40 protein-coding genes, 2 tRNA genes, 1 pseudogene and 2 riboswitches (1 of these 45 only partly in view) are annotated in these 47,393 nt (G+C 24.8%); of the genes and pseudogenes, 18 read left to right on the forward strand and 25 right to left on the reverse strand.

Going from position 1 to position 47,393, the window contains the following annotated elements; translation table 4 throughout:
* The 3 genes from MALL_RS00235 to MALL_RS00245 all read left to right on the forward strand — a co-directional run.
* Positions 1–612 carry the end of a CNNM domain-containing protein gene (locus MALL_RS00235; RefSeq protein ID WP_005683083.1) on the forward strand. Its footprint begins 621 nt before the window's first position, so the window shows 612 of its 1,233 coding nt (coding positions 622–1,233); its start codon lies beyond the left edge, outside the window; the stop codon is at positions 610–612.
* A gap of 71 nt (positions 613–683) precedes the next feature.
* Positions 684–1,979, forward strand: a complete 1,296-nt coding sequence (locus MALL_RS00240) for an endonuclease/exonuclease/phosphatase family protein (RefSeq protein WP_005683104.1) — start codon at positions 684–686, stop codon at positions 1,977–1,979.
* A gap of 53 nt (positions 1,980–2,032) precedes the next feature.
* Positions 2,033–4,003, forward strand: a complete 1,971-nt coding sequence (locus MALL_RS00245) for a glycoside hydrolase family 2 protein (protein WP_005683113.1) — start codon at positions 2,033–2,035, stop codon at positions 4,001–4,003.
* Between the two features lie 25 nt (positions 4,004–4,028).
* Here the strand turns inward: MALL_RS00245 and MALL_RS00250 are convergent, their stop codons facing one another.
* Positions 4,029–5,030, reverse strand: a complete 1,002-nt coding sequence (locus tag MALL_RS00250) for a nicotinate phosphoribosyltransferase (protein ID WP_005683077.1) — start codon at positions 5,028–5,030, stop codon at positions 4,029–4,031.
* A gap of 25 nt (positions 5,031–5,055) precedes the next feature.
* Positions 5,056–5,170, reverse strand: a riboswitch (FMN riboswitch).
* A gap of 300 nt (positions 5,171–5,470) precedes the next feature.
* Here MALL_RS00250 and MALL_RS00255 point away from each other — a divergent pair.
* Complete coding sequence (locus tag MALL_RS00255) at positions 5,471–6,664, forward strand: hypothetical protein (protein ID WP_005683134.1); 1,194 nt, start codon at positions 5,471–5,473, stop codon at positions 6,662–6,664.
* Between the two features lie 51 nt (positions 6,665–6,715).
* Here the strand turns inward: MALL_RS00255 and rpsR are convergent, their stop codons facing one another.
* From rpsR to rpsF, 3 genes are read right to left on the reverse strand one after another with little or no spacing between them, the layout of a single operon-like run.
* Positions 6,716–6,964: a 30S ribosomal protein S18 gene (gene rpsR, locus MALL_RS00260; RefSeq protein WP_408634339.1), complete on the reverse strand. Its 249-nt coding sequence runs from the start codon at positions 6,962–6,964 to the stop codon at positions 6,716–6,718.
* 33 nt (positions 6,965–6,997) lie between these two features.
* Entirely contained in the window at positions 6,998–7,522 is a 525-nt protein-coding gene (locus MALL_RS00265; RefSeq protein WP_005683138.1) for a single-stranded DNA-binding protein, read from the reverse strand.
* Between the two features lie 12 nt (positions 7,523–7,534).
* Positions 7,535–8,038 (reverse strand): 30S ribosomal protein S6, encoded by a 504-nt coding sequence (gene rpsF / locus MALL_RS00270; protein ID WP_235746464.1) that lies wholly within the window; start codon positions 8,036–8,038, stop codon positions 7,535–7,537.
* 356 nt (positions 8,039–8,394) lie between these two features.
* Between rpsF and MALL_RS00275 the strand changes: the two genes are divergently transcribed.
* From MALL_RS00275 to MALL_RS00300, 6 genes are all read left to right on the forward strand, one after another.
* The gene (locus MALL_RS00275; RefSeq protein ID WP_005683101.1) at positions 8,395–10,158 is read left to right on the forward strand and encodes a hypothetical protein; all 1,764 of its coding nucleotides are present in this window, start codon (positions 8,395–8,397) and stop codon (positions 10,156–10,158) included.
* Between the two features lie 338 nt (positions 10,159–10,496).
* Positions 10,497–12,365, forward strand: coding sequence for a type I DNA topoisomerase (topA, locus tag MALL_RS00280; RefSeq protein WP_005683117.1), 1,869 nt, complete (start codon positions 10,497–10,499; stop codon positions 12,363–12,365).
* Between the two features lie 64 nt (positions 12,366–12,429).
* Entirely contained in the window at positions 12,430–13,674 is a 1,245-nt protein-coding gene (locus MALL_RS00285) for a Y-family DNA polymerase (RefSeq protein ID WP_005683092.1), read from the forward strand.
* Between the two features lie 83 nt (positions 13,675–13,757).
* Positions 13,758–14,846: a nicotinate-nucleotide adenylyltransferase gene (locus MALL_RS00290; protein ID WP_005683130.1), complete on the forward strand. Its 1,089-nt coding sequence runs from the start codon at positions 13,758–13,760 to the stop codon at positions 14,844–14,846.
* Between the two features lie 2 nt (positions 14,847–14,848).
* Positions 14,849–15,562: a pseudouridine synthase gene (locus MALL_RS00295; RefSeq protein WP_005683068.1), complete on the forward strand. Its 714-nt coding sequence runs from the start codon at positions 14,849–14,851 to the stop codon at positions 15,560–15,562.
* The gene (locus MALL_RS00300; protein WP_005683097.1) at positions 15,546–16,694 is read left to right on the forward strand and encodes an MAG0770 family lipoprotein; all 1,149 of its coding nucleotides are present in this window, start codon (positions 15,546–15,548) and stop codon (positions 16,692–16,694) included. Before MALL_RS00295 ends, MALL_RS00300 begins: the two co-directional genes overlap by 17 nt.
* A gap of 36 nt (positions 16,695–16,730) precedes the next feature.
* Here the strand turns inward: MALL_RS00300 and MALL_RS00305 are convergent, their stop codons facing one another.
* The 3 genes from MALL_RS00305 to MALL_RS00315 all read right to left on the reverse strand — a co-directional run bounded on the left by MALL_RS00305 (position 16,731) and on the right by MALL_RS00315 (position 20,610).
* Positions 16,731–17,840, reverse strand: coding sequence for a hypothetical protein (locus tag MALL_RS00305; protein WP_005683071.1), 1,110 nt, complete (start codon positions 17,838–17,840; stop codon positions 16,731–16,733).
* Between the two features lie 222 nt (positions 17,841–18,062).
* Positions 18,063–19,169, reverse strand: a complete 1,107-nt coding sequence (locus MALL_RS00310) for a hypothetical protein (RefSeq protein ID WP_005683070.1) — start codon at positions 19,167–19,169, stop codon at positions 18,063–18,065.
* A gap of 250 nt (positions 19,170–19,419) precedes the next feature.
* On the reverse strand, positions 19,420–20,610 hold the full coding sequence (locus MALL_RS00315) for a phosphoglycerate kinase (RefSeq protein WP_005683141.1): 1,191 nt from the start codon (positions 20,608–20,610) through the stop codon (positions 19,420–19,422).
* A 186-nt stretch (positions 20,611–20,796) separates the two neighbouring features.
* Here MALL_RS00315 and MALL_RS00320 point away from each other — a divergent pair, with 186 nt between their 5' ends.
* The 3 genes from MALL_RS00320 to MALL_RS00330 are packed head-to-tail and all read left to right on the forward strand — an operon-like array spanning position 20,797 to position 24,825.
* Complete coding sequence (locus tag MALL_RS00320; RefSeq protein ID WP_005683111.1) at positions 20,797–21,156, forward strand: hypothetical protein; 360 nt, start codon at positions 20,797–20,799, stop codon at positions 21,154–21,156.
* Positions 21,156–24,485, forward strand: a complete 3,330-nt coding sequence (locus MALL_RS00325) for a DEAD/DEAH box helicase (protein ID WP_005683066.1) — start codon at positions 21,156–21,158, stop codon at positions 24,483–24,485. The genes MALL_RS00320 and MALL_RS00325 overlap by 1 nt, the downstream gene beginning before the upstream one ends.
* Positions 24,472–24,825 (forward strand): ArsR/SmtB family transcription factor, encoded by a 354-nt coding sequence (locus MALL_RS00330; protein ID WP_005683067.1) that lies wholly within the window; start codon positions 24,472–24,474, stop codon positions 24,823–24,825. Before MALL_RS00325 ends, MALL_RS00330 begins: the two co-directional genes overlap by 14 nt.
* A gap of 86 nt (positions 24,826–24,911) precedes the next feature.
* Here MALL_RS00330 and MALL_RS00335 read toward each other — a convergent pair whose 3' ends face one another.
* From MALL_RS00335 to pfkA, 4 genes are all read right to left on the reverse strand, one after another.
* Positions 24,912–25,655, reverse strand: coding sequence for a hypothetical protein (locus MALL_RS00335; RefSeq protein WP_005683069.1), 744 nt, complete (start codon positions 25,653–25,655; stop codon positions 24,912–24,914).
* 108 nt (positions 25,656–25,763) lie between these two features.
* On the reverse strand, positions 25,764–25,904 hold the full coding sequence (locus MALL_RS04380; RefSeq protein ID WP_005683131.1) for a hypothetical protein: 141 nt from the start codon (positions 25,902–25,904) through the stop codon (positions 25,764–25,766).
* A 29-nt stretch (positions 25,905–25,933) separates the two neighbouring features.
* Complete coding sequence (locus MALL_RS00340; RefSeq protein ID WP_005683089.1) at positions 25,934–26,743, reverse strand: hypothetical protein; 810 nt, start codon at positions 26,741–26,743, stop codon at positions 25,934–25,936.
* A gap of 118 nt (positions 26,744–26,861) precedes the next feature.
* Positions 26,862–27,839 carry a 6-phosphofructokinase gene (gene pfkA, locus MALL_RS00345; RefSeq protein ID WP_005683096.1) on the reverse strand — a complete coding sequence of 326 codons (978 nt, stop codon included), beginning with the start codon at positions 27,837–27,839 and terminating at the stop codon, positions 26,862–26,864.
* Positions 27,840–27,916: 77 nt separating this feature from the next.
* On the opposite strand from pfkA, the gene MALL_RS04215 reads away from it, so the two are divergent.
* Complete coding sequence (locus MALL_RS04215; RefSeq protein WP_005683156.1) at positions 27,917–29,392, forward strand: protein kinase family protein; 1,476 nt, start codon at positions 27,917–27,919, stop codon at positions 29,390–29,392.
* Between the two features lie 5 nt (positions 29,393–29,397).
* Here the strand turns inward: MALL_RS04215 and MALL_RS00355 are convergent, their stop codons facing one another.
* From MALL_RS00355 to MALL_RS00375, 5 genes are all read right to left on the reverse strand, one after another.
* Positions 29,398–31,128, reverse strand: coding sequence for a PhnE/PtxC family ABC transporter permease (locus MALL_RS00355; RefSeq protein WP_050767263.1), 1,731 nt, complete (start codon positions 31,126–31,128; stop codon positions 29,398–29,400).
* On the reverse strand, positions 31,101–31,841 hold the full coding sequence (locus tag MALL_RS00360; protein ID WP_005683103.1) for a phosphonate ABC transporter ATP-binding protein: 741 nt from the start codon (positions 31,839–31,841) through the stop codon (positions 31,101–31,103). The genes MALL_RS00355 and MALL_RS00360 overlap by 28 nt, the downstream gene beginning before the upstream one ends.
* 12 nt (positions 31,842–31,853) lie before the next feature.
* Positions 31,854–33,092, reverse strand: a complete 1,239-nt coding sequence (gene cypl / locus MALL_RS00365) for an ABC transporter thiamine pyrophosphate-binding lipoprotein p37/Cypl (protein WP_005683114.1) — start codon at positions 33,090–33,092, stop codon at positions 31,854–31,856.
* 27 nt (positions 33,093–33,119) lie between these two features.
* A riboswitch (TPP riboswitch) is annotated at positions 33,120–33,211 on the reverse strand.
* Between the two features lie 70 nt (positions 33,212–33,281).
* A complete protein-coding gene (locus MALL_RS00370) occupies positions 33,282–34,412 on the reverse strand; it encodes a hypothetical protein (RefSeq protein ID WP_005683129.1) in 1,131 nt (376 codons plus the stop codon).
* Positions 34,413–34,428: 16 nt separating this feature from the next.
* On the reverse strand, positions 34,429–36,405 hold the full coding sequence (locus tag MALL_RS00375) for a hypothetical protein (RefSeq protein WP_005683076.1): 1,977 nt from the start codon (positions 36,403–36,405) through the stop codon (positions 34,429–34,431).
* A gap of 185 nt (positions 36,406–36,590) precedes the next feature.
* On the opposite strand from MALL_RS00375, the gene MALL_RS00380 reads away from it, so the two are divergent.
* Positions 36,591–37,193 carry an FMN-dependent NADH-azoreductase gene (locus tag MALL_RS00380; RefSeq protein ID WP_005683080.1) on the forward strand — a complete coding sequence of 201 codons (603 nt, stop codon included), beginning with the start codon at positions 36,591–36,593 and terminating at the stop codon, positions 37,191–37,193.
* A 90-nt stretch (positions 37,194–37,283) separates the two neighbouring features.
* Positions 37,284–37,496: pseudogene (locus tag MALL_RS04685) on the forward strand (gamma-glutamylcyclotransferase family protein); the annotation flags it as partial.
* 132 nt (positions 37,497–37,628) lie between these two features.
* Here the strand turns inward: MALL_RS04685 and obgE are convergent.
* The 3 genes from obgE to MALL_RS00395 form a co-directional block, all read right to left on the reverse strand.
* Positions 37,629–38,891, reverse strand: a complete 1,263-nt coding sequence (obgE, locus tag MALL_RS00385) for a GTPase ObgE (protein WP_005683093.1) — start codon at positions 38,889–38,891, stop codon at positions 37,629–37,631.
* A 61-nt stretch (positions 38,892–38,952) separates the two neighbouring features.
* A tRNA-Ser gene (locus MALL_RS00390) sits at positions 38,953–39,043 on the reverse strand.
* Positions 39,044–39,115: 72 nt separating this feature from the next.
* Positions 39,116–39,784: an NgoBV family restriction endonuclease gene (locus MALL_RS00395; RefSeq protein WP_005683095.1), complete on the reverse strand. Its 669-nt coding sequence runs from the start codon at positions 39,782–39,784 to the stop codon at positions 39,116–39,118.
* 116 nt (positions 39,785–39,900) lie between these two features.
* Between MALL_RS00395 and dcm the strand changes: the two genes are divergently transcribed.
* On the forward strand, positions 39,901–41,187 hold the full coding sequence (gene dcm, locus MALL_RS04220) for a DNA (cytosine-5-)-methyltransferase (RefSeq protein ID WP_005683119.1): 1,287 nt from the start codon (positions 39,901–39,903) through the stop codon (positions 41,185–41,187).
* A gap of 71 nt (positions 41,188–41,258) precedes the next feature.
* A tRNA-Leu gene (locus tag MALL_RS00405) sits at positions 41,259–41,343 on the forward strand.
* 31 nt (positions 41,344–41,374) lie between these two features.
* On the opposite strand, the gene MALL_RS00410 is transcribed toward MALL_RS00405, so the two are convergent.
* The 6 genes from MALL_RS00410 to MALL_RS04475 all read right to left on the reverse strand — a co-directional run.
* The gene (locus MALL_RS00410; RefSeq protein WP_005683106.1) at positions 41,375–42,151 is read right to left on the reverse strand and encodes a TraX family protein; all 777 of its coding nucleotides are present in this window, start codon (positions 42,149–42,151) and stop codon (positions 41,375–41,377) included.
* Positions 42,151–44,355, reverse strand: coding sequence for an OppA family ABC transporter substrate-binding lipoprotein (locus MALL_RS00415; RefSeq protein WP_005683088.1), 2,205 nt, complete (start codon positions 44,353–44,355; stop codon positions 42,151–42,153). The genes MALL_RS00410 and MALL_RS00415 overlap by 1 nt, the downstream gene beginning before the upstream one ends.
* Positions 44,356–44,362: 7 nt before the next feature.
* Positions 44,363–44,917 carry an ABC transporter permease subunit gene (locus MALL_RS04225; RefSeq protein ID WP_005683099.1) on the reverse strand — a complete coding sequence of 185 codons (555 nt, stop codon included), beginning with the start codon at positions 44,915–44,917 and terminating at the stop codon, positions 44,363–44,365.
* A 526-nt stretch (positions 44,918–45,443) separates the two neighbouring features.
* Positions 45,444–46,418, reverse strand: coding sequence for an ABC transporter permease subunit (locus MALL_RS00425; protein ID WP_005683139.1), 975 nt, complete (start codon positions 46,416–46,418; stop codon positions 45,444–45,446).
* A gap of 37 nt (positions 46,419–46,455) precedes the next feature.
* A complete protein-coding gene (locus MALL_RS00430; RefSeq protein WP_005683132.1) occupies positions 46,456–46,725 on the reverse strand; it encodes an HPr family phosphocarrier protein in 270 nt (89 codons plus the stop codon).
* A 37-nt stretch (positions 46,726–46,762) separates the two neighbouring features.
* Positions 46,763–47,393 (reverse strand): phospholipase D-like domain-containing protein (locus MALL_RS04475; RefSeq protein WP_040545420.1); only part of this gene is annotated, 631 nt, incomplete at its 5' end.

A 47,393-nucleotide genomic window follows, 5' to 3' on the forward strand; every position in this document is an offset into this window, starting at 1 on the left:
TCAATTCCATTTAGGTCTAGCATTAAAAAAGCAAATGCAATGTTTAAGGAAACTAATTATTCAAGAATTCCTGTAGAACAAAATGGAAACTTGGTTGGAATCATCATGCTTAAAGATATATTTCATTTAAATTCAGGAAATATTGCTTCTTACATTAAACGAGTGCCGCAAATTTCTGCTAATTCTTTACTTTCAATTGGTTTAGAAAAATTAAGAACCTCTCGTTCGCAAATGGCTTTTGTTACCGAAAACAACACTTCCGACAAAATTATTGGAATAATAACAATTGAAGACATTATTGAAGAACTAGTTGGTGAAATATATGATGAATATGATACCGATGAGGAAATTTATGAAATTTCACTACAAAAAGCACAAGCAAAATCGAATGTAGCTGTAAAAAGTGTTTTTAAACAACTAGAAATAAATACATCCCAAATGGATGATGAAAATTTAGATTTATCACTTCGTGAATGATTATTAAAAGAACTTCATGTTGCAAAGCTAAGAAAAAATTCATCATTTACATTTAATGATGCAGTTAAATTTAAAGTTTTAAGTAGTTCAAATAAAATAACTGAACACGAACTTATAGAAATCAACATTTTATAATCATGTTGATTTTTATTTACCAAAAAATAAATTTATAATAAGTTAAAAGTTATAATTAAACAAAGGAATTTATGAGAAAAAACAAATTATTTAAACACATTTTATTTACACCAACTATTTTATTAAGTCCACTTTTTTTAAGTGCTTGTGCTATAAAAAATCCATTTACTAAAAAAGTGGAACAACCAGTTGAAACAACAAATAATAAAACAGAAGTAGAAAAAACAACTTCTACAAAACCTACTACTACAAACAACATAAACGAAAATAAAAATACAAACATAAGCGAAAATACTATCAATAAAAATTCTTTAAATAAAGAAATTTTAGTAGGGCATTGAAACGTATTAAATTATGGTTCTAGCAGAACTACTTCTCAAAGTAGTAAAGTTTATGCTTTATCTTCAATTATTCAAAATAGCAATTTTGATTTAATAGGTTTAACCGAAATTAACTATAACCAAGCCGATAAAGTACAATTAATTATTGATGAATTAAATAAAACTAATCCTGAAATTAAATGAAATTATGTTTTTCAACCTGTTTCAGAAGCTGATTTAAGTAATTCTTCAACCAACACTAAAGAACAAGTTGCAATAGTTTATAAAGAAACTGTCTTCCAGCCCAATGCGTTCAGCAACAATAAAAAAGGTGATTCGTTTGCTGGTGAATTTAAAGGAATAAATACACAAAATGCACTAATGTATCGTAGACCGCTATACGGACATAATTTTAAGTTAGTAAATACTGATAAAACTTTTACATTCATTTTTGGACATTTTGATAGCCCTGGCGTTGGTTCAAAAGAAAAATCACTTTCTTCAAGAAATTTTAACTACGATGGACTAGATTATTCTGTTAAAAATTCAATGGGAGAACAAGAAGCCCTTGAAGCTATGGAATTACATGATGCTATGGCTTATTTTGACGGAATAGATGGTAATTCAACAATTCTATTTGGTGGAGATACAAATATTAAATATGAAAACAATGATTTATTTAAAAAGTCTGAACAAGCTGGTTATAAACTTCTTTATAATGATTCAAAACTAACTGGTTCTGATAAATATGCAACTAGTTTAAGAAGTCCTAGAAGTGCAGATTTTGTTGAAAATGATGGTTATGCTGAACCTTATGACAAAATTTTATTCAAGGAAGCTGAAGGTGTTGATGTTGTTAGTGAAAAAGAAAATCCAGAACTAATGTTTAAAATAGATTTAATTAATGCCTTTAATAAAAACTATTTAAATAAAGAAAAATATCAAGAATTACTAAAAAACGAAAACAAAAATCTCAATACAAATGTGAAACTTATTAGAAGTATTTCCGATCATGTGCCTGTTTTTGCAAAAATTATTATAAAATAATAATTACATAGATAATGACTAATCTATAGTCATTTTTTATACCAAGGAGTACTATGAGAAGAATAATTAATATTAACAATGACTGATATTTTAGTAAAAAAGCAAAAGAAGTACCAAGCACTAAACCAAGTACTTGACACTCAATTAATGTCCCACACACATGAAATGTTTATGATGGCGCTGATGGAGGTAGTGATTATTATCGTGGTAAATGTTTTTATTTTAAAAAACTTGTTATTCCATATTTTCACTTTATTGAAGAAGATGTATTTTTAGAATTTAATGGTGTAAATTCAAATTGCAAAATTTATTTAGACGGTAACTTAATCGGGCAGCACTCTGGAGGATATTCAACTTTTAGAATAAAATTAGACACAAGCAAATTAAAAAAACTAGGTAATAATTTAGTTTTAGAAGTTGATAACATTCAAGATAATAATATTTATCCGCTTGATACTGATTACACACAATATGGCGGGATTTATCGCGACGTAAATATAATAATTGTTAACAAAAGTCATATTGATTTAGAGCATTATAGTTCAAACGGAGTTTATGTTGATTATACTTTGTATGATGATTATGCAATAATTAAAGCAAAAGTTTATACAAAAAACGCACTTGAAAAAAACTTAAGCGTTGAAATTTCTAAAAAAAGCGACAAGGTTATAGCATACGCTTCAACAATAATTAAAGATAGTTATGAAGAATTAGAATTGATTGTAAAAGACCCTATTTTATGAGATGGAACAATTAACCCATATTTATATAAAGCTACTTTTAGTATCGAATCTAAAAACTTAATTATTGATGAAATAAGTGTAAATTTTGGTTTTAGAACATACAAATTAATTGACCAAAACACCTTTATGTTAAATGAAAAAGAATATTCATTGCGTGGTGTATCAAAACATCAAGATCGATTTGGTAAAGGTAGCGCTGTAAGTGATTTAGATCAAAAACAAGATTTAGATTTAATTTATGAAATGGGTGCTAATGCTATTCGTTTATCTCACTATCAACACCCTAAATTCACATATCAGTATGCAGATGAAAAAGGATTAATATTATGATCTGAAATTCCTCTTATAAAATCATTTAACACAACACAAATAAGCCAAAAAAATCTTTTAAACCAATTAAGTGAATTAATTTTACAAAATTATAACCACCCATCAATTTTCTTTTGAGGATTAGCTAATGGATTAAATTGAACAGATAAAACAGGCGTAAGCGCATGTGAATTAATTACTAAACTTCATGAAAGAGCTAAACTTTTAGACCAAGATAGATTAACATTTATTTCACAAAAATGAAACACTCCGATTCAGTCTGAATTAAACAATATAACTGATTTAGTAGCTTATAATTTATATTTTGGTTCAAAAGAAGACAACTTAGTAGAATTTGAAAAATGATTTGTTGATTGAAAAAGCATTCACAACCAAAAACCTATTGCACTAGGAAAATATGGAACAAATTCAATAGTTCGTTATCACGCAAAAAATCCTAAAGTAGGTGATTATACTGAAGAATTTCAAGCATCATATCATGAATATATTTTAAGAAATTTATGTCAAAATCGTGGTATTTGAGCAACATTTGTTTGAAATATGTTTGATTTTGGAAACGATGCTCTTGAAGAAGGAAACACTCCTGGAACTGATAATAAAGGTCTTGTTACTTTTGATAGAAAAATTAAAAAAGACTCTTATTACTTATATAAAGCATTTTGATCATTTAAGAAATTTGTTTATATAGCATCAAGACGTAGAGCAATAAGAGAACAATCAGAAAACATGATTGTAAAAATTTATTCAAACTTAGAAGAAGTTAGTTTATTTATCGATGGTTCATTAATTGAAACAAAAAAGGCAAATAAAGTTTTTGAATTCAATGTTGGAAAACTTGAACTGGGAGTACATTTTATAGAAGCAAATGCATCAGCAATATCAGATATAGTAACTATTGAGGTTGTTAATGACAATTATCACCATTATAAAGAAAACAAAATTTTAAAATAACACCATGAGGTGTTATTTTTTCTTATTAATCTTTTTTGTAGGTTATTAAGTTAGGATTGTGTCTATAGCCACGACCCTCTTTTGCTTCTTTTTTACCATTTAAAACGGTAGCATCTGCACTGAATGAATTTGATAATTTAAACAAACTTTGTCCGACACCATAATAATCAACAGGTGTGTTATTTGCTTCAAAGTCTTCTATTTTTTTACGATCAAATCCGCTTGAAACTACTATTTTATATTCAGTTGCACCCGCATCATCAAGAGCTTTTCTTAATCTTTTAACTTGTTCTACATTAACACCATAATGCTTAACTTCATCATTATCAAACATATGATCAATCATATTTTTTGAAGTATCAAGTCTAATCCCTCAAACCTTATTTCCTAAATTTTCCCAAACTTTTAGCGATTCTTTTATAACGTCATTTGAATAATCAACTAAAGCAATTAATTTATTATTTGGAAAATGTTTTGAATAAGCTTGCATAGCTTTAACTATATCACCACCAAAACCTTGAATTAAAACATGTGGAACTGAACCAAATGTAATTTCATTTTCATTTGCTTTTTGAGCAGCTGTAGAAACCAATTTTACCCCACCTAGTTTAACAGCTTTACCATCAACTTTTTGATTTAAATAATGATCAGCTCTATCACCCATAAAAATAATCGGTTTTCCTTTTGCGGCTATAACACAATCATATGCGTTTGAAGCTATTGAGGTTGAACGAGCTAAAATTCCATCAATTACGCCTTCTCACTTTCCAAAATATTGATAATTTCCTACTAATTCTAAAACTATATCTAAATTATTAATTTTACTTCCTTCTGGTAAATATCTAATTGTGTATTTGCTTGTATCGGTTTCTTTTTTTAGTAATTCTAAAACTTCATCCATACCTGCTAAAATCGCATTATCTTTCCTTTGAAAGAATTGAAGAGTAATAATATTATTTTTACATTCTTCTTCTAAAATTTTGCTAGCTTTAAAAAAATAACTAGCGATGTATTTTTCTTTATTCATTTGAACTCCTATGAGTTCCACTAACTTGTATTTTCTATATTCAGACTTTACTGTCGGTATAGGAATTTCACCTATTCATGCTCTAAGAGTACGAAGACTTTACTTCCGGTTTAGATTTTCACTAAGTCATGAAACTACAAACAATGTTTGCTTTAGTATTATAATAAAAAAACAAAAATATCAAACTAATAACATAGTTATTAAGGGTATTTTTGATTTTTAAATAGTTAAGTAAATTTTACTTAATAACCTTAAATATAGAAGTATTTGTAAAATGTATGATGTTTTTTAATGAAAAATCTCAAATATAATCAAATTGGTGCAAATAATTTACTTTTTTAGCTATAAATAAGTAACAAAAAATTTAAAAATTGTATTGAATTTTTATAAATCTTCTTATATAATAGTTAAATCCGTTTATAAAAGAATAAAGGAATATTATGAAAAAGAATATTAAATTAATTACTTTTATTAGTGCAGCGACTATAATTAGTCCATTAATTGCTATTTCATGTAATAAAAGTCAAAATAAAGATTCAGTAAATGAAGAATTAAACAAGGTCATAGTATCTTATCAAGATTCTAGTCGATATGCATTAGAAGAATCAAAAGAAGATAAGCTTGAATTTTCAGGTTTTGATTCTTCAAAATATCAAATTAAAGTTGTTAAAACAGAAATTAATAAAAACAAAAAAAGTTATGATGTTACTTTAAAACTTATTAGTTTAAATAAAGATAATAAAGCTGAAAGTGTTGAAAAAACTTTTTCAATAACAAATTTTATGACAAAAGAAAGCGTTATTGAAAACTTTAAAACAATTTTTGTTAATGATTTTAAAGAAAATTTAATCAAATCATTAAGCTTAATAAAATTTGCTGTTGATGATAAAGAACAAAGTAAGGCAAGTGCTTTAGCTAAAAGTTTAAATGAAAAATTACAACCAGTAATTAAAACAATTACAGATCATCAATTTGCCACATTAAGTAAAATAAATATTGCATACACTGAATTAAATGCAAGTCAAGTTGAATCGATAGCTTCGATTATTAATCGTATGATTAAACCTAATGCTGAAGTAATAACAGAAATTTTAATGCAAGTTGTTAAAGATTTTACCAAACAATCTCCAGTTAAATATCAAAATGGAAAAAAAGCAATCGAAGCTAAAATAACTAACGAGTTGTTTTCTAAATTAACAACAAATGTTTCAGAATCATTGTTACCTATAGGAGATGAAACTAAAGATTTAATTAAAGATATTTTAGACTCACTAAGTACAAAAAATGACATTAAAATAATTCCAAATTACGAGAGAATAAGTACTGAATTAACCGGCTTATATCAAAAAGAAATTTTTAAAGAAATCGCTAATAAAATTAAAGATGTCAAATTAATTGCAGCTGATAAATATAATGAATCATTAGCAATGTTATACAATTCATTTTTAAGTGCTTTTGATGATAGCTTAGATGCAAAATTAAAAATACTTATAAAAGACGAAAAAGACTTGAACATAGTTAAAAAAGAACTTAAATTAAAGCTTACAGTTATTTTAGAACAAGTAAAAATGACTGCAACTGTTTTAAATAATACTTTTGAAAAATTTGCTATAGCTTTAGAAACAATGAAATAAAAATAAAAAAAATTAAGAGCTTTAAACTCTTAATTTTTTTAATAATTATAATTATTTAGATGTACGAACACGTGTTACTGTGTAAGGCATAAAAGCAATTTGTCTTGCTCTTTTAATAGCGGTTGAAACTTTTCTTTGGTGTTTAGCACATGCACCTGAATTTGCTTTAGGTTTAATTTGACCTGTTGCATTAACATATCTTTTTAATGTTTCTACATCTTTATAATCGATGTATAAAACACTATTTTCACAAAATTCACATACTCTCTTTTTGAATGGAAAACCTTTTTTCTTTTTAATAAATGCCATTGTTAATATCCTTTCGTAAAGCGATTAGTCAAGTTCATCAAATTGAACTTGAAAATCACCTTCTGATTTACTACCAAATTCGTTTTTATTTTTTGATTCATATGAATTTCCAAATCCGAATTCTGGTTTTTTATTTTGATTAAACGAGTTATTTGAATTAAAGTTATTGTTAAAATTTCCAGAAAAATTATTTTTATTAAATTCACCATGAGCTGCATTACGTGCTTCTACAACGGCTTTTGATTCTAATAAATTAATATTTTCTATAGTTACTTCATAATTTCTTAACATTTTTCCATCAGGCCCTTCATATGAACTTGATGTAAATGAACCTTCAATTGAAATTAAAGCTCCTTTTTTTACGTAGTTTCCTATAAAAGTTGCAGTTGCTCTTCAAGCAACCATTGGAATAAAATCAGCATTTTCTTTTGCTGTGTTTGAATTTCTTCTTGAAACAGCTAAAGTTAATCTAGCATATGCTATCCCACTTGGAGTTTGATTAAATCTTATATCTGAAGCGACTCTTCCTATTAAAATAACTTTATTCATTTTCCCTCTTTACTATTTACTTTCTGGAGTTTTAACAGTTCTTCTTACTCTTGGTTTTTCTTCTGAAGATTCTGAAGTCTTTTTAACAAATTTTCTTGCTTTAGGAGCTTCTGAACCTTCTTGAGTTGTTTTAGATCTAGGAGTATATTCTCTTTTTTCTGATCTATCTTCTCTGTTTGTGTATGATTTTGCGAAAGTTTTTCTAGGTGCAGGTTTTTTGTTTTTAGAAACATTTAAACCTTTTTCTGAATCTAAATTAACTACTAAATTTCTTCAAACAGTTTTTAAAATGTTTGCTTTTCTTGTAAATTCTGCAATTAATTCAGTTTGTGCTTCAACTTCTGCTAAAAAGAAGTGAGCGTGTTTTGATTTGTTAATCTCGTAAGCTAATTCAGTTTTTTCTAGCTTTTGAGCTTTTTTAACTCCTTTACCAAAAACTTCATTTAACAGTTTTGTTGCAACTGTTTCTTCAGCTTTAGGATCAAGAATTAAAACGATTTCATATTTTGCCATCATTTCCTCCTTATGGACTTTGGGCTTACTAGCCAAGGAGTATCTTAATACTCATTTGCTATTATATAGTAAAAGTTATTATTTCTTTAAATATTTATAAGTAATTTATTTTTTTATATGTCCCAATATTTTTTTAACATTATAAATTTCTTTATTTGCCTTATTTAAAGCTAAAAAAATATTAATTTAGTTAAAAAATTATACACATTCATAGGATAAATAATTAAAATAAAATCATTTTGTTTTTTACATTTACGCAAAACGTATGTAAAAAAATAATTATTAAGAGTAATTTTACAATCTTGTAATATATTAAAAAAATTTAATATAATATTTTAGATATAAATCGAGGTTAAAAAATGAAAAAAAATATAAAAAAATTGATGTTATTAGGAGCGCTAGGACTGAGTAGTTTGTCATTAATTTCTTGCAAAAGTCAGGCTATAACCGCAGACAAAAAATTAGACCAATTACGCTATTTTAAAGATGAAAAAATAATTTCTAATAACTATGATGCGTATTATCAAGAAATATTAGATTCAGCAACTAATGATGTTCCTACTGTTTTTTTAAGTAGAAATGCATCACAAGTTTATTTGAGTATTTTTATGAACATGATTGCACAGTTAGAAATGACAAAAGGAACAAACATAGAAAAATTAGAAAACAATGGAATATTGCTTTTAATTGACCAAAATGTCTATAATTATGCTAATAAAGAAAAACAAAGATTTGATTTTTCAAATTTACTTAATGAAAATAAAAAATTAATTATTCAAAATAATTTAAATCAAATTGATATGAGTCTTGACATGCCATATGAAAGATTTTTTGAAGACAATAAATCAAAAACGTCTGTTGAACAATTAAGTTTATATTTAAAAAGATGATTAAATAAGAATCCTGAGCAAAAATTTGACTTTTATATTCCTGATTTATCTTGAATAGAGTCAAATAAGGATACTAAGTTGTGGAAATTTATTGCACAACATGCAAATAAATTAATTTTTATAAGCGATGGTAATGCTTTAGGTTATAGTGACTTTTTAAATCAAATTAATAGCAATTATGACTCGTTAGCTGAATCAATTAATCCTATAGTAGAGGCAAATTCGTTCAAAGATGATTTAATAAAAAGATTTAAAATTCTTAGTCTAGATTCAAATTTACCTGAATGACTTAAAAATATTAAATTAAATAACAAAATAAGATTATATTCTTCAACTAGTTTTAGTTCTAAAAAAGATAATGTAGTAAAAATTGAAAACTCACCATTAGATTTTTATAAAGTAGATGAAGATTTAAATTTAAAAGGAAAATTGATAAAACTACAGAAACAAGTAACTGGATTACAAATAGATAACTTTAATTCCTTAATTACACACAATAAAGACAAATTTGACAAAACAAAGAAAAATATTATATGATCTGGTTCGTCTCTTTTTATACACAAGGATACTAAAACTAGAGAGGTGTTAAGATTTAAAGATTTACCTTTTGCACACTATGAGCTTAAAAAAGTTGTTGAAGGATTTTTAGTCAAATATCCACAGAGTGAATATAACTGAATTTTTAAATTACACCCATATTTTAAAGATATTGAAGAAACTTTAACTTACATTAACACAATTGCTCCAGGAGTAACTAGTCCAATTGTTTTAAAATCAGATGTAAGCTTTGAAAACATTTTATTATTTGAAGCAAATGAATTAAGAAATGGAAAAGAATCAAGTTTATTTTGAAAAGAAGATTTTGAATCATATAACACTAGCCCTAGAACAACATTGATAGGTGCACAACCATCAAGTACCGTTTTAGTATCAATGTTACACTTAATAAGTTCAACTTTAGGAATTTCTTTAAATCAAGCTACAAAATTTGTTAATCCAGAAAACTTTCCAGTTCCTTCTTCTTATCATACAGTTAAAAGAGATACTAAGTATGAAAACCCTGAACTAGCTTACGAATTAAACATAGCTGCTTTAAACAAAATATATGAACCATACATAAAAGATGAATCATTCCCTCCATTAATTTATTTCAAACCTGCAAATAAATTTATAGAAAAATATTTAAATTTTGAAGAGTCTCATAATCCATTTTTAGAACTTTATGGTGACTAAAAATAAAGCAAAATAAAAATTATTTTTTTAAAATAGTTAAAAAAAATATCTTTTAACTAACCATTAAAACAAAATCACACAATTTATTAATTTGTATAAAAATTAATCAAGTGTGATTTTATTGTTTAAATTATTAATATTAATTAAAATTCTATTTATATTTTGAATTAATATCTTTTTTTCACATAAATAATGATATTTTTCTAAAAAAATCTTTTTTATTTAAATATGTTTAAATCAAACAAAACGACTTAACACATTATTATATATAAATAATAGGTTAATTTCCACTTAAAATTTATTTATAAGAAATTTATATAATGTGATAAATTTAAGTTATGAGCAAATTTTTAGTTATTGTTGAGTCACCAAACAAAGTGGCTACTATTCAAAAATATTTAGGAAATGATTACAATGTTGTAGCAAGTGTAGGGCATATTGCAAAAATGAAAACAACTGGTTTATATGGTTTAGGTATTGATTTTGAAAGTTGAGAACCTCTTTATACCATTGAAACTGGAAAAAAAGATGTTGTAAAAAAACTTAAAGAACTAAGCAAAGATGCTGAAAAAATCTACATTGCAACCGACCCGGACCGTGAAGGTGAAGCAATTGGTGATCATTTAGTTGAGTATTTAAAAATAGATGATAAATATGAACGTATTAAATACAATGAAATTACTAAAGAAGCGATTTTAAATGCGCTTGCAAAACCATCTAAAGTCGATGTTGATTTAGTAGATGCACAAAAAGCAAGAAGAATGTTAGATAGAATTATTGGCTTTAGACTTAGTCAATTAATGAAAAGAAAAATGTCAAATACGCCAACAAATCCTAGTGCTGGCCGTGTTCAATCAATAGCTTTAAAATTAGTTACAGATCGTGAAAAAGAAATACAGGCTTTTATTCCAGAAGAATTTTACCGTTTAGCAGCGCAATTAGATGCTAATTTAACTGCAAACTACGTTAATATGGAATTTAATAGCGATAAAAGAGACTGAATTTTACCAAGTAAAATTGAAGAATTTAAAAAGTTTTTTGAAAACAAAAATAATCAATTTTTAGTAGTAAATAATATAGAACAAAAAGATAAAAAAATTGGTGCAGTAACACCTTTTAAACAAGCTATTTTATATAAAAGAAGTCCTTATAACTCATCAACAACTCAATCAGCAGCACAAAAATTATATGAAGGTTATGGTGATGGTGGATTAATCTCATATCCACGTACCGATAGCACAAGATTAAGTCAAACTTTTATTGATAATGCAAAAAAATATATTGAAAAAGTTTATGGAAAAGAATATGTTGCAGGTGATGTTAAAGGATTTTCAGGTGACCAAGATGCCCATGAAGCTATTAGACCTACTGATTTATCTTTAAGTCCAGAAAAAGCAAAAGAAAAATATCCTGAAATGAATAATTACGAATTAAATGTTTATAAAACTATTTATATTAATACCTTACAAGCATTAATGTCTCAACCAATAAGAACTATTAAATCTTATACATTCAATAATCAAGAGCACATTTTTAAAATGTCATTTTCAAAAGTAAAATTTAAAGGATACTACATAATAAATAACGATTATGAAGAAACTTTAAATGACCCAAATTATGAATTAAACCAAAAAGTTGATGTAAAAGAATTTAATTTTACTCAACACTTTACAAAACCTAGACCAAGATATACAGAAGGATCACTAATCGAAGCATTAGATGAAATAAAAGTTGGTCGTCCTTCTACATTTGCTACTACAGTTAAAATTTTAAAAGATCGTCAATACGTTACAAATGAAGGTTCATCTCTTGTTCCTACTGAATTTGGAACAATTGTTTTAGATAAATTAATTACTTCATTTTCTACAATAATAAATGAAACCTATACAGCTATAGTTGAAGAACAATTAGATTTAATAGCTGAAAGTAAATTAGCAAAAAATCCTGTTATGCAAGATTTCTGAAACCGTTTTGATCAAACTCTAAATGAAGCAGCAAATACAATGGAACGAACTACTTTAGTCCCAGTTTATTTAGAGGAACCATGTCCAGAAGATGAAGCGCAATTAATAATTAGAACCAATAAAAAAGGTCAACAATTTGCTGGATGTACCAACTTTCCTAGATGTCGTTTTACACAAAGTGTTGAGCAACCAAAATCAAGTTCATACAAGAAAAAATCAGAAAAACAAAATACTGAAGAATAAATATGCTTTGGCATATTTTTATTTATTTTGTAAGTAATTTTTATTATTTAATAAAATATAAATAATGTCTTATAATCATAAAATTATTTTTCATGTTGACTTTGATTCGTATTTTGTAAGCGCAGCTAGAACACTAAGACCGGAACTAAAAAATAAACCAGTTGCTATTGGAAAAAAACATTCAGGAGCTATTGCTACATCGATAAGTTATGAGTTAAAAAACTTAAAGTTTAAACCAGGTGATTCAATTTGAAAAATTAAACAAACAGTCCCTAATTTAGTAGTAGTTGAACCTCATTTTGAACTATATACTTTTTTATCATCCAAAATTTTTGATTATTTACATAATAGATACTCAAAAATAATTGAAATAGTTTCAATCGATGAATGTTTTATAGATGTTACAAATATTGCTAGTTCATACCAAAAAGCCTATGATATTGCTAAAAAAATACAAAATGATGTTTTAAATTTATTTAAAATACCTTTAACAATTGGTATTTCATATAATAAATTTTTGGCAAAAATGACAACCAATATCAATAAACCTTTTGGAATTGGAATAACTACTAAAGAGCAAATCGCTGAACATTTTTACCATTTAAAACTAGAAAAATTTTATGGTATAGGCTCATCAACGGCACAAAAACTTGAAAAAATAGGACTTAAAACAATTGGTGATTTAGCAACTAAAGAATCTAATTCTTTTTTAATTAACGATACTCTTGGAATTGTTGGAAAAGACTTAATTATAGAAGCAAAAGGACTAGGTTCTGATCATGTTAAAACAGAAAATAATGATTTGAAATCTATTGGAAATTCTCTAACATTTGAATCATTTGAGCTTGATACTAGAGAAGATATTTTTGCCATATTAAAATCCTTAATTTTAAAAGTTAGCACTAGAGCAGATAACCGAAATTTAGTAGGAAATGTAGTAACTTTACTAATTAGAAAAAAAGGACGAGGATGAAACAACAAACAAGTAAAACTTGAAAGTTACATAAACAAATATAAAGAAATTTTAGAAGTTGCTAATTTAATATTTAATAAAGTTTATAATGAAGAAAAAATTATTGGCATTGGAATTAAACTAAGTAATTTAATTAATTATTTTGATTTGTATAAAAAAACTAATTTATTTACAAGTTTAAAAAAAGAAAATAAAATAGAAAAAATAATTGACCAAGTTAACTATAAAACAGGCAAAAAAAGTGTATTTACGCTGTATGAATACAAAAAAAACAAAATTAAAGATCACTCACAGAGTAAATTTTTACTAGAAGATACAATTTTTAAAAAACATTAATTTTTAAAACATTACTATGTAATGAAAAATATAAGATAAAATTTATAATAATTATTATTTTGAAGTAATATGAAAGAAGGAATATGAAAATAGCTATTTTCGGTGGATCATTTGATCCTATTCATAAAGGTCATACAAAAATTGCTAATTGAGCAATTAAGGAATTAAATTTAGATACATTATTTTTTGTTCCAGCTTATAAATCCCCTTTTAAAACTAAAAAAAGAATGGTTGATAATCAAGACCGTTTGAACATGCTTAAACTGGTCTTGCCTGAAAAATGTCAAATTAGTGAATTTGAAATGAAAAGGGGTGGTGTTAGTTATTCGATTGATACTATTAAATATTTTAAAAACAAATATCCAAATGATGAAATATTCTTACTGGTAGGAAGCGATAATTTACCAAAATTAAATAAATGAAAAGATATTGAGCAAATAAGTCAATTAGTAAAAATAGTTGCTTTTAAAAGATCTAAAAATGTAAATAAATTAAATTTAAAAAAATACAACGGTATGTTACTTAAAAATCCTCTTTTTAACTATTCTTCAACTGAATTTAAAAAAGGTTACTTAGATATTTGTGAACCAGAAGTAGTTTCTTATATTGGTAAAAGATTCCTTTATGCACATGATTTAATTTTTAATATGCTAAGTGCTAAAAGAGCTAAACATTCAGATGCTGCTGCTAGATTTGCTGCACAAGTTGCTAAAGCAAATAATTTAGATGCTAAAAAATCTTATTATGCAGCTTTATTTCATGATATAGCAAAAGAATGAACCAAAGAGTCATTTGAAAATTTTTTAAGAAATTTTTATGAGGATATTAGCAAAATAAAACCTCATGAATATCACCAATTATGTGGATCGCTATGAATCCAAAACATCTATAAAATAGATGACAATGAAATTATTAATGCTATAAAATACCACACAACTACAAATGTTTATGAACAAAAACAAGCAACATGACTAGAAAAAGTAGTTTATATAGCAGATAAATTATGTGAAGGAAGAAAATTTCCTGGAATACAAAAAATAAGAGAAATTGCCATAAGTGACTATGAAAAAGGATTTAAAGAAATTTTAAAGTTAACTTATGAACACGAAAAATCTAAAGGAACTAATTTTAGTCAACAACAAGAAAATATATATAAATTAAACTTAGGATAAACATGGAAAGAATACAAAAATTATTAGCACAAGCAGGAATTGCTTCAAGAAGAAAAGCAGAAGAATTAATAACTAAAGGATTAGTAAAAATTAATGGAGATGTTGCAACTATTGGTCAAAAAGCTACATTTAATGACAAAATTTCAGTAAATGGTAAAGAAATAGTCCAAGAAAAAAAGGTTTATTTTGTTTTAAACAAACCTTCTAAAACTGTTTGCACATTAAAAGACAATTTTAATCGTAGAAAAGTTGTTGATCTTATTGAGACAAATTTAAGAATTTTTCCAGTAGGCAGACTAGATTATGATACTACAGGTGTTTTAATATTAACTAACGATGGAGAATTAAGTAATAAACTTATTCACCCTAAATACAATATAATACGTAAATATAGAGCACGTTTAGATGAACCACTAAGTAAGGATGATATAAAAGAATTAAACAATGAACAATTAATTAATGGAAAACCTTCTAAGCAAGTTGTTGAACAAATTGACACAAAAAGTTATTTAGTTACATTAACCCAAGGAACATATCATCATGTTAAAGAACTTTTTTCTAAAGTAGGTCGTTTAGTAATAAATCTTAAACGTGTTGAATTTGCTGGAATTGGAGTTGATAAAATACCAATGGGTGAATACAGAAGTTTAAATATGAAAGAAATAAAAACTCTTCATAACCTTGTAAAAGAGGAAAAAAATGTTAAAGAAAAGTAAAAAAAACTTTTTATTGTTATCTTCTGTAATTTTATCTCCTTTATTAATAAGTTCTTGTCAATCAAGTTTCGATAAAAATTTAAATAATGAGCAAAAAGAATTACAAAGTTTACATTCTAAAATATCTCGTAAATTTAAAGACGGATTTGATAATTTTAATAATTTTATAAACAATAAAAATTTAAATACTTTTAAAGCTATAAATGATTTTTATTTTGATATTTCACAAAAAGCAAAAGTAGTAAGTGCAACTTACGATGAATTTAAAAAAATACTAAAAAGCCTTAATGAGAGTCAAATAAGTGACGATATTAAAAAATTGAAATTAGAATTTTTTAATAATTTTAACGAAAATACAGCAGAAGAAATTAATAAAAAAGAAGATTTATCAATTGATATTTGAATGCAAAAAATGGCTCTTATTAATAATGACTTAGAAAAAATAGTTCAACAAAGAATTAGAGATTGAAATTCTGATTCAAATGAATATAAAGACTTGCTTAATAATGAATTAAGCTTAAACAACTCTTTTATTTTTGATCAAGAAAATAAAAAAACTATTAAAGCTACAATAGAAAATAAAATTAACAAAATAGTAAAAACTTGCTCTACATGCCCTGAAAAAGAAAGCAAAGTTTATTCAAGTTCTTGATTTAATTCAAACTTTAACATTGATTATAATAACATTAGCGTTTTAGTAAATAACGCTGATAAAAATGAAGCTGATGTTTTAAACTTTTGACACACTCATGCTCTAGGAAATATTTTAAATGAATGAGCAAATGTTTTAGTTAGTGATACATACAATCAAGAAAATTCAAATAAATTTTCTATTAATGCAACTAAAAAAATGAATGAATTAATTGATTATATAATAAAAAATAATAATGATTTTTCTCAAAGCAATAATACAGATTTAATTGAAAAATATAGCAAGTTCAAAAAATCTGTTGATGAGTTAAATTTATCAATAAAAAACTTAACAAAAAGTAACAATAATCAATTTCCTTTAGAAACTTTTATGTCTAATTTTAAGGATAAAAAGGAAAATTCAAACACTTTTTTAGAAACAAGTTTTGGAAAAATGAATTCAGCTTTAATTGAGTTTTTAGACTTATCTAAAAAATTATAAAATCAAGCAATGAGCTTGATTTTATTTTATTTTTATCTATAGTTTTGGTTCTTCTAATTCTACTGTGTAATCTGAAGTTAAAACTTTGTATTCTTTAACCGGTTGCTCATCACCAGTTTGCTTATAAATAGCAAATTCAAAATAAACTTGATCACTTTTAGCTTCAGGAGAAAGAGCTTCTAATGATTTTGGTTTTATAAATGGAATTAGTGACTCAGAATAAGGTAATAAACGATCTTCTGGTTTTAAGATTGTAGCATTATTAAATGCTTTAAAGTAATTTTTAAGCATTATTTTTTTACCTTCTACAACAATAAATGCATCTTCACGAATGCTGTCATAATCTTTATCACTTACTCTATTTTTAGGACTTCTTTGAATAAATTCATTACGTCCTTTATTTTCTTTATTTGTTATATATAGCTTTCCACCAGCATGATTCATCACTTCAGTTCAAAGTCTTTTTACTTCAACTAAATAAATTAAAGTATTATTTTTATTAGCATCTTGAAGGTTTTCTAAATTAAATGTGTAATTTTTAAAGTCTTCTAGAGCATATGTAGCAAGATCGGTTGCACTTAATTTTGTTGTGCCTTTTCATACTAAGTATTCAGTAGATTCTTTTGTTTCTTTACCAAAAATACTTAAATTAGATCCATCAAAAAATGCAGTAGCAGACATTTCTTTATTACTAAATGAAAATAATGTTTGAGTACTTAATGTCAATTTAGTTGTTAAAGGTTTTTCTTTATATTCAAATTTATAAGCTTCACCTTCTTTTTTAAGTTCTACTTCAATAAATTTATGTCTAGGTAATTTTTTGATTTCATCTCATTTAAATTCAGTTTGACCTTCTTGAGATTTCCATTTACCTTCTTCTTTGCTTAATTTATCAAAAACTGCTCTAAATTCAGTTTCATTTTTTGGTGCTTGTCCATCTTTTGGTAAAAAATCTGGTGCAACATCATCTGTTTTAACAGGAATAACTGGTGCAACAGGATCTTTTTCTCCGGGATCGACAGGGGCTGGTTTTTTAGGACTTACTTTTTTGTTTGTATCCATTTGACAAGAACTAACAACTGAAACAACTCCAATTGTAGATAATAAAATTGTAGATAAAAATATTGTTTTTAATTTGGTTTTCATATTTCCTCTTTTCACACCTTGATTATATTTTTTCAGTAAAATGAAAACATGTAAAAACAAAAAATAGTTGAAAACAAAACAAAAAAGTGCTTTTTTTGATAAAAAAATTATAAAAAATTAATAAAAAAATATATTTAAGAAAATTAAGTAATAAAATTTTCGTTTCATTATATAAATTTTCATATAAAAAAAGCCGAATTTTCATCGACTTTTTAAATAAAATTATTTATCTTCAAAAACTAATTCTGCTTCTGATGTTGTAACTCCATAATGTTTTACAGGGTTGTTATCTACCAATTTGTATAGAGCAAAGTGGAATGTAACCATTTCTGATTTTTCATCTTGTGGTGGCGTTTCAAGAGATTTTGGTCTAACAAATGATTTTAGTGATTCTTCATATGTTAAGATTTCATCTTGTGGAGGTATAACTGTTGCGTTATTAAAGTCTGGGAAGTATTTATCTAATTTAATTACTGTTCCATCAACTTTAAAGTAAGCATCTTTACGCATATCTCTTCAGTTTCAGTTTGAAAATTTGTTTTGTGGTGTTCTTCCTAAAAATTGTTTTAGTCCGTCATTTTCTTTATTTGTAATGTAAAGTTTATTATCTGACATAGCTAAAATTTCTTGTCACATTCTTTTTACTTCACTTAAATAAATAACTGGATTAACTTTATTTGCGTGGTGTACATTTTCTAAACTAAATGCATAGTTACGGAAGTCTTCTAATAATAATGTTGCTTTTTGAACTTTTGTTAAGGTTTCTTTTTGAGTTCAAACTCTATATTTAGGTTCTCCAGCTTTTTCTTTACCAAAGATATATAGTGTTTCACCATCAAAGAATAATGTTGCTTCTTTAGCATCGCTTGATTCATATGAAGCAAGATCTTCTGCTTTAGGTTTTTCAGCTTTAATTTCTGCAGTTAAATCTTTATCCTTATCTGTTGTAAATTTAAAACCAGTAGCTGTTGTTACATATTTAACTTCAACAAAGGCATTTCTTTCTAATTTTTTTACTTCATCTCATTTTACTGCGCTATGTAGTAGTTCATTTGGAGCTGCTACTCAGTTTGTTGTATCTTTAATTAAAGCTTCCATAACTGCTCTAGCTTCAGTTTGAGTTTCAGGAACTTCACCTTTTGGAGGTAAAAAGTCTAATGGTTGAGAATCATCTTTAACCATAACTTTTGAAGAACCATCACCATTTAATTTAGGGTCTGTTGTTGTATTTGTTTTATCTTTATTAGTTTGACATGACATAGCAATTACAGGAAGACTAGCAGTCAGTAAAAATAAAGACATTAATTTAAATTTATTTTTTAATTTCATATTTCTCCTTATTCAACACAATAATTATAAAATAAGAACATATTTAATATCGGTTATATGACAAAATTAAAAAATATATGCATTTTAAATGTTTTTTTCATAAAAAATTTTTAAAAATTGTCTAATAAAGAAAGTTTTTAATAAAAATCACTGTCTAGTAAAATGAAAAAAATTCCACTTTTAAAAAGAAAATCATAAAAATAAATAAAAAATAAAGAATGAACTTTATTTTTTAAAATCTAAAATTTGATTATTTTTTTCTATCTTGGATGGCTACAACTCCAGGTAATTCTAAACCTTGAAGTAATTCTAAACTAGCTCCTCCACCGGTTGAAACATGAGAGAATTTTTCTACCATATTTAATTTTTCAACAGCAGCAACGCTATCTCCACCACCAACAACTGAATAAACACCATCAAGAGCTGCGATTTCTTGAGCTACTTGTAATGTACCTTGTTTAAAGTTTTCAAATTCTGTAACTCCCATTGGTCCATTTCAAACAACTGTTTTTGCTCCTTTAAGAACTGCTTTAAAGGCTTCAATTGATTTAGGCCCAATATCAAGACCCATGTAATCAGCTGGAATTTCTAAACCAAATAATTTTCCTGGTTCATCTTTAAATTCTTTTGCACATAAGTGATCTGAAGGTAAAATAACTTTTTTACCATGTTCTGCTAAGAATTTTTTAGCTAATTCAACAAATTCATCCTCTACTAAGCTTGTTCCTATTGAATGACCTTGAGCTTTAAGAAATGTATAAGCCATTCCTCCACCAATAATCATTTTGTCAGCAATTTTAACTAAATTTTCTAAAACTTGAATTTTATCTGATACTTTTGCTCCACCAATAATAGCTACATATGGGTGTTTTGGATTTTGAATAGCTTTATTTAATGCACTAACTTCTTTTTCCATTAAATACCCTAGTGCAGATTCTTTAATGTTTTTTGAAATTCCAACATTAGATGCATGTGCACGGTGTGCTGTTCCAAATGCATCATTAATAAATACATCTCCTAAACTTGCTCAGTATTTTCCTAATTCAGCGTCATTTTTACTTTCAGCTTTATTATTTAAGTCTTCATATCTTGTGTTTTGTACTAAAATAACTTCATTTTGTTTTTGGTTTTTAATAGTATCTTCTAGTGAAAACCCTCTTGTTTCACGAACAAATAATACGTCTCTTTTTAATTGTAAAGATAATTCTTGAGCAACTGGTGATAAGTCACCTTTTACTAAATCTTCTTGAGTTTTTACTCTTCCTAAGTGTGAAAATAAAATTACTTTCCCACCTTCACTTAGAACTTTATTAATTGTTGGTAAAGCAGCTACGATACGTTTTTTAGATGTAATTTGTCCATTTTTAATAGGAACATTAAAATCAACTCTAATTAAAACTCTTTTCCCAGCTAATTTAACATTATCAATTGTTTTTTTCATAATTCTCCTTGTTATTTTTTTATCCCTCTAATTATAATATTTTTTTAAATTATTATTACTAAGCAAAAATATGAAAATAAGGAATTGTTAACATAGCAATAATCTAATTAATAAATTAGAAAAGTTTTTTAAATTTACTTCATGATTTTGGCAAAACATTACTTAAAAGTTGTATATAATAAACATATGAAAACAAGCGATAAAATTTTAATGACATTTTTAACAATTATTACATTTGGACTAATTTGAATTAAGTGAAATAAAGACAAAAAACATACTAAAAACACTATATACCAGTTAAATAAGTTACCATGCGATGTTGAAAAACTAGTAGAAAATATTAACTTAGATAATATAGTTTCAATTAAAAAAACCTCAACAAGAATCATTATACAAATTAAAGATTCAACCCTTGTTAATCAACAAGCAATAAAAGATACAAAAGGCGTTAGTGGTTTATTTATTTCTTCACAAAGTATTTCAATAATTTTTGGAGAATACACAAGTGCAGTTTATGAAGAATTACTAAAAATTAAGGATAAATAATGAATTCAAAAGACCAAAGATATAAATCAATATTAGATAATTTACTAGAAGTGACAAGTAATGATCCTTCTGTTTTTACTTCAGTTAATAATAAAAACTATTTTGATGTTTTTAAACTATTTAATCCAAAACATTTTGAAACAATATATAAAACTAAACGATTTGAAATTCCAATTATTGAAACTTCGCTATTAAATTTAGTTTCAGATGTAGAAAAGGCAGAAACTAAAGAAGAAATCCTTAACCTTTTAAACCATAATGAAGTTGAAATAGAAAACGCAGCAAAAATTTTAAATGGAGAGTTTCAAGAAGCAAAATTAAAAATTCGTGAAGCTATAAATGCTAGCTTTCAAAAATCTACTATTAAATGAAAATTATTGTTAAATAAAGCAAATGAAATAAATGATGAAATTAACATTTGACCATTGCATATTTCATTTATGTATATTTCTTTAGTTTTAGATGATAGTAAAGTTATTTATGCACCTTTATTTTTTAAACAGGTATTTATAAGTTTTAAAAATGGTATTCCTCATTTAATTAGTGATGGAGAAGTTTATACAAATGAAAAATTATTATTTATTTTAAACAATCAAGGGTTTAATTTTTCAATAGATTTTGACTTATCTCACTATAGTATAGAAGAATTAGCAAAAAAAGTTAGTGAAGCTTGAAGTACATATTATCCTGACATCGATGCACAAATTAATAATAATTTTGATAAAAAAACACCAGAATCAATACTTAATCAATCAATACAATTTCATCCAGGAATAGTTTTAGGTAACTTTTTACCAGCCGGGGGATATAGCCGTAACAGAATGAAAGACATTATTGAAAACGATGAAATAGACGATATTATAAACGTTGAATTCAATAAAAATACATACAAAAATAAAGTAAAAGACTCTGTTTTTAGTGACAAACTAGCTCTTTTTAAAATAACTCCAACTAATTTTTCACAAGACAAGGCTATTATTTCTTCACTAAGCCAAAATACAATTATTTGAGGTCCACCAGGAACTGGTAAATCTCAAACAATTGTTAATCTTTTAGCTAATATTTTAGTTTATGGAAAAACCGCTATTGTTGCTTCACAAAAAAAAGCTGCTCTTGAAGTTATTAGAAATAGACTAGGATCACTTTCTAGTTTTGGTTTATTTATTTTAACTTCTAAAGATATGAAGAAAAAAAGTTTTTATAAACCTATAAGAGAATATTTAGACTTTTTAGAAAATTTTGAAAAAGAAGTTAATGTTTCATATTTACAGGTTATTTCACAAAAAGAAAAAGAGTGAGTTAATAAACTTCAAGAAATAAATTCTAATTCTAAATTTAATGACATTTTACATGCTTATTTTTATTTATACAACAACTTAGATCACTTAAATCAAGATGATTTAGATTTTGTTTTAAGTTTACCTAAAAATTTAATTTATCCATCAAGCTTAATTCAAGAAAGAATGGATAAAGTTTTATTAAAAATAAATAAAATTTTACCAATCCCTTTTAGTAAAACTTATCAAAATGTAAAACTTTTAGGAGTTGAAATAAATAAAAATTTATCAACATTCAAGGGAGATATTTCAGCTTTAGTTTTAGCTTTTAGAAACATAAGTCAAAGTGATTTAGAATGATTAAGAGAAATTTTAGATTTATGTCCTGAATATGATTTAGCTCAAACTTCAAATGAAGAAATGATAAAAAACATAACTGCTCACAGAATAATCAATAGAATTAAAACATTTGATAAAACAATGATTCGAGAATATAAGGAATTTGCTGCTTCAGCAAGAATTTCAAATTTAGAACCATATAAATTTGTTAAAAGATTTTCTGAATTAATCAAAATTTTATTTCCAATTATTATTGCAACTCCAGATACTGATTTAAGTAAATGAAATAAAAATGAGTTTGATTTTGGAATTATGGATGAATCATCACAATTATTTATAGAAAAAGGACTCCCAATTTTATATTTAGCCAAAACAAAAATATTGGCAGGTGATGATAAACAAATGAAACCTTCAAATTGATTTGGAACTAGAACTACTGATGATTCAATCTTTGGAAATGTTGAATCTTTACTTGATTATGCAACAAGTCTAGGTGTATACAGTATTCTTCTTGACAAAAACTATCGTTCAAACTATGCTTCACTAATGACTTTTTCATCAAAAAATTTCTATAATTCAAGTCTTGATGTTATTGATGTTGCTGGAAATTTTGAAAGTCAAGCAATTGAAGTTATTCAAGTAGATGGATTATGAGCAGACAATAAAAATGAAATAGAAGGATTAAAAGCTATTGAAATTACTAATGAAGCTATAGACAAGTACAATAAGGTAATTTTATTAGCATTTAACGCTAAACAAAGAGAGTATTTAACTGACTTAATTTATAACCAATATCCAAAACTTGAAGCTGCAATAAACGATCGTAAATTAATGTTAAGAAACATTGAAAACATACAAGGTGATGAAGCTGATTTAGTTATATGTACTGTAGCTTATGATAAAAATTCAAAAATAAATGCTACTTATGTGGGACGTCCTGGTGGAATGAATGCACTTAATGTGGCTATTTCAAGAGCTAAAGATAAAATGATTGTTATTAAAACAATTAAATCTGCTGATGTTGCTATAAATCAAAACATAAGTGAAGACACAAGAATGTTTAAAGATTGACTTAGTTTTTTAGAATTAGATGAATTAGAAAGAAAAATTATTTCTCAAAAAACTACAAGTGAAGCTAAAAATAACTTTATTGATCCAGATGATATTGATGAAACAACTTTAAGTAAAGAAGTTTTTGATGAATTTAATAACCTCTCAAAATTAAATCCTCGTATAACTTATGCTAAAAATTTTACAATTGGTACAATTAATATTGATCTGGCAACATTTATTGACGGAAAAATTTATAAATGTTACTTATTCGATAACTTTAATTATCAAAACGATTATGAAAAATTTGTTTTATTTAAAGATAAGCTTAATTTCTTTAGAGCTAAACAGTACAAAATAGAAGTAATCAATAAAATAAATTGACTAAAAAATAAAAATCAAATTATTGAATCATACAATTTAGAAATAATTAACAACTATATTGATAATAAACTTTTTGAAGCTAAAAAGATTGAATCTAATGATGATTTTAGTACAGAATTAAATGATAAAGAAAATGAATTTTTAGAAGCGGATTTTGATAACATAGAAGATATAAACCAAAATCAAATTGTTTCTAAAGAAGAATTTCTTGAAGAATTAACTAAAGAAATTAAAATGATAAAAGAAGCAAATGAGGAGAATCCAAATGGAATTAACTAAATTTTTTAAACTATGTTCTTCAAAAGTTAAACTATTAATCATAGTTCATTTATACTCTTGTGACGATAACGAATGTGACGTGCAGACACTTGTTGATTTATTTCAGGAAAAACAATCAAATATTTCTAAACACTTTATGGACCTAAGAAAATTAAAAGTTGTTGAAAAGAAAAAAGATGCAAAAAGAGTTTTTTACAAACTAACAAAAAAATTCAAACAACAATATTCAGCATATCTAGATATTATTTCATTAGATCACTGTTTTAAAGATTATGCTTGTTTCTGTTCTTCAATTAAATATGAAAATTCAAAATGCGCACACGATTGCTGTGATGAATAATTCTAAATAATTTTAACCAATATGCCTATAAACAAGACATATTTTTATTTAAAAATACACCATGGTGGTGTATTATTATACTTTACTTATGCGCTTGGTTTATGATTAGCTTTATAATCTCTATCTCAAATTTCTTTAAATTTATTAAAAGCAAATTTTACAGATTTTAAATCCTCAGCAACTTGCTTAGGAGAATAAATTTCTATACCAAATTCACTTTTAGCTCTAGCTATTTCAAATTCTATTGCTTTTTTAAATCCAAGTAATTTTAAATCTGCTGTAAATTCTGGTAATTTTAATTCTTTTAATCATGCTTCTGTGTTTTTAACTTCAGTTAAACCTTCAGTGTTTAATCTTTTTACTTCAGATTTTTGTTCATCTGTAGCATTTGATAAGTATGTGTATGCTTCAAACATTCTATCAAATCAGAAAGTAATTGCATAAGCACCTTCTGAAGGATTTTTTGCACTATTTACTTTTTCAATCATAGGTTCAAATATATTTTTTATATCAAAATCCATTTTTTGTTTTAATACTTTAAATTTTTCATCTAAAAGTTTTTCGTTGATAAATTTTTTTACGTCATTTAAAACTGGTGTAAAATTCTCTTTAATTTTTTGACTAATTTCTTCTTGAGTTGGTGCTGCATTTTCTTTTTTTGGTTCTGGTTGTGCTATTTCTTTATTTGTATCAGCATTTGTATTTGTTTCTTTATTTGCTTCTTTATTTGTATCTGTATTTTTTGCAGAATTAACATTACATGATATAGCTACTGTTAAAGGTAATATAGATACTAATGTAGATGATAAAATTAATAATTTTTTATTCATATTTTCTTTTTTTATTTAAATATATTTAGTTATTATAAAAGAAAAAACATTTTAATGGTTAAAAATGTGTAAAAAACATCACACTTTTTTAGTGTGATATTTTTTAAATTATTTAGTAATTGACATTTCTATTTGTTTAATGTTTTCAATTTTTTCTAAATATCATGTTAATGCATCTTCTTCATTATATTTAGTATCAGAAGTTGCGTTTATTTCATTTTTCAATGTTTCTAATTGTGTTTTATGCAACCCATATTTTGATTGATCAGTAATTTTAGCTAATACTGCTGTAATCTTTGTTGTAAGGTCATTTTTTTGTCACTAAATGATGCAGGAGTATTAAACATTACTTTAAATTTTTCATATTGTTCTTTAGTTATTTTAACCATACCTTTAAATAAATTTAATTCTTTTTCTAGATCCGCTGGTGCTAAAATTATTGATAAAATTTGAATTTTTTTAGAATCAAACAATGATCTGCTTGTTTCAACGAATTTTTTTAATTTTTCTTGATCAAATTTTCCTTCTGCTTTTAAACTACCTAATCAGTCTTGCGAGTCTTTATATTCTTTTGCAGCATTTTTAAGAAATTCATCAGCTTTTTTCTTTTCAGCAGGATCTGCATCTTTTAAATATTTATGAGCATTTTTCATTCTTTCAAATCAACCATCAAAGTCATTTTTTAAAACTTCTGCTTCATTTGATGTTTTAACAGAATTTTTTCCTTCTAACGCTTCTTTAAATCATTTATTTAAAACGATATTCATTTCATTTTTTAGTTCTTTAAATTTTTCTTCAGTATCAATTTTATTTGTTTTTATAAATGATTCTGCTTCAGCTATCTTTGCATTAACTTCAGTTTTTAATTCTTCTAGTTTTTTAGCTTCAGCTGTTTTATTTGGATCAACATCAGGAGTAGTAGGTTTTTTATCTGGCTCACTTACAGCTGGTGGGTTTTGAGTATTATTGTTATTGTCTTTGTTTGGTTGTTCTGTGGGTTTAGCACCACATGAAATTGCAGAAAGTACCGCAACTGGTAATACTAAGCTTGATGCTAGTAATACTAATTTTGTTTTTATTTTCTTCATAATATTCTTTTAATATCGTATTTAATATAATACGTATCTATATTTTAATATATTTTTTTCATTTTTTTTATATGAAAACTTTAAAAAAATTAGCCTCATATAAGACTAATTATTTGTGTTAAAGCATTTTATTAAGTTTATTGAATTTAATTACTTTTTCTCTAGCTTTTAGTTTAGAAGGATTTTTCATACTTAATGCTTCTAAAATAGGAACTCCTACAATGTCATTTTTCACTATTCCAATTGCTAAACCAGATTTTCCTTCAAGTAAATAATCAACAGCTTTAATTCCCATTAAAGAAGATAAAATTCTTTCCTGAGCAGTTGGTCTACCACCTCTTTGTGTGTGTGCAAGAGAATTAGAACGTGTTGTTCATCCTGTTTTTTCTTGAATCATTTTTTCTAAAGATTTTAGATCATATCTTTTTTCAGAAACTAAAACAATTATGCTTCTTCTTCCTTCTTGCTTGGTTAATTCTATAGCATCGTTAGCAATTTGTTCCATTGGAATAACGTAATCACTTGTAGCAATAATTTCAGCTCCAGTAGCTAATCCACTATATAAAGCTAAATCACCACATTCATTACCCATAACTTCAACAATCATAATTCCTTTATGTGAATTTGCTGTATCTCTTATTTTGTCAATTGCTTCAACAATGGTGTTTAAAGCAGTATCGTAGCCTATTGTAAAATCACTTGATGCAATATCGTTATCGATTGTTCCAGGAAGTCCGATTGTATGAACACCTAATTCGTGTAGTAATTGTGCTCCCATATAACTACCATCTCCACCTATTACAATTAAAGCATCAATGTCTTTATCTTTAAGGTTTTTAACAGCAATTTTTCTAACTGAAAGTTCTTTAAACTCAGGATAACGTGCTGAATAAATAGCTGTTCCACCTTGGTGTGATAATTCATTTAATTTTAGTGTGTCTGCTGAAACAATATTGTTGTCAACAAGACCTTTATATCCTTCTAAAACAACAAAAACTTCTAAGTTGTGACTTTTAGCATTTCTTATTATTGAACATAATGCTGAATTCATTCCAGGTGCATCTCCACCTGATGTAAGGATTGCAATTTTTCTCATATTTTCTCCTAATTTTTATATGTATTTACTTGTAACAATTTTATATTTTTTTTGCTTAAATAAAATAAAATTTTTATATGAACAATTCTTCAAAATATATGCATAAAACATATTGAAATTTTTATAAATATTTGCCTGATTTTATTACAAAACACCTTAAAAAAGTTAATTTTATAACATACGGTTATCACAATATAACTTTTAGTGGCTATTACAAAAAAAATAAGGTTTTAATTAGAATTCCTATTAAATATAAAAATACTAATAAATATTTAGTTAATCACAAAAATGAGGAAAAAATTTATAGTTATTTTAAAAATGTTTTTTACTACAAGCAAGGCGTTTTAGTAAAAAAATGAATTGAAGGAACAACATTAGACACATTTGACTTTAACCATCGAAAAAATAATTGAATAAAGTTAAAAGTTATAAAAAAATTAAGAGAATTTCATAAAATCAAAATTGACAATATTTCAAAATTTAACTGAAATACTTATAAAAATTATGATGATGATTTCATAAGAAAAACTAAATTATTTAAAAATAATTCATTAATTCATGGTGATTTAGCAGCTAAAAATATACTTTTAACTAGTGATAATGAAATTGAATTTTTAGACTATGAATGAGTAAGAAAAGGAAATTTTTTATTTGACATTTCAACTATACAAAAAACTTTAAAAATAGATAAAAGCACATTGATAAAAGAATTTAAAATAAAAAGTGAAGATTTAGACATAATGAACTATATAAAAGGTGAATTCGATAAATTCGCATATCAGAATGTTTATGATGAATGACATGAACTTATCAATAAAAATTTAAGTCTAAATTCCAATGTAAAAAATCCCGGACAATTTATAATTAAATATAAATCAAATACAAGTTCTTATAAAAAGTTTAATTTAACTAATGATTCTAAAATAACACCTAAAATTTATTATGAAGACAATAAAGTGTGTATTAGTGAATTTATAAAAAATACTTGTATAAAAAAACCTAATTTAAGAGTTTTATTTAAATGTGCAAAAAAAATAAATTTTTTATCGACTAAAAATTTTAAGAAACCTATATTTAATAAAATACCTATTGTTAAACAATTAAAAGATTTAACAAATAATTCAATAATTATTTTAGAGTTATTAAAAATTATTAAAAAAGATTATTCATTAAATAGTTTTGTTCATTATGATTTAAATGCTGAAAATATTTTATTTTTAAATTCTAAAAATGTAAAAATTATTGACTTTGAATTTGCTTACTGAGGAAATCAAGATTTTAATCTGGCAAATATTTATTCTTCTTATTATCAAAATAATTTAAAAGTAAATAATTTATTAAAAAAATATATAGTTAATAAAAATGATTTTTTTAAATCGCTATTGTTATGTAATTTATTTTACTTATTTTGAACATTAAAAAATGCACAATACAGAAATGACTGAATAGGTTTAAATATTCAATTAATTTTTAAAGCATTAGATAATTTAGAATTAAATTTAATTAAAGTTTCAAAATTAAAAAGCCAATTGCAAGAGTTAATAAAAAGCTAGAACAATTAAGTTCTAACTTTTTTATTATTTAAGTTCTTAACTATTAGATCTGTCAGTAAGTTTAAGATAAAAATACTGAATGTTGCTATTCAAATATAACTCATAGCTTTTTGCGGTTGATATTTAATAGGATTTAAATAGTGATTTATATAACTACCAATTTTAAGTGTATTTGCACTAAAAATTGCATAAGTAATTGCACTTCGAAATGACATTTCAAAAGCAAAAAGACTTAAAGTAATTAAATCTTTTTTAATTGTTGGTATAACATAATATATATAAATTTTAAATTTTGAATAAGATTGAATTTTTAAATTTTCTATAAATTCAAAATCTAAAGTATCTGTTATTTCATATAGCCTTTTACTAAAAGAACTTGAAGAATGAATTCCTAAAACAAAAACTAATAAAGTTATAGGATCATTTGCCAAAGGATTAAAAGTATAAATAAACACAACACTTGGAAATAATCTTATAAAAGTGTTAAAGACTTTAAAAGTAAATGATGTTTTTAGTCCATGTAGTTTAAATATGCTTCAATAAAAAATTATGAAACTAAAAATTAGCATAACAATTAAACTAATGAGCGCATAATATAACGATTGCAAAATTTGTAAGAGTGGATTATTTTGCAATGTATTATCAAATTTAAAAACGCTTCAATCTGGGCTAAATGTACTTAAAAAGAATTCATGAGTTTTATCTAAAGATGTTCTTGATAAGTTAGTTGTTGATAAAAAGACAATAGATAATATTATTAAAACGATAAATAAAATATTTTTAATTATTTTTTTAAGGGAAATTACTTTAACTGCTGTACCATAGTCAAATTTGGTTATTTTAATGTTTTGATCTTCAAATAAATATTTATTTATTAAAAAACTTATTATTTCTAGAAAAATAATAAAAATAAACAAAATAATTAAGGGAATTCCTATTTGATCAAAAGTATAATCAGCACTTCCAGAAAAGTGAATTAGTGCACCTATTCCACTTAATCCTAGTGCAGATAAAATTGATCCTCATCTAATATTAGCTTCAAATGAATATATGAATAATGAGCTGAATCTAGATAAAAGTTTTAAAAATATTTCCTGAAAAAAAGCATAAATTTTACTGTTTCCATTATTTAAAGAAATAAAATAAAATTTTGGATCAATACTATTAATTGCATCTAAAAAATATTTATGTAATCATAATCACGAAAATCACAAAAACACCATTGTCATAGCCATTTCTGGATAAAAAGACAGAGTAAATAATTTAATAAATATTAGTTCTGGAAAAGATCTCAATAATAAAATAAACAAATTATTAAAATAGGCTAAATACTTATTTAGAACATATTTGCTAGAAAGAAAAGAGGATATTATAGCTAAAATGAATCCTAAAAAAGTACCAATTAATGTCGTTTTTAATGTTATTCATAAATATTTAAAAGATAACAGTCAGTTATTATCTGTACCTAATAAAAATGAACTTTCATTATTAAAAACAAATAAATTTTTTATATTTTTTCAAAATAAATTAATACCAAATTTGTTAGTTGTTGAATAATCCAAAAAACTAAAACTTAAAATTATTATAAAAACTAAAACAAAGATAAAAAAGTGTTTTCAAAATGGACGTAGTTTTTTAGATGTTTGTTGCTGATTTGTACTTGATTTTACTTGATAAAAAAATCAATTACTTGTAATTATTATATTTTTTAACTTAGTAATTTTTTGATTTCACATAAGGTAGTTTCATTTGTGTTTTTATGCAGAGCAACACGACCTTCTTTTAAAACAATTATTTGATCAAATTTTTCGAGGGCTAAATTAAGATCATGAATATTAACTAAAATAGTTATGTTTTTTGTTTTATTTAATTCTCTAAGTAATTCCATAACATCACTTGAATTTTTAAAATCTAAATTACTTGTAGGTTCATCAGCTAAAATTAAATCAACTTGTTCTAAGAGCAATTTGGCAATTTCCACTCTTTGTTGTTGTCCACCACTAAGTGTATCAACACGATAAAAAGCTTTCTCTAAAATTTTTAAATCGTTCAATATTTCAAAAATTTTCTGATGTTTTTGTTGATCTGGTATGTTTAATAATTTATAAAAAATATTTTTATGATTTTTAAGAGCTTTTAAAATGTTATTGTAAACATTTTGACTTGGAATTAAATTGGTTTTCTGACTTAAAAAACCAATTTTCTTTATTATTTGATTTCATTCCTTTTTGTTTAACTTATTAATATTTTTTTCAAATATTTTAACAGTTCCAAAAGTAGGTTTTAAATATCGACTAAGTAGTTTAAAAATAGTAGTTTTTCCAGCACCGCTTAGACCTACAATTGCAACCATATCTCCCTTATTTATAGTTAAATTGAAATTTTCATATAACAAAAAATTTGAATCAAGTTCAAGTTTTATATCGTTTAATTCAATTATTTTTTGCATATATTTTCTTTCTTATTTTAAACTACCTTCTGTAGTTTTTTGTAATTTTAATAATTCTGAAAAATTATTAGATTTATTATCCCCAAAATAATTATAACCGGTATAAATACCTAGTGTATTTTCTTTTGGGTTTATCATAGCTAAAGCTTGACTTAATAAATTAACTTGTTCTTTAGCCAAACCTACTCTTGCTAAAATCGCATCATATGGTGCTGGATTAGTAACACTTAAAACTCTAACTACGGAGTCTGAATTTGTAGGTACATAATTATTTGCTCCTCATGATTTAGGGGTTCAATTAAATGCTCCTTCATCATCAAAAGCAATATTAAAAGTACGTTTATCACCTTGCTCTTGACCTATAATGGTAGCGTCTTTACCACTTAAAACAAATTTTGAATTTTCTGGGGCTTCAAGTCATTTAACAACTTCATTTTCATTTTTAAATTTATTTGAAAAATGTTTAGCTATTAATGAAACTTGATACTTAAATTTTCCTCCACTTGTTTTTTTCTTATAAATAATTCCGTATTTAGAAAATTCTTCTCAGTTTTTTTCTTCTCATGCTTTAGTAATAGCGTTTCTTTGTGCTTCATTTCCAGCAATCAAAATGCTTCCACGATAATACAAAGTAGTTCTATCAAGATTATAAAAAACTGCATATTTTGAACCGTCAAAACCATATGTTTCTTTTGTGTCTTTTCAGTTTTTAAATTCTCCATATGGTGCAGAAAATTGTAATTCATTTTCATGTTTAGCCATTTTTCTAAGTGGGTCATTAATTGAGCCATCATTATAAACTAATGGATCGATTGTTGATCACTTAAACATTAACGTTCCAGTTTGCCCAGCAAACTGAGGAAATGATTCATCTATTTTGTCATTTGAAAATGAATGATAAGGTAAAATAGCTAAATCAGTATTAGTTTTATCACTTTTTAAATTTTGAAGAGTAGCATTTTTATCACCATTTACTTCTAATTTAAATTTGACATTTGGATACTTTTTTAAATTTTTGTCTTTATTTTTTAATGAATTGAAGTTGTCTTCCATTAGCTTAATATAAGACTCTTTATCTCATTTGTCTGTATTTTCTCAACCATATGTTAAAGTAATTTCATTATCTCAAGCAATATCATTTTTAATATCTACTTTTTCCGTTTCATTAGTAGTTTTAGCACATGATACTAAAGCTCCTAAAGGAAGTAATGAGCTTAAACTTAAGGTTAAAAATTTTATATTTTTTTTCATTTAACTCCTTGCGTAACAAGAAGGAGAGATATATAAAAAATAACTTGCAACGCGAGCATTATCTCGATCTGCTTGAAGGTATATTCTCAGCCAATTTAACGGCACCCTTGTTACATGTTAATTATAACTACTTTTTTCAAAAAAATGCCTATAAAAACAAAAACTTCCTATGTGTTAGGAAGTTCTTGTTTATTTAATAAAATTGTTATTTAATCATTTCATTATTTCACTTAATGATACTAATTCAGCGTAAAGTTGCGCTAGGTGAAATGGTTGATAACCTTGTTCATTCATGTCTTCATAATTTTTATATTTAGTTGATGAATGTCTAATTTCGCTATTACGTTCTATTAAAATGTCTTTACTGTTTAATTCCTTATAAAATGCATTTCTTGCTGTAGATAAGGCGTTTTTGGCTTTTGTTTTTTGATCTTCAGTTGACTTAGGATCTTTGAATGTTTTTAAGGCATCAAGAGAAGCCTGTGCATATTTTGATTCCAATTCTTTTATTTTATTAAAAATTGGAGTTGTATCTGATTCATCTTTAGGATCAGCATGAGTTATAAATGATGGATTTATATCGTTAATATTTCTATATAAATTGTTTTTTGATCTTAGTTTTTCATAAGATTCAGTTAACAATTTATATGCATCTTTATCATCATGATCATCAGCAATTAAAATTGTTGATAGATTAGCAGATTCTGAATATACTCAATAACGAATTAAAGCAAATAATTCTTGACCAGGAACTATTTTTGAAAGTTTTGTTATTTGAGTTTTTTTTCTGTTGTAACCATCTTTATTTGTGTTTGAGTCTTCAATATATGAAAGAATTTCTCCTATTACTGATTTTTTAAATCCGGTATTTTCAAAACCTAAATTATCAAGTTCGTTTTTTAAAGTTGTTTTTAATTCGTTAATTTCTTTACTGTTTTTGTCTTTATTTTTTCATGCGGTTAATTTTGTTAATACATTATTTAAAGAGTTTTTAAATGTAGTTAAAAATTCATTTGAATCATATATATTATTTAAAATATTTTTTGTTTCATTATTTTCTAATTTAAGTTTAAACGTATTAATATTATTATTTTCTTTTTCAATAGTATCTTTTTCAAAATTACTATTATTTACCGTTTCTAAAAGTAATTTATACTCAACAACTAGTTTTTTAATATTTAAATATGATTGATCATTTAGTGTATAACCTTCATTGTAAGCATTCAAATTCAACCTTTCAAAAAGTAAAGTTTTTTTACCTTCTTTTTCATGCCCAAAAATAATTAATAACTCATCATCTTTTTTAGAAAGTAAATCCAAATCCTTTTTTAATTCTCTAGATTTTTTGTTTTTGCTTCGTTAATATTTTTTGCAGTTCATTAGCATAAACATCTATTGAATTACTTATTTTTAATTTTAAAGCATCGCTAAAAAATTCGAATTTTTTATCTTTTCCTTGTTCTACTTTAAACAAGTTTTGAACATCTTTAGCAACTTTTAATTTATCATCAAAATATTTTTTAACAGTTGTTTCATTTAAATCAGAAGGTTTTGCAATAAATATTTTTTTAAGATTTTCATTTAAAAATTTAATATTTTCTTCATACTCTTTTATTGAAGAATCTTCATTTTTAATTGACTTATCATAAACTTCTAAGTCTTTATCTTTTGCTAAAATACTTTTTAAAGGATCTTCATCTATTTTTTCTTTAAGTGTATTTCAATAATTAAAGTAATCAAAAATTGTGTTATTTTGAATTTCTAATTTTTTAAGAGCAATATGCTTATTAAAAGTCGATACAAAATCATTTTCTCTTATTTTATTTATGTTTCTTAATTCAGATCTTGATCAATCTCAAAAAATTTCATAATTTTTTTCATCTTCTCGTTTTGATAAAACATTTTTGCTATAAAAGTCATTAATTGATTTTAATAATACTTCATTTTTTGCTTTATATTCTTTAGTTAATTTTTCAAAATCTACTGTATACAAGGTATTTAAGTCATTTTTTGCTTTTTCAAAATAATATAAAAGTTCTTTTTTAGAATTAGCTGCACCAGCAAATTTTATACGTTTCATTAAAGCAACATTGTCTTTAAATTCGAATAGTTTTTTAGAAAAATAAACAGATGTTAAAAAGTCTTTTGCTTTATTTTTATAAAAGTTTGCATATAGTGTATGAATTTCAGTTGCTTTAGTCTCAAGTTCATTTAACAATTTTGGATCATTTATTTGCATGTAAACAGGAAATTCGCTTGAAGAAACTGGTATTTTATATTCAAGTCTAAAAGTATGAAATTTATTAGTATCTAAAAGTAATTTATAAATTAAATTATCTTCAGCAAACTTGAATTTAATAACTTGATGACCAAAATCAACTGTTTCGTTTTTAATTACTAAATAGTCTTTTTTTAGTTGATTTAGTGTTTTTAATTGCTCATCTTTTTTAGGATTATTTTTTGTGTCCTGTTTTGTAACTTCGCTTATTGCTAAATCAATATCTTTTAATCTTCAATCAAACAGAGCATCCATAAATTTTTCTTTTGGATGATTTAGTTTGATTCTATTATCACCTTCTAAGTAATCTTTTAAAACTGCTATATGTCCGATATAATGCATTACTAAACGTTCATAATAATTTAAATTAGTATGATCTTCTAGTTCATCTTTAATAGCATCTTTAGTTTTACTTAATCCTTCAATCATACTAGTTCAAAATGTTGCATTTTGCTTAAACTTTTCAGGTTGCTGCTCTTTTCAAGCATTTTGAAATTCAATTTCTATAAAATCAAACATTGTTTTAAGAGCTTTTTTAGCACTCAAGTCATTTCTTGGTAAACTAAATTTTGAACTCAATTCTTTTGCTTCGTTTAATTTTGCATTTAATTCATCAATTTCTTTTTTATGTTCACTTTTTAATTTATTTGTTAATTCTTCTAGCTCTTTATCATTCTTAACAACTCCGGGTGTACTTGTAGAAGTATTATTACTCATATTAGTAATTGCATGTGTTATTTTTCTAAATTGTTCATCTTTAATTTTGTTAATCTTTGCCAACATTTCAAAATCAAAATTTGTTTCATTTTTTGTTGAGTTATTTAACTCTTGTAATTGACTTTTAAGTTGATTATTTAACTCTTCAAGTCCTTTAATGTCTTTAATATTGTTTAAAGTTTTATTCATCTCATCAAGTTTAAGCTCTATTTCTTCTTTGTAACTATGCTTTACATCTACTCCAGAACAAGAAGTAGCAATAAATGTTGCAACAAAAGTACATAAAGTTAAACCGAATAATACTTTTAGTTTTTTCATTTTTCTCCTTATAAAATTTGTTTATAAATTATATTTTAATTTGCAAAAATTCAAATCAAATTATCATATTTTCAGATTAGTAAATAAAACTTATATGTTTTCATATATGTGTTAATTTAATTTTTTTTATAACTATTTTTTTTATAAATTATAATTATTAAAATTATTAATTAATAAGGAGAAATATGTCAAAAACATTAGTAATATATGGTGATTTAAATAAGGCTGAAAATTCGTATTCACATTTAGCTACAAAATCATTTATAGAAAAATATAAAAAAGCAAACCCAGGAGAAGTATTTGAAGAATTTGATTTAAATAAAACTGAATTAGCTAAAGTTTTCTTAACACAAGAAAATGTTGGATCTTACTATACACAAGTTAAAAGTGACTTTTGAATAGATAAATTAAAAGAAGTAAATAAAGTTGTTGTAGCAGTTCCTATGATTAACTTTGGACCAAGCGCAATTGTTAAAAACTTTATAGATGCAGTTGCAGTTGCAAACAAAACTTTCTCATACAAATATTCAAAAAAAGGAGATGCAATTGGTTTACTAGATAATTTAGAAAAAGTTTTAGTTGTAGCAAGCCAAGGTGCTCCAGCAGATTGATATATTTGAGGAAGTCATGCTTTATGATTAGAAGGAACATTTAAGTTTTTTGGAGCTAAAAGTGTTGACACTTTATTAATTAGTGGTGTTAAAACTCCAACTTTTGCTAACATGACACAACCTGAAGTATTAGCAACATTTGAGAACGAAATTAACAAAAAAGTGAAAGCATTTTAATTGTTTTATTATTTAGCATATGGAAGTAATTTAAGTAAAGAAGTTTTACTAGAGTACTGTCCAAGTGCACAATTAATAAAAACATTATTTTTGGAAAATTACACTTTAGAATTTCGCGGAAAAATAAATAAAGGTTATTTAACCATTAAAGAAAAAGCAAATTCAAAAATTCCAATTGTAATTTGAAAAATTAATAAAAGCGATTTAGCTTCTTTAGATGATTATGAAGACTATCCAAATCTTTATAAAAAAGTTATTTTTAAAATAAATATCAATAACAATGAACATGAAGTTTTAAGTTATATTATGAATCAAAATTATCCATTCCAAAAACCAACTGAACAATATTGAAAAATTGTAAATAAAGCTTACGATGAGTTAAATTTTGATAAGAATATTTTATTAAATGCATATAAAAATCGGTTTAGGCCGATTTTATTTATCATTTTCTCACTCAAATTGATACTCAAAAATTGAAACTGTATCACCTGGTTCAATATCAAGTTTTATGAGTTCATCTCATACTCCAATTTTTTTAAGAATATTATTAAATCTTAATAAGTTATCATATGAATTAATTGGTATTTTATTATATAACTCTTCAACTTTTCTACCACTAACTTCAAAGTATCCTTTGTATGGACTAAATACTTTAAAGTCTGGATCAAATGTAATTGTTAATTCCTCAATTGGCTGTTCTATAGGTTTAAATGTAACTTTTTGTACCATTTCTCAAAGAACTTTTTTTACAGTATCCATATTTTCACGATTAATCGCAGAAACTTCAATCAATTGAACATTTGGATATTTTTTCTTAAATTTTTTAATATTACTTTTAAAAGCAGGTAAGTCTGATTTATTAGCAATAACCAACTGTTCTTTTTGTTCTAGTTTTAAATCATAACTTGTTAATTCATTATTAATTGTTTCATAATCTTTTATTGGATCTTTATTTTCGTCTCCAAAGTCAACAATATGCGCTATTACTCTACATCTTTCAATGTGCTTTAAAAATTGAATACCTAATCCTTTTCCTAAAGAAGCACCTTTAATTAAACCCGGTAAGTCTGCAACACTGAATGAATTATCAAAAAACTTAACCATTCCTAATTGAGGAACTAAGGTTGTAAATTCATATTCAGCAACTTTAGCATTTGCATTTGAAATTGCGTTTAAGAATGTACTTTTTCCAGCACTTGGTTTACCTACAGCTCCAACATCACTTAATATTTTTAAAACAATCTTGGCTTCAAATTTTTCACCTGGCATTCCATTTTCACAAATTCTTGGAGCAGTGTTTTTAGAAGTTTTAAACTTCGTATTACCTCTTCCTCCTTTTCCTCCAGCTGCGACTAAATAAGGTTTATTTGGTTCAATAACATCACAAACTAATTTATCATTTTTATAAACAAGAGTTCCAATTGGAACATTTATGTAAGTGTGAAAAGCATTAGCTCCATATAGGTTTTTTGGGCCACCTTTGACACCGTCTTCAGCTATTATGTGCTTATTTTTGTAAAAACTTAATAGTGTATTTTTTCCTAAATCACCTACAAAATAGATGTTTCCACCATTTCCACCATCTCCTCCATCAGGTCCACCTTTATCAACGTGTGCTTCACGACGAAATGAAATCATTCCATCACCACCTTTACCTGCTTGAACTAAAATATTAATTTGATCTATAAAACGTGCCATAATACCCCTAAAAATTTACTTATATTATAGATTAAAGCATGAAAAAAAGAATAAAAAAAAATGGCGGAACAGAGAGGATTTGAACCTCCGCGGGAGTTGCCTCCCCTACAGTCTTAGCAGGACCGCCTCTTCAGCCACTTGAGTACTGTTCCAAAGTATCATTATTATATAGTAAAACTTTGAATTTAAAAAGAAAAAAAGGAGTAAAAATTATAGAAATAAAGTTAATTTTTTTTAAATTTAAAGTGTGTTTTGTTTCTTTTAAATGTTTCTAATCATAAATCTGCAAATTTATTACCTTTATAAAGTTTTAGAGTTAAATATAATGCATTAATAAAATCATCTAAATTTTTAAATTCAACATTTTTATACAAGCGGAAATATGTATTAGGTCTTATATTATAAATAACATTTCTTTTTAGTTGCGTTTTAAGTGGATATCTATTTGATGATCCTGTTATTTCTCAAATTTTTTTTAATCAGATATCTTTAATTATTATATTTCCTAATTTGTCTATATCATAGCCAAATATTAAATAATCTGCATTTAATCTAAACGGTTCGTTTTTTATAGATTCACAATATGAATCAAAATTTGCAACGTCAAAAGATGGACCTTTTGGGTAATGGAACGTTTTTATCTCTAACAAATCATAATAATCTGAATCTGATAGATAAAAATCAGGATATTTTTGTGAATTATTGGGCTGTCTAAAGTAAATATTATTAAGTATAAAATATTTTTTTATTCATTGTTCTATTACAACTCCAACAATATCTGGTGTGTTTATTTCTACAGTGATATCATACATGTTAAAAACAATTTTTCCTTTTTTATTAATTCAATTTATGTTTTTAAATATTCTAAAAATTTCATTTGAATTCAATTTCATATGTATCTCCTTTCACTAATTAGTTTTTATTGAAAAATTTAAAAAAAACAAAAAAGGAAAATCTTATTTTTAGTAAAAATGTAAATTTGATTTGTATTTATATATAATCTTTTTATATGAATGTGTCTAAAAACGTTTACAAAAATAATAAAATAAAATTTATTGATTTATTTGCAGGTTTAGGAGGAATCAGAATCGGCTTTGAACAAGCTTTAAAAGATAAAAAAATAAAGTCAGAGTGTGTTTTTACCAGCGAAATTAAAAAACACGCAATAAAGGCTTATAAAAATAATTTTAAAGATTCTAATATCAATGGTGACATTAGTAAAATTGATCTAGAAAAAATACCATATTTTGATTATTTACTTGCCGGTTTTCCATGCCAACCTTTTTCTAGCGCCGGTAAAATGTTAGGATTTTTAGATACAAGAGGAACTTTATTTTTTGAAATTGAAAAGATTTTAAAAAATAAAAAACCATTAGGATTTATTCTAGAAAATGTTGAAGGTTTAATAAGTCATAACAAAGGGCAAACTTTACGCACTATTTTAAATTCATTAAGTAATTTGGGTTATAAAGTAACATATTCAGTATTAAATTCAGCTGATTTTGGACTTGCTCAAAATCGTAAAAGAGTCTATATCATAGGAACAAAAGACAAAACTGTTCATTTAAACAATTTTGTTAAAAAACAGTCTAATGTAAAAGATATACAAGAAGATAATTTAGAAACTATTAAATCAATATTTAGCAAACAATTATTAAAAAAATATAAGACAAAAGACATTTATGGTAAGTCAATTACTGATAAAAGAGGTGGAATAAATAATATTCATTCATGAGATTTAGAGCTAAAAGGTACTATTTCAAATGAACAAAAAGAATTATTAAATTTGTTGTTAAAAAACAGACGAAAAAAATATTTTGCACAAGAAATAAATATAGATTGAATGGACGGAATGCCCTTAAACATAGATCAAATAAGAACTTTTTTTGACCATAAAAACTTACAAAAATTATTAGATGATTTAGTTCAAAAAAAATATTTAGTTTTTGAATATCCAAAAAAACTTGTTAACAATAAAAGAAAATTTGACGTTTTAAAACAAAAAGGTTATAACATTGTTACTGGCAAATTATCATTTGAATTTTCTAAAATATTAGACCCTAATTCAATAAGCCCTACGCTTGTTGCAACTGATATTGATCGCATAGGTATAATTGACAATGAAGGTATTAGAAAATTAAGTATAAGAGAAGGATTGCGACTTTTTGGGTTTCCTGAGGATTATGATTTAAGTTTTTTAAAAAGGAGTGAAGCTCTTGATTTACTAGGTAATACGGTTTGTATCCCCGTTATTAAAGAAATAGCTTTAAAATTATTAAATACTAAAAAAATCTAGTGATATAACTAGATTTTTTGTTTATAAAAATAAATAAAGATTTTTATAAATTTATAATACAATAAAAATATGCCCAAGTGGTGGAAATGGCAGACACGCTAGACTAAGGATCTAGTGAAGCAATTCATGCAGGTTCAAGTCCTGTCTTGGGCACCAATATTAACTTAGCTTGCTAAGTTTTTTTTATTTACAAAATAAAAGTAAAAATAGTTGGAATAAGAATGCTAAGAGGGTAACATGCTAAAAAAGTATATTTAAAAACACTAGATTTTTTAAATATCTTTTCAGAATAAAATAGGATCGGAATTAGAGCAATCAAAGCATAATTTTGAACTCAGTTTTTATCTAGTAAATAAAATAAAAGTGTTAGTGCCGTAAAAATAAATGCATATGATAATTTATAAAACATAATTTTTAATTGATATTTTTTAACGCTTGAATAAACCAAATACGAAAGATGCAAAATAAGTCATAAATAAATTCCATAATCAATTCTAAATCCACCTAATTTTCTTAAAGTAGATAATGTCAATAAAACACTAAAAAGTATAAAAATAACAACGCCTATAAAAAATATAATTGGTATTTTTATTTGTTTCAAACAATATCAGACTAAGGAAACTAATCCAAACATAATAAAAATATTAAAGTAAAGCATATCATTTACAAATCTTTTATGAACTATGTATAAATGAATTACAAGTATCAAATGTAATACTAAACCTATAATTAAGAGTTGAACAAAATATAAAATAGGACGTCTTGTTTTTTCAAATCCAATAATACATAAAAAAGCAAAAATAGGCATCGTTATTCTACCTACTATTCTCATTCATAAAAAATCTGGTTGGTTAAAAGTAATAGCGCCAAAATGGTCGATAAACATGGCAATTATGGCAATTATTTTTAAAATATTCCCAGACAAAAATGAAGTTATTTTATCAACTGTAACTAATTTATTCATTAAAACACCTTTATGTCTTGAAATCTATTATAGCCTAAATCGTTTAAGGGCTTTTCTATATTATTTTTTACTATTATTTTTTTATATGTTTCAAAATTATTATATAAATTTAAAGTAATTGGAATTGGATTGTTTAAACCTATTTGATTTACTAATTCAACTTGCTCAAAGTTATTTAAGGAATGCATAAATTCTAATGATTCTTTAAATAGTTGTTCATTTAATAATCTATTATTAAACAATTTATCGAGCTGATATTTATTTAAAATTTCACTTAATTTTATTAGATATTTAAACTCTTTATCTTTATAAAAATAAATACTTTTTAATAAGTTTTGGTTTTTTAAAATAAGTTCTAAATACGAGTCTATCTTATTTGATGAATAAATAAATTCTTGATAAATTACACTAGAATTAAACTTACTGTTATAATCTTTTTGGACTAATATTAATTTACTTTTAAGCCTATTATCAAGACTATTTAGTAAATTTTCAGTGTTACTTATTAAAATTTTATTTAAATCATTTTCTTCAGCAAAAATTGGAAGAACAAATTCTATTTTTTCTTCATTATTTAAGTCATTTGTTGTATAAAAATTATCTAATAAATTGTTTATATTTTCTTTTATAAAATCAAAAGCGCTCGATTTTAACTTTTCATTATTGTCAATAAAAGAGGAAAGTGAATTTAATTTATTATTTTCAGTTATAAAATTGGTTGTTATATTTTTCTTAAAATTATATGAAAAAATCAAATTATTATTTATTCATAACGCTGCATCGTTAGCATTTTTATAAGTGGAGTTTATTGCATCTTTTCCATCTAAAATCATGTTAGGTAAAGCTAAATTATTTCAATAATTTGCTTTTTTGCTAAATTCATTAATAGCCGATAAATTAATAGCATTAGCTAAATATGAACGAAACAATTTTGAGTTTTTATCTGAATAAAAGTACTCATCATTTTTTTCATTTATTAATTCGTTTGTGTCTGTCCCGTAAAGTAATTTTGAATAATTGTCATTAAAATCAAATTTTTTGTTTTTTGAAAAATTTATATTATAAATTGAATTTACATTAGACTTTAAAGATGAATCTTGAAGCTGCATTGTTAAACCATAAGCTCTTGAAAAATTTTCAATTTCATTTTTTTGGTCGGAATTAAATATGTCAAAGTCAGATTCATTCAATAAGTTTTGTCTAAAAGATTTAAAAGATTGAAGTCTAAAAGTTTCATTATCAATAGGAACACTATTAAAATTTAAAATAACCTGTTCAATACGCGAATTATCGTCAATAAATTTTGAATTTGCACCATTTAAATTTTTGTTAAAAATTTGCTTTTCAAGTGTATTAGAATTTAAAATATAATCACTTAAATAAATGGCTTCTTGTAATTTTGGTTGATATTGATCGACATCTAAATTTAATGTACTTAAATATTCATTTGAAGTAGGATTAAACATCATGTTTTTCATAAGTTGATCTTTTAAAAATAAATCGAGTTTTTTTGCATTATTTTTTATGATTAATAAGTCATTTTCTACTACAAAATCGACTCCATATAAAAGTTTTAAATTATTAAAGGAATCTTTATTTGTTAGTTTATTAAGTGAAGTTAAAAAGTCTTTAGGATTAAGTTTAAAATTGGTTGCATTTCCTTTATAGTCGGTATAAACTAAATCCTTTAGTTTGATACTTATTTGTTTTGATTTTTTAATATTATCAAAGAAATTTTTATGATTAACCGATAAAGTATTTAAACTCGTTAATTCAATAATATTTTTTGAATAGTTGGTAAATAAATCTGGTTTTGTTAGTGAAAAATCAGAATCGTCACTATTATAAAGTTGAAATGTATCATTTTCTAATTCCACTTTAATATAGTCAATTAAGTTTAACTTAAGAGATTTTTTTGTTGGTACTGCAACAGCATTATTAACATGGTCTAGTACCAATTTATCGCTATATTCATAAGTAATTAAAGGAGCAAAGACTAGCGCTAACGAATCATTATCAATGATTTTGTTGTTGTTAAATGAATAATCATTAGTTTTTAAAAAATTTGGTTGATTAAATATTTTAACGTATTGTTTTTCATTTCTATAATCACCAGGATTAGTACAAGAAATAGTAAAAGAAGATAGCCCAATTATCGAACTAAATACTAAAAAATTTAGAATTTTTTTTGTCCTTTTTTCCATATTTCTCCTATAAATTTGGTTGCATTGCAATATAAATATTAATGCCTAATAACTTTAAAATAATTATATAAAGTGCACTTGTAAAAATTACTGTAAAACTGAATAAATAATTTTTAAAATTATCTATTATTTGTTTAAATACATTCCCTATATTTAAATAATCACTTATCCCTTTTACATTAAAGAAACTTAACGAAGCTAAAATTAAAAGTGTGATAGAAACATTTTCACTAAAAAGTGATAATTGTTTAAATAAAACTTCACGTGTAATTAATAATATTGTAATTCTAAAAAAACTTGCTCCAAGAGCTTTAGAAGCCAAAATATAATCTTTATTTTTTAATTCTTGTGTATAAGAATATGAACTAAAAAAGAATTGCGGAAGACCTATTATTCCTAAAATTATTATTGCTAAAAAATGTGTGTATCCTAAAATACTAAACAAAAATATCGCTATTATTATGTAAGGTATTATGCTAAATGAACTTATTATATAATAAGGAATTTTTAGAATTTTATTTGTTGAATAACCAATTAAAACTCCTGAAATAACTCCCAACATAAGTTGAATAAAAACTGCACAAAATGTTATCAAGACACTTAAACCGAATGTACTAGAAAAAAATATTAAATTATCAATTCCAGTACTATTTGTTCCCAGTATTGAATTAATTTCAATTGTTTTTTTATCATTTAATAAAGATGCATATTTAATTAATTGATAAGGATCATATTCTATTTTGGCAAAGCTAGCAAATTTAACTTCAGAAATAAGTGTAAAATCTGAGTTAGCTTCTATATATTTGATATTGTTATAAAAATTACCTATTTCTACGTTTTAGTAATTTTAGTGTTATTAAAACTTGGTAAGTCGTAAGCCAAGTTCGAATCAAAACTGGTTTGTTGCAGAATATTCTCAAAATATATTTATTATGCTTATTAAAAGCAAAATAAGTAAAAATACGCATATTAAAAATCAGTTGATTTTTTTACTAAAAAAACGAGTTATGAATTGTTTAAAATCGCTTTTAATATTAGCACTACTATGCGCTAAAATATTTTTTTTGTTTGATAAATTAAAGAGATTTTTATTCATTATTTACCTCTTTTTTAAAAAGTTTTTTTACAGTAAAAAAACCTTTTAAATAATTGTGTTGTTTTTTACTAAAATCACTTGCTAATAGATATTTTTGGAATATTTCTGAAATTAATTGAAATGTTAAAATTATTATTGAATTAAATAATATTAAAAACATGATTATGTTAGTTTCTCCTTTGTCAAAAACTATGTTTAAAATAGTACTTTGACCTGGAATTTGAAATATTCTTTCAATTATTAAAGAAAAAGTGATTAAAGATACAAAAATAGGTACTAAAAAAGAAATTAATTTTGATCATGAATTGCGTAAAATACCTTTGTAAAAAATCTGAAAACCATTCATTCCTAGTCCTCTTAAATAAATAATAAATTCAGATTTATGTAGCTGTGCTATAGTCGAAAAAGTTAAAGAAGAAAAAGTTGCAATAGTTCCTAAAAGAAGAATTAAGATTGGTATAAATAGAGAATAAAAAGTTTCTTTTAAGCTTAGTAAGTGTTCTGGAATAAAAACAGTTGGGATATTGTTTATTTCAGCTAAATTTATAAAAATAGGCGCTAAGACAAAAATTGGTATTGCAGAAAAACTAAACGTTAAAACATTAAGCAACAAAACAATATTTTTTTTGTATTTATATGAAAGAATTAATCCTAAAAAATAACCAATAATAATTCCTAAAACAAACGAAAAAATTATAATTAAAAAACTTCACTTAAAATAATTAAAATACAAATGAGGTATTGAATAGAAACTACCATTTATTGACGGATCAAAAATTGTCCCAAAATTAAATACAAATATGTCTTTTATGTAATTTATGTAAGCAAAAAAAATACTTTTTTGTTCATTATTAAAAAAAGATTTAGGAATAAAGATAGCTACTAAAAAATAACTAATTGAAATAATAATTAAAGTGGTTAGTAATAAAAGAATTATTTTTTTAAAAAAGTAATTAAGAATTGTCATTATACTTTCTACAATAAAAGCCGCAATGCGGCTTTTATTATAATTTAATTAAGTTGTTTGATACTAAAGCATCTTTGATCGCTTGTAATGCTGCTTCTTCGTCTTCTCCAGAAATTTTAATTGTAATTTCTGTTCCATGTTTAACACCTAAAGCCATGATGTTCATGATTGATTTAAGATTTCCTTCTCTTCCAGCACTGATTACTTTAGAATCACTTTTAAATTTTCCAGCTGTTCCAACAATAATTGATGCAGGACGAGCATGTAGTCCAGCAGGATCGATTATTGTACATGTAAATTCTTTCATATTACTCCTCTATAAATAAATATTAATTATTATAACATTAAATAAGTGGTTTGATAATTTTATAAATGATTTTTTTAATCCTTCCATATTTAACATTTCCAAGTTTGGTTGAACTTAAAAGTGTTGATTTTCGCTTATAATTATCAAAAATTTCGTTTAATTTTTTTACGCTTTGTCCAGAGATAATATCCATAGTTTCATATTGTGCAAACATTGAACGACTATCAAAATTATTAGTTCCCATTCATCCGATATTTTCATCAATAGTTCCGAATTTAGAATGTAAAAAATGATCATTATATAAATAAATTTTTACACCTTTTTCTTCTAATTCTTTTAGCTCCTTTATACCAACGTTATAAACAATTTTTTTGTCAGGTAATCCTGGAAAAAATATTTCTACTTCCACACCACATTTAATTGCTATAAAAATTTGTTTTCAAAGCGCTTCTGTTATTGAAAAATAAGGAGTAGATAATCTAATTCTTTTTTTTGCCATTGAAAAAAGTTTTATTCAATATTCTTCAGCTTTTGAATAATTAATAGCAGGGCTATCAACAACTAAAATCGCCTGATCACTTTCTTTAAAAGCTAAATTATTATTCATATTTAGCATTTCTTGAACATTTAATTCTTTAGATGTTATTATGTCCCAAAATGAACAAAAA

This window comes from Mycoplasmopsis alligatoris A21JP2, assembly GCF_000178375.1.
GTDB lineage: Bacteria > Bacillota_I > Bacilli_A > Mycoplasmatales > Metamycoplasmataceae > Mycoplasmopsis > Mycoplasmopsis alligatoris.